Origin of the sequence: Streptomyces kronopolitis (genome assembly GCF_014646275.1) — a bacterium.
GTDB lineage: Bacteria > Actinomycetota > Actinomycetes > Streptomycetales > Streptomycetaceae > Streptomyces > Streptomyces kronopolitis.
Map to the genome: position 1 here is coordinate 1 of NZ_BMND01000023.1, position 55,661 is coordinate 55,661.

Consider the following 55,661-nt stretch of genomic DNA (forward strand, 5'->3'; position numbering starts at 1 on the left):
CGGCCGGGCGCCGGGGCTCACGCCGCCGGGGAGCGGCCGGACAGCTGCCGCTCGGCGCGCGGCGCGGGCAGCCGGCCGCCGCCCGCGAGGGCGGGAACGCCGGACGGGCGGCGCGTCCACCAGATCACCGCCGCCAGCAGGCCGAGCCCCAGCACCGGGTACGGGGCCGCGAACGGCTGCTGCCACCAGGGCAGATGCAGATCGAGCGAGCCGGCGTGCGGAGTGATCCACATTGTCCGGGCGGCGAAGGCGAGGGTGGTGGCGGCCAGCAGCGCCCTGCGCCAGGCGATGCCCCGGGTGTGCGCGGCGAGCGTGACGAGCAGCGGCACGCACCAGACCCAGTGGTGGGACCAGCTGATCGGCGAGACCAGCAGCGCCGTGACGGCCGTGCACAGCACGCCCCAGTGGTCCAGGCCGCGCCGCAGGTACACCCGGCGGGCCGCGTACAGCCCGGCCGCGGCGGTCAGCACGGCGGGCACCGCCCACAGCAGGCCGGGCGCGGGGTCGTGCAGCACCCGGGTGACCAGGCCCTGGAGGGACTGGTTGTCGACGATCCAGGCCTTGCCGACGCGGCCGGTCTCGAACATCCGGCGGGTCCAGTACTCGACGCTGGCGTCGGGCAGAGCCAGCCAGCCCAGCAGCACCGAGCACAGGAACCCGGCGAGGGTGGTGCAGGCGGCCTTCACCCGGCCGGTGATCAGGAGATAGACGGCGAAGAGCGCGGGGGTGAGCTTGATCCCGGCCGCGAGACCGGTGGCGAAGCCCTTGAGGCGGGCGCCGTCGGGCCGGCCGAGGTCCCACAGGACCAGGCAGGCCAGCGCGAGGTTGACCTGGCCGAAGACGAAGGTCTGGAACACCGGCTCCAGCCAGAGGCCGAGGGCGGTGGCGGCGAGCAGGAAGGGCACGTCGCGGGCGGCCCGGCGCAGGCCGGCGGCCTTGCAGGAGAGGTGGACGAGCAGCCCGAGCAGGGCCGTGTTGAGCAGCACGCCGAGGATCTTGAGGACACCGAGCGGGAGCCAGGTCGTCGGTATGAACAGCACGGCGGCGAACGGCGGGTAGGTGGCCGGAAGATTCCACTTGCTGACCGTGAAGCCGTAGAGGTCACCGCCGGCCGCGGCGGCCTGGCCCTCGGCGCGGTAGACCACGATGTCCGACATCGGCATCTGCTGGATGTGGTGCAGCGCCCAGAATCCGGCGAGCGACACCATGAGCAAGGCCGCTGCGAGCAGCAGGCGGCGGTGGCGGGCGATGCTCCCCGCCCGGACCCGTCTCGGCTTCTCCGGCCCACAGGCGGCAGACACCCCTTGACCCCTCCCCGTTACGCGCTGAGCGCGCCCTCGCGGGCGACGCTAGTGGATCGAGGCCGACCGGCCGTAGCGGTTTCCGGTCATCTGGATGTCGACGCGGGTCGGCTGCTCACTGGTGACCGCGCCCCGTCCCGTGCCGGTGGGGCGGCGGTTTCCCGACCGCGATTGTGCGTCTTTTGTCGGCTTGCTGCCGGAATGGTGACGCGTTCGGCTCCATTCGGCGGCCGCGGGGTCAGTCGTCGGCGTACTCGCCCATGACGGCGACGCCGAAGGCGGCCCCGGCGAAGACCTTGATCGCGCGAAGGACGTTGCCCACGACATGGCGGTGCTCGTGGCCGGGCGCCGCGCCGGATCCGGGGTCGCCGCCGAGGGCGGTGGCGCCCTTGGCCGGGTGGAGGGAGGGGTGGACGGATGCTGGGGGAATCGCTGCGCTGCTCATGTCTCCATGATGAAATTCACGCGACTGCCGCACATCGGTCCATAGGTCCATCCCTGGCGGGCCGAACGTCAGCCTCCAGGCCTATCCCACCCCCTACGGGAGATTTACCGGCCGGGCCCCGCCGTCCCCGGCTCCCCGCCGCGGTGACCCCGTTTTAATCCGTTGGCGCCGTCCCGGACCGCCCACTACACTCGCGCGTCTGCCTGCCTCCGTCGAGGAGTGCCGCCGCCCGGTCGGAAACCGGCCGGCTCTTCTGCTTCACGCCGCTGACCCGCGCACCGCAGGACCTGCGCTACGCACCGCCACCGGCCCGCCGCGCCCGACCACCGTGACGCGCCCGCCGACGTACCGCCACCGGAGGCAACGCCGTGCCCTCGCACGCCCACCGTCCCGCACCGCAACCGCCGCACGCCGGGCGCCCCGCCGCGGCGCCCGAGGACCCGCTCCAGCGCGAGAAGGGCCACCTCGCCGCCTCCCGCTCCGCCCTGCGCGCCATGCGCCGGGACGCCGAGGCGCTGAACATCGCCGATGTGACCGCGAACTGGGTCAACGCCGAGGTGCTCCAGGGCGAGATCGACGCACGCATCAAGGCGCTCGCCGACCTGTCCCACACCCCGCTGTTCTTCGGCCGCCTCGACTACCTCCACGCGCCCGGCCTCGACCTCGCGGAAGGCGCCGCGGGAGAGAACTTCTACATCGGCCGCCGCCACGTCCACGACGCCGACGGCGACCCCATGGTCATCGACTGGCGCGCCCCCGTCTCCCAGCCGTTCTACCGGGCCTCCAAGAAGGACCCGATGGACCTGCGGCTGCGCCGCCGCTTCGGTTACACCGCGGGCGAGTTGACCGCCTACGAGGACGAGCACCTCACCGACCCGGCCGAGGCGGAGCAGACCAGCCGGCTGCTCCAGTCCGAGATCGAGCGCCCGCGCGTCGGCCCCATGCGGGACATCGTCGCCACCATCCAGCCGGAGCAGGACGAGATCGTGCGCGCGGGCATCGCCGGCTCGGTCTGCGTCCAGGGCGCGCCGGGCACCGGCAAGACCGCGGTCGGCCTGCACCGGGTCGCCTATCTGCTGTACGCGCACCGCGAGCGGCTGGCCCGCTCCGGCACCCTGGTCATCGGCCCGAACCGCTCGTTCCTCCACTACATCGAGCAGGTGCTGCCGGCCCTGGGCGAGCTGGAGGTCAAGCAGGCCACCGTCGACGACCTGGTGGGGCATGTGGAGGTGCGCGGCACGGACGAGGCGGCCGCGGCCACGGTCAAGGGCGACGCGCGGATGGCCGAGGTGCTGCGGCGGGCGATCCGCTCGCACATCACGCCGCCCCAGGAGCCCTGTGTGGTCGTGCGCGGCTCTCGCCGCTGGCGGATCCCGGCCTACGAACTCGAAGAGATCGTGCGGGAGTTGATGGACCGCGACATCCGCTACGGCGCGGCCCGCGACGCGCTGCCGCAGCGGATCGCGCATGCCGTGCTCGTCCGCATGGAGCAGGCCGGCGAGGCTCCCGACGACCGGGTGCAGGACGCGGTGGCCCGCAACCCCGCGGTGAAGGCCGCGGTCAAGGCCGTCTGGCCGCCGGTCGATCCGGCGAAGCTGGTGCTGCGGCTGCTGGGCGACGCGGAGTTCCTGGCCGCGCAGGCCGAGGGGATCCTCACGCCCGAGGAGCAGAAGACGATCCTGTGGGCCAAGCCGGCCCGCAGCGTGAAGAGCGCCAAGTGGTCCTCGGCGGACGCGGTGCTGATCGACGAGGCGATGGACGTGGTCGCGCGCACCCACTCGCTGGGCCATGTGGTGCTGGACGAGGCGCAGGACCTCTCCCCGATGCAGTACCGCGCGGTCGGCCGCCGCTGCACGACGGGTTCGGCCACGATCCTGGGGGACATCGCCCAGGGCACCACCCCGTGGGCGACCGACACCTGGCAGGAGGCGCTGCGGCATCTGGGCAAGCCCGATGCGGCCGTCGAGGAGCTCACCCAGGGTTTCCGCGTCCCGCGCGAGGTCATCTCCTACGCGTCCCGGCTGCTGCCCGCCATCGCCCCCGACCTGGCGGAGGCCACCTCGATCCGCGAGTCGGCGGGCGACTTCGAGATCCGCACCGTCGCACCGGCGGACCTGACCGCCGCCACCCTCGCGGCCTGCGACGACGCCCTGCGCAAGGAGGGCTCGATCGGCCTGATCGCCGCGGAGGCCCGCATTCCGACGCTGCGTGCGGCCCTGGAGGAGGCCGGCGTGACCTGCCTGGCACCGGGCGAGGAGACCTCGGCCGCCGCCCGCCTGACGCTGGTGCCGGCCACCCTCGCCAAGGGCCTGGAGTACGACTACGTGGTCCTGGACGAGCCGGCCGCGATCGTCGACGGCGAACCCGACGACCGGACCGGGCTGCGCCGGCTGTACGTGTGCCTGACCCGGCCGGTGTCGGGCCTGACGGTGGTCCATGCGGCGGCCCTGCCCGACCGGCTGACGGACGGCTGAGGCCGGAGCCGCCCCCGGCCGGGGCCGGGGACCGAGGGGGACGGGGGAACGGGGCCGGGGGCCGGGGGCCGCTAGCGTGCCGCCGGCTTGTGGAGCCAGGGCGCGCTGGTGGCCCAGAAGAGGCCGTCCGCGCCGAGGGTGTTCGAGCCGAAGTCGACGAACTCCTGCCGGGTGTACGGCTTCTTCGTCTCGGGGTTCTTGTACTCGAAGTCGGGCTCCTGGACGGCCATGGCCACCATGGGGAGCTGGCCCCGGTACTTCTTGAAGAAGGGGTACGAGTTCTCCAGCTGCGGCTTGGCGCCCGGCAGGACGTCAGGCCCGCCCAGGCCGATGCCGTGCTTCTTGGCGAACTCGAAGGTCCGGCTCATGTACTTGCGGCTGTTGTTCCATTCACCGGGCCAGAAATTGACGTACTGGATGAACTGCGTCTTGGTGAAGACCTTCTTGCCGTAGGCCATGTTGTCGAGTTCCGCCTTGAAGTAGGCGTCGTCGCTGTAGCCGGTGTGGTCCTTCTTGGTGTCCACCTCGGTGGCGGTCTCCGGCAGGTTCACCCCGGCGAGGCGGCCGTCGAACTTCTGCGCCATCGCCTTCAGCAGCTTCTGGAAGCGGTCCCGCACCTGCGGATTCCACTGCGCCGCGACCGTCCCGGCCTTGCCGGGGCCGAGGCCGTTGTCGTTCTTGGTCGGCGCCGCGCCGCCCTTGTACTCCGGATCCTTCAGATAGTCCGGGAGCCGGGACGGCGCCTGGAAGAACCGGTCCTGGACCTGGATGAACAGCTTCTTGTGGCGGTCCTGCACATACTTCAGCGCCCGGTCGATCTCCGAGAAGTCGTACTGGTCCTTCTTCCGCTCCATCGCCTTCCACGGCACCACCAGCTGCACACCGGCGACGTCCGGGCGATCGAGCAGCGGCTTGACGTTGGCGTCGAAGTCCCCGATGGAGGAGTACAGGTAGTTCTTCGCCGTCTTCTTTCCGGTCGCGGCGGCCGGGGCCTTGCCGGACTCCGGAGCGGGCGCCCCGGAGGCCACGGCCGCGCCCGTCAGGCCCATCGTCACGGCGATCCCGACACCGACAGCAATGCGTTTGGTCCTCATGAGACCCCACGGTGGCGTGCGGTTGTGAGAAGGATGTAAGAAACCCACGGCACGGGGCGGTGCGGCCCCCTGGCCCACCGCCTAGCCCACCGCGCGGTCCAGCGCCGTCCGCCACCGCGCCACCGCCGCCGCGTCCACCGGCGCGGACCAGCCGGCCGGGCGGGCGGCGCCGCCGATGTGGAAGGCGTCGAGGCCGGCCGCGCGCAGCTCCGGCAGGTGGTCGAGGCCGAGGCCGCCGCCGACCAGGATCCGCGGCGCGTACCCGGGCTCGCCCGCCGCCGTGCGCGCCTGCTCGGCCAGCAGCGTGGGCAGCCCCTCGGCCACGCCTCGCGCGGAGCCGGCCGTCAGATAGGTGTCGAGGCCCGCGGTCCCGGGCGCCGCCGACAGCTCCTTGCGCAGCGCGTCCCGGTCGGCGGCCCGGTCGATGGCCCGGTGGAAGGTCCATGAGCAGCCGTCGATCACCTCGGCCAGCGCCGCCACCGCGGCAAGATCCGGCCGCCCGTCCGGCGTCAGGAATCCGAGGACGAACTCCTCGGCGCCCTCCGCCCGCAGCGCCTCGGCCTCCGCGCACAGCACCCCCACCGCACCGGCCGCGAAGCCGTCCGTGGCGCGCAGCATCACCCGCAGCGGCAGGCCGACGGCCGCCCGGACCGCGGCGAAGACGGCCCGCGGCGGGGTGAGCCCGTCGGCCGCCATGTCCGTGACCAGCTCCAGGCGATCGGCTCCGCCGGCCTGGGCGGCGACCGCGTCCCGCGGGTCGAGCGCGATCACCTCCAGCAGCGCGCGCTTGCTCATATGACCCAATCCTCCGACGACGGCGTGACGGGACCGGAACCCCAAGAGGTCTAGTCCAATATCCCAGAGTACGGGCCGTCCGCCCCTCCGGGGACCGCTTCGCCACCCCCACGACCGGATTCCCCCGAACGCCGACCCGGCCGACCGCCCCCGGCTCTTTTTCAGGCCACCCCGCGTCGGGGCACAATGGCTGGCATGACTCCCGTGTCCCGTACGGCAGACACCACCGACCCGACGCCGGAGCTGCGGCAGCGCTGGTCCCTGACCGTCGCCGAGGCCCGCGGCCGCAAGCACCCCACGGCCCCCGACCCCGCCCCGTACGCCGACGACCTGCTGTCCCGCTGGAGCGAGCCCCAGCGCCGCTACCACACCGTCGAGCATCTGGCCGAAGTCCTCTACCGCATCGACGAACTGGCCGAGTACGCCGATGACCTGACCGTCGTGCAGCTGGCGGCGTGGTTCCACGACGCGGTCTACCGCCCGGACCGCTCCGAGAACGAGGAGCGCAGCGCGTCCCTCGCCGAGCGCGCGCTGCCCGAGCTGGGCGTCGGGGCGGCCCGCACGGCCGAGGTCGCCCGCCTGGTGCGGCTGACCGTCACCCACGATCCGGCGCCCGACGATCCCGACGGCGAGGTGCTGTGCGATGCCGACCTCGCCGTACTGGCCGGCTCCCCCGAACGGTACGCCGCCTACGCCGCCGCCGTCCGCGAGGAGTACGGCTTCGTCCCCGACCCCGACTTCACCGCCGGCCGCTCCGCCGTGCTGAGCCAACTCCTCTCCCTGCCCCGCCTGTTCCGCACCCCCCGCGGCTACGACCTCTGGGAACACCCCGCCCGCCGCAACCTCACCACGGAGCTGGATCTGCTGCGGGGGGCCTAGGCAGCGAGCCGCCCCCCGTAGTTGCGTGACGGGGGACGGCTCGGGCCGTACGGGAGCGGTGGGGTGTCAGAGGCAGAGGTGCAGGGTGCTGGTGGAGGTGAGGAAGCCGCCGGGGACGGGGGTGGTCGCGGTGTAGCCGAGGCCGCTCTGCACGGGGGTGATGACGGCCTTGCAGGTGGCGTTGCCGAAGCTGTCGGCGACGGCGGTGCACAGCACGGGTCCGTTGGCCCCGCCGGAGTGGAAGGTGATCACCGCTCCGGGCGTCGCGCCGGTGGCGAGGAGGGTGGCGGTGGCGTAGGACCAGGGCAGCGGGGGGAAGTTGAGCCGGTAGCAGGCCGGCTGGGCGGTGAGGGTGCCGCCGGCGGGCTGGACGGTGACGGTGATCGGCGTGGACGTGACGTTGGTGCACGCGCACGCGGTCCCGGCCGCGGTGACCGTGGCGGTGACGGTGTTGACGCCCGCCGCGGTGAACGTCACCGGTGTGGTGGCGATGCCGGAGGCGTTGGTGAGCGCGGTGCCGATGGCGAGGCCGTTGCTGGTGAACGTCACCGCCGCATTGGGCACGGGGACGCCGTTGCAGGTGACGGTGGCGGTCAGCGTGGTCGCCTGTCCCACCGTGATCGTTCCGGACGGGGGCGTCACGGTGATCACGCAGGTGGAGAGCGGCTGTACGGTCACGGCCACCGAGCCGGACGAGGCGGTGAAGCATGCCTGGCCGTTGTAGGTGGCTTGGACGGTGCCCGATTGCAGGGTGGTGGAGCTGAAGCACGCCTGGCCCGTGGCGTTGACCGGGACGGTCTGGTTGAGGCCGCCGGGGCCGGTGAAGGTCACGGTGCCGACGGGGATGCCGGCGCCGGGTGCGGTCGCGGTGACCTGGGCGCAGACCTGCACCGACTGGCCCGTGGTGGAGGGGTTGGGGACGGCGGTGACGGTGGTGGTGGTCGCCGAGGCGGTGACGGTCAGCGGCGCGAGCTGAGAGCCGGCGCCCTGGTAGTTGCCGTCGCCGTTGTAGACCGCGACGACCTGGTGGGTACCGGCGGTCAGCGGGGTGGTGAGGGTGGCGGTGGCCTGGCCCATGGCGTTGAGGGCGCCGGTCAGGGGAGGACCGTCATCGCTGAGGATGAAGGTGACCGTGCCGGTGGGCGCGGGGGATCCGCCGGGCGGGACGGTGGCCACGGTCGCTGTCAGCGTGATCGGCTGGCCGCAGGCTGCCGGGTTGGGGCTCACCGAACTGACGGTGACCGACGCCGCCTGCAGGGCGTAGGTGTAGCTCAGCGAGTTGCTCGGCCCGCCCGGGGTGGTCACCGTCACCGGCACCGTCCCCGACCCGGCCGGGACCGTCACCGTCAACGACGTCCCGTCGGCGCTGACCATTACGTTCGTCCCCGCATTCGGGCCGAACGCCACGCTCGCGCCGGTCAGGTTGGTGCCCGTGAGGGTCACCGTGTTGCCCCCGGCGGGTACTCCCTGCGCAGGGCTGAGGGAGGTCAGCTGAGGCACCGGCGGGAAGACGCTCACGTCGTTCGAGTTGAAGTTGGGGACGTAGATGTTGCCGTTGGGGGCGACCGCCACCGCGAAGGGGCCGTCGCCGGCGGGGAGGGTGGTCAGGACGGTGTTGGTGACACTGTTGATCAACGTCACGTCGTTGGAGCCGCTGTTGATGACATAGACGATGCCGTTGGGCGCCACCGCCACCGCGATCGGACCGGTGCCGGCGGGGAGGGTGGCCAGGACAGTGTTGGTGGCACTGTCGATCACCGTCACATCATTTGAACCGAGGTTGGCGACGTAGACGCGGCCGTTGGGAGCGACCGCCACCGCCCCCGGCTGACTGCCGGCGGGGAGGGTGGTCAGGACGGTGTTGGTGACACTGCTGATCACCGTCACATTGTCCGAACCACTGTTGGCGACGTAGACGTTGCCGTTCGGAGCCACGGCCACCAAAGCCGGCTGGGTGCCGACGGGGAGGGTGGTCAGGACGGTGTTGGTGGCGCTGTCGATCACCGTCACGTTATTGGAGCCCGTGTTGGTGACGTAAACGCGGCCGTTGGGAGCTACCGCCAACGCGTTGGGGGTGTTGCCGGCGGGGAGGGTGGTGAGGACGGTGTTGGTGGCACTGCTGATCACCGTCACATTGGCCGTATTCCCGTTGGTGACGTAGACGTTGCCATTGGGGGCCACTGCCACCGCGTTCGGGCCGATGCCGGTGGGGAGGGTGGTCAGGACGGTGTTGGTGGCACTGCTGATCACCGTGACTTGATCCGTGGAGAAGTCGACGACGTAGACGTTGCCGTTGGGGGCCACCGCCACCGCGCGCGGGCCGCTGCCGGTCGGGAGGGTGGTGAGGACAGTGTTGGTGGCACTGTCGATCACCGTCACATTGCTTGTGGAGAAGTTGGGGACGTAGACGTTGCCGTTGGGGGCCACCGCCACAGCGAAGGGGTTGGTGCCGACGGGGATGGTGACGGCGGCAAGCAGCGTGTACTGCTGCGATCCCACCGCACCGGCGGGTACGAGCGCGGCCGGTCCAGCCGCTGCCTGTCCTTGGGCGAGGAGTGTGGAGATCTGCGGTGACAGCCACGGTTGAGCGTGCGTGTTCATGGGGGGGGGAGCCTTTCGTCCGCTCTGAGCGGGGCTACCTGGGCTTGCGATACGCACAACGCCGGACAACGTCGGCACCACAACGCCTTGCTCCCGGAAGGACCGCACCACACAGCACACACGAACCGAACGACCGCACGGCGGCCTGCCCCTCCGGGAGGGATGGGCAGCCCACCGGTTCGCACCCATTAGGCGACCGGAACGACAGTCAACCAACCCATCAGACACACAATCACCCGACCGGCCCACCCGCGGACACCCGTTTCGGCCGGGAAGCCGCCGGTTCGCCCACCCTCTGGAGCCGCCGCGCCGACGCGGACGTGCTCGCCCCCCGGGCGCGCGGCAGCTAGGGACCGCCCTAGAGGGTGCCCGCTCCCGGAATGCACGTCGTCCTACCGTGGTTAGTAGCTGATATGCCCGCACCGCCCGACCGCACCCGCCTGCCCCTCGCCGTCTACGTCCTCGGTCTGTCCGTATTTGCCCTTGGAACGTCGGAATTCATGCTCTCCGGCATCCTCCAGCCGCTCGCCCGCGATCTGCGGGTGTCCATACCGCAGGCCGGACTGCTGGTCTCCGCCTTCGCGATCGGCATGGTGGTCGGCGCCCCGGTACTCGCCGCGGCCACCCTCCGGCTCCCGCGCCGGACGACGCTGATCGCGCTGCTCGCCCTCTTCGGCCTCGGACAGGTGGCCGGCGCGCTGTCCCCCTCCTACGGCGTGCTGTTCGTCTCACGGGTGCTGAGCGCGCTGGCCTGCGCCGGCTTCTGGGCGGTCGGCGCGGCGGTCGCGGTCTCGCTGGTGCCGGTCACCGCGCGGGCCCGGGCGATGGCCGTGATGGTCGGCGGCCTGAGCATCGCCAACATCGTGGGCGTCCCGGCCGGCGCACTGCTCGGCGAGCACGCCGGCTGGCGCGCCGCCTTCTGGGCCGTGGCCGGTCTGGCCGCGCTCGGCCTGGTCGGCGTGATCGCGGCGGTGCCGCGCACGGCCGTGCCGACCGGCGAGGACCGCCCGCAGCTGCGCCGTGAGCTGACGATCTACAAGGACAAGCAGGTCTGGCTGGCGCTGACCGCCACGGCGCTGAACGGCGCCGCGGTCTTCGCGCTCTTCTCCTACCTCTCACCGCTGCTGACCGACACCGCCGGCCTCGCCGAGAGCTGGGTGCCGACGGTGCTGGCGCTCTTCGGCGTCGGCGCGCTGATCGGTACGTTCCTCGGCGGCCGGATCGCCGACGCCCATCTCTTCGGCACGCTCTTCGGCGGTATCGCCGCCTCCACCGTCGTGCTGGCCGTATTGGCGCTGACCGCGCGGAGCCCGGTCGCCGCGGTCACGCTCTCGCTCCTGCTGGGGGTGACCGCGTTCACCACGGCCCCGGCCCTCAACGCCCGGATGTTCAATGTGGCGAACGCCGCGCCGACGCTGGCCGGGGCGACCACCACCGCCGCCTTCAACATCGGCAACACCCTCGGCCCCTGGCTCGGCGGGCTGACCATCGGGGCCGGCTGGGGCTACCCGTCCGTGGCCTGGACCGGCGCCGCGCTGGCGGCGGGCGCCGTCATCCTGACCGCCTTCGCCTTCCGGCTGCACCGCGCCACGAACACCTCACGACTGATCGCCTCCTCGGCAGGAACCCACGGGTCGCAGCCCACTCAGGACGCGACGGGGAGCGTGCGGTTCGAGAAGGGGACGGGGACAGCAGGGGTAGCGGATGCTGCGGAGGCGTCGAAGGCTGCGGAGGCTGCGGAGAGGGCCCAGGCAGGCGGGCGGCGCTGAGCTGGGCGGGGTAGAAGGGCGGGGCTGAGCTGGGTGGTCGGGGCTGAGCTGGGTGGTCGGGGCGTGGCCGGGCGGCAGCGTACGGGGTGATGCTCCCCCGGCCGTCTGACCCCTGGCCGTCCGCACCTCGGCCATCCGTGCCCCTGCCGGTCAGCCCCAGCCCGGTCACGCCCCGCCGTCGAACCGCCAGCGGGTCTGGCTGTAGATCTCGCCCCGGCCGAACCCGAAGGCCGTGACCGGCTCGACCCGGAAGACCAGGGCCCGGCCGCCCTGTCCTTGGAAGTCCCCGTCGCGGACGTCGAAGTGCCAGTCGCCGCCGTACTTCTCGACGTACCGCGCGGCCAGCCGGTGCAGCTCCGCCTCGTCCCGGAGCCGCACCGCCTCCCCCTCGACGACCACGTCAAGACCCGCATGGAGATCGTTGCCGCCGGCGGTCGAGGTCGTCAGCACGCAGTGCGTGTTGGTCTCCAGGTTCTTGGCCTTGCGCTCGCCCGGTCCGGTGCAGAAGTGCAGCGCACCGTCCGACCAGACGGCCAGCAGCGGGGTGACGTGGGGGCGGCCGTCGGGGCGGACGGTGGTGAGCCAGAAGATCTCCGCCTCGGTCAGGCCGCCGACGGCCGCGGACCAGCCGGTCGCCGCGGCCCCCTCGCTGCTGTAGTCGGCGGCGAGATCGGTGACCGGCTCGTTCCCCGGTTCGACGGCTGGCATGGCTGTCCCCTTTCGGTACGGCGCGCGCTCAGCCCATCGTGCGCGGGCTCCCTGCCCCGCCGGCGCTGCGACGCGCCGCGACGGGAGCCGGACGGATGGGGGCGTCGGCGGAGGCGGCAGGGCTGCGGGGCGGCGGGGCCGTCCGAGCCGCGGCCGACCCGCAGCGGTCGCGCCGTGGTGCCGGTGCGGTCTGCGTGATCGGCCCGGTCGGCATGATCGATCCGGTCGGTGCCGTGCCCTACAGCCGGGGCGCCGGCCGGTGCTTGGGGCGGCGCAGTCCCGCGTCCGTCAATCGGCGCAGCAGCTCCTTGCTGCCGACCGCCACGGCTCCGGCCCGCAGGGCCTCGGCATACCGCTCCGCCGGCAGGTCGTAGTGGTCGCGCTCGAAGGCCCGCCGGGGCGCGCCGATCCCCGCCGCGAACGCGTGCAGTTCGTCGAAGGACCGGTCGCTGACCAGGTGCGACCACATCCTGCCGTGCCCCGGCCAGGTGGGCGGATCGATATAGATCGCCACGTCAGTTCTCCGCCCGGATCGCCCTGTCAGCGCGCCGCACCCGCGATCGCCTCAGCCCTCCAGCGTGGCGCCGAGCCGTCCGACCCGGGCCACCGCGACGGCCGTCTTGGGGCAGACCCAATGCGGATCGGGCCCCAACTCCGGCTCGACATCGAGCGCATGGGGATCGCCCGACTCCGTGCACACGGGACACAACGGCCAGCGGCCGTACCGGTCCAGGAGGGAGTCCTGGACGTCCTGCGCTATCAGTCCTGCGACGAATTCCACGCCCTGGGGCCACTGCTCCACCCACCACCGGCGGTGGACGACCGCGTCCTCCACGAGCGAGACGATGTCGGCGTCGGCCACCTTGTCCGCCATCAGGTCGGCGAGCACCAGCGCCCGCGCGGCGTGCAATGCCTGTTCCAGCTCCATGGCCCCATTGTCTCCCGACGCTCCGCCGGCGAGCGGAGTTGTCCACAGCCGCCGGCGGGTCCTGCGCTCTGTCCACAGCACTCACGAGGGTATTGACGCACGCGCTCGATGAAATTACTTTTCAGGAGTGAGCAGCAGCGTGAAGGAAACTTTCAAGGACCCGGCCGTCGAGACCCGACCGGCCCCGGCCCCACCCGCCCCCGCGGCCCTGGCCGCCAAGGTCCGCACCCTCGCCCCGACGATGACCCGCTCCATGCAGCGGGTCGCCGAGACCGTCGCGAGCGACCCGGCCGGCTGCGCCGCCCTGACCGTCACCGGCCTCGCGGAGCGCACGGGCACCAGCGAGGCCACGGTCGTGCGGACCTCCCGGCTGCTCGGCTACCCCGGCTACCGCGATCTGCGGCTCGCCCTCGCCGCGCTCGCCGCCCAGCAGGAAGCCGGCGGCGCCCCCGCGGTGACCGCGGACATAGCGGTCGACGACTCCCTCGCCGATGTCGTGGCGAAGCTGGCGCAGGAAGAGCAGCAGTGCCTGGCCGACACCGCGGCCGGGCTGGACGTCACGCAGCTCGAAGCCGCCGTCAGCGCGCTCGCCGGGGCCCGCCGCATCGATGTGTACGGCATCGGGGCCTCCCATCTCGTCGGCCAGGACCTCGCCCAGAAGCTGCTGCGCATCGGGCTGATCGCGCATGCGCACGCGGACCCGCATCTGGCCGTGACGAACGCCGTGCAGCTGCGGACCGGTGATGTCGCCGTCGCCATCACCCACTCCGGGCGGACCACCGATGTCATAGAGCCCCTGCGCGCGGCCTTCGACCACGGCGCCACCACGATCGCCATCACCGGCCGCCCGGACGGCGAGATCGCGTCCTACGCCGACCACATCCTGACCACGTCCAGCGCCCGCGAGAGCGAGCTGCGGCCGGCCGCGATGTCGTCCAGGACCAGCCAGCTGCTGGTCGTGGACTGCCTGTTCATAGGCGTCGCGCAGCGTACGTACGAGACGGCCGCCCCGGCGCTCTCCGCCTCCTACGAAGCCCTCGCCCACCGCCACTCCCCCCGCACCCACCAGCGCTGACGCCGCTCGCGCCGCCCCGCACGCCCGCCCGTCCCGGAAAGAGCCGCCACGTCATGACCTCCCCCGCCGACCACGCGCAGCTGCGCGCCGAGCTGGACACCCTCACCACCGAGGCGTTCCGGCCCGAACTCGCCGACATCGACCGCCGCTCCACCCTGGACATCGCCCGCACGATGAACGCCGAGGACGCCACCGTCCCCGCCGCCGTCGCCGAGCGGCTCCCGGAGATCTCCGCCGCCATCGATGCCGCCGCCGCCCGCATGGCCCGCGGCGGCCGGCTGATCTACGCGGGCGCGGGCACCGCCGGCCGCCTCGGCGTGCTGGACGCCAGCGAATGCCCGCCGACGTTCAACACCGACCCGTCCGACGTGCTGGGGCTGATCGCCGGCGGCCCCTCCGCGATGGTCACCGCAGTCGAGGGCGCCGAGGACAGCAAGGACCTCGCGGCCGAGGACCTCACCGCGGTCAAGGTGTCCGATATGGACACCGTCGTCGGCATCTCCGCGTCCGGCCGTACCCCCTACGCCATCGGGGCCGTCGAACACGCCCGTTCACTGGGCGCGCTGACCATCGGCCTGTCCTGCAACGCCGGTTCGGCCCTGGCGGCGGCCGCCGAGCACGGCATCGAGATCGTGGTGGGCCCCGAGCTGCTGACCGGCTCCACCCGGCTCAAGGCGGGCACCGCCCAGAAGATGGTGCTCAACATGGTCTCGACCCTCACCATGATCCGGCTGGGCAAGACCTACGGGAATCTGATGGTCGACGTCCGCGCCTCCAACGAGAAGCTGCGGGCCCGCTCACGCCGGATCGTCGCCCTCGCCACCGGCGCCGGCGACCGGGAGATCGAGGCCGCGCTCCGCAGCACGGACGGCGAGGTGAAGAACGCCATCCTCACCCTCCTCGGCGATGTCGACGCCCCCACCGCCGCCCGTCTGCTCGACGCCGCCGACGGCCACCTCCGCGCCGCCCTCCAGGCCGCCCTGCCCCACTGAGCCCCGCACCCCGCATCAACCGCCCTGCCGGACCCCCGTCCCCGACCCCCCTTCCGGAATTGTCACCACAGCAAGGCGCCACTTATGTCCGAAGACAAGAACCGTGCCACCGCCGCCGCGCTCCTCCCACTCGTCGGCGGCGCCGGAAACGTCACCTCCGTCGACCACTGCATGACCCGGCTCCGGCTCGGCATCCGGGACCTCACCCTCGTCCAGGACGAAGCCCTCCGGGCGCTCCCGGCCGTGCTGGGCGTGGTCGAGGACGACACGTACCAGATCGTGCTGGGCCCGGGGACCGTCGCCCGGGTCACCCCCGAGTTCGCCCGCCTGGTGGAGCTGCACCGCGCCGGACCACCGTCCGCCGAACCGGCCACCACAGAACCGGCGGCCACCGAACCGGCCAGCGTCCCCTCGGCCGCACGGGAGACCGCCGCCGCGCCCCGACCCGCCGCCCCGGCCACGTCACCGGACCCCGCCGCCACTCCCACCACAGCCGACGCGCTCGCCGCCCAGGGCGCCGCCCTGAAGTCCCGGCAGAAGTCCCGGAACGCCACGCCCACGAAGCTGTTCCTGCGCCGGATCGCGCAGGTCTTCGTGCCGCTGATCCCGGCCCTGATCGGCTGCGGCATCGTCGCCGGCATCAACGGCCTGCTGACCAACCTCGGCTGGCTGCCGTCCCTCGTCCCGGCGCTCGCCGCCATCTCCTCCGGCTTCATGTCCCTCATCGCCGTCTTCGTCGGCTTCCACACCGCCAAGGAGTTCGGCGGCACTCCGATCCTCGGCGGCGCGGTCGCCGCGATCATCGTCTTCCCGGGCGTCACCCATGTCACGGCCTTCGGCCAGCAGCTCGCCCCGGGCCAGGGCGGGGTGCTCGGCGCGCTGGGCGCGGCCCTGCTCGCCGTCCGGGTGGAGAAGATGTGCCGCGACGGGATCCCCCTCGGCCGGGGGCCGTCGCGAGTCCGGCTGCGGATCCCCGAGGCGCTGGACGTCCTGGTCACCCCCACCCTGACGGTGCTGGTCACCGGCCTGGTCACGCTCTTCGGCCTGATGTACGCGGCGGGTGCGGTCGCCACCGCCACCGGCACCGCCGCCACCTGGCTGCTGGCCCACGGCGGCGCGCTGGCCGGCTTCGTCCTGGGCGGCCTGTTCCTCCCCCTCGTGATGCTGGGCCTCCACCAGGCCCTCATCCCGATCCACACCACCCTCATTGAGCAGCAGGGCTACACGGTCCTGCTCCCGATCCTCGCCATGGCCGGGGCGGGCCAGGTCGGCGCCGCCATCGCCGTCTACCTCCGTCTCCCCCACAACCGCTCGATCCGTACGACCATCAAGTCCGCCCTCCCCGCGGGCTTCCTGGGCGTCGGCGAGCCGCTGATCTACGGCGTCTCGCTCCCGCTGGGCCGCCCCTTCATCACCGCCTGCATCGGCGGCGCGTTCGGCGGCGGCTTCATCGGCCTGTGCAACCAACTCGGCGACACCGTCGGCTCCACCGCCATCGGCCCCTCGGGCTGGGCCCTGTTCCCCCTGGTCAAGGGCAACCAGAGCATCGCCACCACCCTCGTCGTCTACGCCCTGGGCCTGCTCGCCGGCTATCTCGCCGGCTTCCTCGCCACCTACTTCTTCGGCTTCAGCAAACAGATGCGGGAAGACCTGAACACCGACCCGCTCCCCACCACCGCCCCCAACCCGGCCCACCACACGAGCACGCACCCCACCGACGCCACGGCCACCACGGACCCCACGGGCACCACCACCGCCGACCCCGACCCAGCTCCAGCTCCAGCCCCAACCCCGGCCCCGGCCCCGGCCCCGGCCCCGGCAAGGAACAGCCCCACCACCGTCAGCCCCTCCTGAGCCCACAGCGCGAGCCGCCGGACCACCGCACCGCGTCAGCCCCTCCTGAGAGCACACCGAGCGAGCCGCCGGCCCCGAGCGGCGAGCCGCCGCCCCCACACCGCTGTCGACCACCGCCCCCGTCGGACCGCCCCCGCCGCCCCCGGCCCCCCACACCTCACTCGCGGACAGCCACCCCCCTGTCGGACCGCCGCACTAGGGTCGCCGCATGCTGATCCGATTACGCCGTCCCTGGCGCGCCAGGCTGGTCGTGGCGCTCACCGCCCTCGTACTGGCCGCCGCCGGAGTGGCACTGATCCTGCGCGGCGAGGCACCGTCCTCCTACCCGCCGCTGCCCCACCCGTCCTGGGCGCCCCGCTCGAACCATTTCGTCTACGTCATCACCATGGACCGCGACGCCCCGCCCGCACCGGCCACCCTCTGCGGCGCCGTCCTGCTGTCCGTGGCGGGCGCACTGTGCCTCACCGGCTGCCTGATCATCCGCCGCCGGCAGCGACCCACCGGGCCCACCGGGCAGCAGCCCATCGGGTAGCGACCCACCGGCCAGCGGCCCGCCAAGCAGCAGCCCACCAGGTAGCGCCGGTCGTTCCCCCCGCAAAACGCCGCCGGGGCGGCACCCCCTGGGAGGAGGGTGCCGCCCCGACGTACGTCTGGACGTGCGGTCCGGGAGGACCGGCGACTGATCCGCGAGGATCAGAAGTCCATGTCACCGCCCGGCATGCCGCCCGGAGCGCCCGCCGCGGCGGCCTTCTCCGGCTTGTCGGCGATGACGGCCTCGGTGGTGAGGAACAGCGCCGCGATGGAGGCGGCGTTCTGCAGCGCGGAGCGGGTGACCTTGGCGGGGTCGATGATGCCCTCGGCGATCATGTCGACGTACTCACCGGTCGCGGCGTTCAGGCCGTGGCCGACGGCCAGGTTGCGCACCTTCTCCACCACGACGCCGCCCTCGAGGCCGCCGTTGACGGAGATCTGCTTGAGCGGGGCCTCCAGCGCGAGCTTCACGGCGTTGGCGCCGGTCGCCTCGTCACCGTCGAGGTCCAGCTTCTCGAAGACCGAGGAAGCCTGGAGCAGGGCGACGCCACCGCCGGCGACGATGCCCTCCTCGACGGCCGCCTTCGCGTTGCGAACGGCGTCCTCGATGCGGTGCTTGCGCTCCTTGAGCTCGACCTCGGTGGCGGCACCGGCCTTGATGACGGCCACGCCGCCGGCCAGCTTCGCCAGACGCTCCTGGAGCTTCTCGCGGTCGTAGTCCGAGTCGCTGTTCTCGATCTCGGCACGGATCTGGTTGACGCGGCCCTGGACCTGCTCGCTGTCACCGGCACCGTCGACGATGGTGGTCTCGTCCTTGGTGATGACGACCTTGCGGGCGCGGCCGAGCAGTTCGAGACCGGCGTTCTCCAGCTTGAGGCCGACCTCCTCGGAGATGACGGTGCCACCGGTGAGGATGGCGATGTCGCCGAGCATGGCCTTGCGGCGGTCACCGAAGCCCGGGGCCTTGACGGCGACGGACTTGAAGGTGCCACGGATCTTGTTGACGACCAGGGTCGACAGGGCCTCGCCCTCGACGTCCTCGGCGATGATCAGCAGCGGCTTGCCGGACTGCATGACCTTCTCCAGGAGCGGCAGCAGGTCCTTCACGCTGCTGATCTTGGAGTTGACGATCAGGATGTACGGGTCGTCGAGCGCGGCTTCCATGCGCTCCATGTCGGTCGCGAAGTACGCCGAGATGTAGCCCTTGTCGAAGCGCATACCCTCGGTGAGCTCCAGCTCCAGACCGAAGGTCTGGGACTCCTCGACGGTGATGACGCCTTCCTTGCCGACCTTGTCCATGGCCTCGGCGATCAGCTCGCCGATCTGGGTGTCGGCGGCGGAGATGGAGGCGGTCGAAGCGATCTGCTCCTTGGTCTCCACGTCCTTGGCCTGCTCGAGCAGGGCGGCGGAGACGGCCTCGACGGCCTTCTCGATGCCGCGCTTGAGGGCCATCGGGTTGGCGCCGGCGGCGACGTTGCGCAGGCCCTCGCGGACCAGGGCCTGGGCCAGGACGGTCGCGGTCGTCGTGCCGTCACCGGCGACGTCGTCCGTCTTCTTCGCGACCTCCTTGACCAGCTCGGCGCCGATCTTCTCGTACGGGTCCTCGAGCTCGATCTCCTTGGCGATGGACACACCATCGTTGGTGATCGTGGGGGCGCCCCACTTCTTCTCGAGGACGACGTTGCGGCCCTTGGGGCCGAGGGTGACCTTGACGGCGTCGGCGAGCTGGTTCATCCCGCGCTCGAGCCCGCGCCGCGCCTCCTCGTCGAACGCGATGATCTTGGCCATGTGAAGTGGTCCTCCCGGACTAATGGGGTCTCCCCTGCTCGAACGCAGTTGAGAGCGTGGGGAAGGATTGCTCCGGACCGCGCTGGCGCCCGCGACGGACGACCTGCAGAACCCTGGTGGTTCCCTGCCCCACCCGGCCTGCGGGCCTCACCGACCCGGTCCTTCGTAGCACTCTCACTCGGAGAGTGCTAACGCCAATGATTAGCACTCGCGGGGTGCGAGTGCAAGCGCCCATCGAGGGGTGACCCCCTGCGGGGCGGACAGCAGAAGGCCCGCACCCCCAAGGGGCACGGGCCTTCTTCGCGCAGCAGTCGGTCGGCGCCTCAGCCGGCCACCCGGACCATGTCCGCCTGCGGCCCCTTCTGGCCCTGCGAGATCTCGAACTCGACCCGCTGGCCCTCCTCAAGGGTGCGGTAGCCGTCCATCTGGATCGCGCTGTAGTGGACGAAAACATCCGCACCACCGTCGACCGCGATGAAGCCGTACCCCTTCTCCGCGTTGAACCACTTGACGGTGCCCTGAGCCATGCCTAACTCCCCTATTACTGGCCCTTGCGCAGGACCGCACTTCGCGGACCCGGGTCAGACCTCACCCCGCGAAAGGCCCGTGGGGTGTGCGCCGGAACGCGTCGACCGCCGCTGAATGTATCTGCACAGATGCCCAGAGCAACAGGTCAATCGGACGAGAAATCTGGGGCCGGAGAATCGGCAATTTAAGGTGAAATCCCAGTTCTTCGGGGCAAGTCGGGCCGGGCGTAGCACACATAAGCGACAAAAGCTGCTCACACTTTGAGCACAACTGGTCGCTGTTTCCTCTGCGTTCGACACGCGCACGGTGATATCCGGAAGGGGATCACCCCAATGGTATCCCCTTTCACAACATGGAATTGCCCCGTCCGCTTTCTGGCGGACGGGGCAATTCCGGTCAAGCAGGGGAAGAGTTGGCGCAAATCAGCAGCCGCCGGCGACCGCCGGAATGATCGAGATGCCCGCGCCGTCGGGGGTCGGCGTCTCCAGGCCCTGCTCGAAGCGCACGTCGTCGTCGTTGACGTAGACGTTCACGAAGCGGCGCAGCTTGCCGGCGTCGTCCAGCACACGGGCCGCGATGCCCTGGTGGTTGCGCTCCAGGTCGCTGATCACCTCGGAGAGGGTCGCGCCCTCGGCGGGGACCTCGGCCTGGCCGCCGGTGTAGGTGCGGAGGATGGTGGGGATGCGGACCTTGACGCTCATGGTTCTGCCTTCCGGTGGTGCGGTGTACGAGTGCGGGGCCGGGCGCGGTGCCCGTCCGGGGAGGGCCCTCGGCCTCAGCCGGCCAGGCCGGCCGCGCGGAACGCGTCCAGGTCCGGGCGGATCGTGGCCGTGGGCCCGGAGGTGGGCGCCACCGCGTCCAGGGTCTTGAGGCCGTCACCGGTGTTGAGGACGACGGTGGTCAGGGACGGGTCGAGCAGCCCCTCCTCGATCAACTTCTTGGTCACGCCGACGGTCACGCCGCCCGCGGTCTCCGCGAAGATCCCCTCCGTGCGGGCCAGCAGCTTGATCGCGTCCACGACCTGCTCGTCGTTGACGTCGTCGACCGCGCCGCCCGTGCGCCGGGCGATGTCGAGCACGTACGGGCCGTCCGCCGGGTTGCCGATGGCCAGCGACTTGGCGATGGTCTTCGGCTTCTGCGGGCGCACCACGTCGTGCCCGGCCTTGAAGGCCGTGGAGACCGGCGAGCAGCCCTCCGCCTGGGCGCCGAAGATCTTGTACGGCTTGTCCTCGACCAGGCCGAGGGCGATCAGCTCCTTGAGCCCCTTGTCGATCTTCGTCAGCTGCGAGCCGGACGCGATCGGGATGACGATCTGGTCCGGGAGCCGCCAGCCGAGCTGCTCGCAGATCTCGTAGGCGAGGGTCTTGGAACCCTCGCCGTAGTAGGGGCGCAGGTTGACGTTGACGAAGCCCCAGCCCTCGCCCAGCGGGTCGCCGATCAGCTCCGAGCAGAAGCGGTTGACGTCGTCGTAGTTGCCCTCGATGCCGACCAGGTCGCCGCCGTAGACCGCGGCCATGACGACCTTGCCGGCCTCCAGGTCGTGCGGGATGAAGACGCAGGACTTGAAACCGGCGCGGCGGGCCGCGGCGCCGACCGCGCCGGCGAGGTTGCCGGTCGAGGAGCAGGACAGGGTGGTGAAGCCGAAGGCGCGGGCGGCCTCGACGGCGATCGCCACGACGCGGTCCTTGAAGGAGTGCGTCGGGTTCCCGGAGTCGTCCTTGACGTACAGCCCGCCGGTGACGCCCAGCTCGGCGGCGAGGCGGTCGGCCTTGACGAGCTTGGTGAAGCCGGGGTTGAGGTTGGGCTTGTCGGCCACGTCGGTGGGGACGGGCAGCAGCGGGGCGTAGCGCCAGATGTTGTCCGGCCCGGCCTCGATCTGCTTCCGCAGGCCCTCGGGGTCACCGCTCGGCAGGTCGTAGGCGACTTCGAGCGGCCCGAAACATTCCTGGCACGCGAAGATCGGGCCGAGCGCGAAACGCTGTCCGCACTCGCGGCAGGACAGTGCCGCGGCGGGGCCCAGAGCGACGGTGGGGGTGTTTTCGGTGACTTGCACAGCCATGGAGGCGAGGCCCTTTCTCCTCATCTTCCTCGCGGCGAATCTCGCCACGAGACGGATTTGGCACCTTCCCTAGCCGGGAGCCTCGCGCGCGGGACGCCATCGAGCGTCCTTGCGGCAAGACCGGCTGGAGGGTTGCCGGGGCTTCAACGGGCCGTATCCCTCTGCCCCTCTGGATGAGCGGTATGGCACTGGGCCGAAACCCAGGCGTTTGTGGCGCAGACCCCGACATGCGACGGTCATCCGCGTTGTTCAAGACTGTAACCGACGGCGCTGACTGTTGAGATAGTCGTCCGAACCGCGAGATGGATCACACAGGCCGCCCTCCGGCGGCGACCGAGGAGTCGTAGACGTGCTGGAAGAGGTGGAGCGCTGGCTGGGCGCCCGGTCCTGGTCCGCCGCGGATCGCCCGCTGGAGCAGCTGCTGGAGGCCAAGCGCCTCACGGGCCGGACGGTCAGCGTCGTGCTGCCCGCGCTCGACGAGGAGGCCACGGTCGGCGCGATCGTGGCCACGATCCGTGACGCCCTGATGACGGACGCGCTGCCGCTCGTGGACGAGCTGGTGGTGCTGGACTCCGGCTCCACCGACCGCACCGCCGAGGTCGCGGCGGCCGCCGGCGCCCGGGTGGTGCACCGCGACAGCGTCCTGCCGCGGCTGCCCGCCGTCCCCGGCAAGGGCGAGGTGCTGTGGCGCTCCCTGCTGGCCACCACCGGCGACATCATCTGCTTCATCGACGCCGACCTGCGCGAGTTCTCGGCCACCTTCGTCTCCGGGATCGTCGGCCCGCTGCTGACCGACCCGGACCTCCAGTTCGTCAAGGCGATGTACGACCGCCCGCTGGAGACCGGCCCGGACCGCACCGGCACGGACGGCACCGGCGCGGGCCAGGGCGGCCGGGTCACCGAGCTGGTCGCCCGCCCGCTCCTCAACCTCCACTGGCCCCAGCTGGCCGGCTTCGTCCAGCCCCTCGGCGGCGAGTACGCGGCCCGCCGCTCCCTGCTGGAACGCCTCCCCTTCCCCGTCGGCTACGGCGTCGAGCTCGGCCTGCTCGTCGACGCCCTGCACACCGTCGGCCTCGACGCCCTGGCCCAGGTCGACGTGGGCGTCCGCAAACACCGCCACCAGGACGGCCAGGCCCTGGGCCGGATGGCCGCCGCCATCTACCGCACCGCCCAACTCCGCCTGACCCGCGGCCACTTGGTACGCCCCCGCCTCACCCAGTTCGACCGCGGCGAACACGGCTTCGTCCCCCGCACCACCGACGTGGACACCGAGGAACGCCCCCCGATGACCGACATCCCGGAGTACACGGCCCGCCGAGCGGCGTGAGGGGTCACGCGTCGACGTCGTACTCCAGCACATAGGCCGACGAGTCCAGGATCATCTCGTTGACCTCCACGATGCGCCCGTCCGCGGTGACAGCCGTGCGGCTGATCAGGATGACGGGCGTGCCCGCCGGAAGGCGCAGCCGGTCGGCCTCCTCCGGCGCGGGCATCCGCGAGCGCACCTCTTCACGGAACCGGGCCGGAGCCGCGCCCAGCTCGGCGAGCCGGGCGTACACGCCGCCAGGACCGGTGTCGGGCCGCGTGATCGCCGAGTTCGCGACGAGGCCGGCGGGGAGGTAGGAGGTGGACAGCAGCACCGGCTTGCCGTCGAGCACGAACCGGCGCCGCCGCACGATGACCGCGTCGCCGGGCGGGAGATCCAGCCGTGCCGCGACGGCGTCCGCCACCGGCTCCTCGCCGACGGAGACCTCGTCGACCACCAGCTCACGGTCCGGGACATCGGCCGCCCAGACCGACCGCCCTTCGCCCCACTGCTCCCGGGCCAGGCGCGGCACGCTGCGACGGCGGATCGGCTGGAAGTCCCGCACGAAGACTCCGGCGCCCTTGCGCGCCTCGGCGAGCCCCTCGGAGGTGAGCACGCCCAGCGCCTGACGAGCCGTCATTCGCGCCACGCCGTGCCGGGCCATCAGCTCGTTCTCCCCGGGCAGCCGGTCACCGGGCCCGAACTCCCCCGCCGCGACCGCCCGCTTCAGCGCGTCGGCGATCCGGCGGTACTTGGGCGACGGGCTCTCCTGTGCGGCCATGACGACGCATCCCTCCTGGCGATCTCTGGACATCCTAGAGATCTGTTCGAGTACCGCGGCGCCTCCCTGCCGCCCAACCACTCAACTTCTCTAGAGATGCAATTGACGCTATGCGTTCACTTCGCTTCAATGGGTAGCGGCCAACTTCTCTAGACAACTGGAGTCGCCATGACGCCTCCTGCGCGTCCACGCCTGCTTCCCTGGTCGAGCCCGGAGGGGAAGCCCTGCTACTTACTCTCCGAAGGGGACGGCCCTGTCACCCGGCAAGCGGACGCCGTTGAGCGCGCCCAGCTCGCATCCGGCCGGATCCTCCTGGGGCACGCCCGCGCCCTCCTCCACGATGACCGGACCACGGCACCCGAACTGCGCTTCCTGGCCGTCTGCCTGACGGACACCCTCGCCGACACCTTGCGCGTCGCCCACAGCAGGGGCGGCCGTCTCGACTGCGAGCCCCCGGAGTTCACCGACGGTGAGCCGAGACCACTCCTCGACACCGCCCCGCCACGAGACACCTGACGGCCCCGCCCCGCCGCTGCCGAGTCCTTGGCCGCTTCCCTACGTTTGCGTGGTTCTGTGGCGGGTTACTTGTCGCGACATGGTGTCCGAGCGCAGTGCGGTGCAAGCCGAGGTTCTTGTCGCGTCGAATCGTGGGCCGGTGTCGTACGGCCTGGGGGAGGACGGGGGGCTCACGGCCAAGCGGGGTGGTGGGGGGCTGGTGTCGGGGCTGTCGGCCATCGGGCAATCGACACGCGGCGCGGAGCGCCTCGATGAGGGGCAGCGGTCGGGAGACGGGCAGGCGGATGCGGTGTGGGTGTGTGCCGCGCTCGGGGACGGTGACCGGGAGGCCGTGCGGCGGACGGGTGGGGTGCTGGATCCGGGCGATACCGGTGGACAGCGGGTCCGGATGCTGGACATTCCGGCCGAGGTGTATGCCGCCGCCTACAACGGGATCGCGAACTCGGTGCTGTGGTTCGTCCACCACATGCTGTACCAGACACCGCTGGAGCCCGTCTTCGACGCGGAGTTCCGGGCGCAATGGGCGGCGTACGAGACGTACAACGCGGCCTTCGCCGACGCGCTGGCCGAGAGTGCGGCCGACGGTGCGGCCGTGCTGGTGCAGGACTACCACCTGGCGCTGGTGCCCGGCATGCTCCGTGAGCGCCGTCCCGACCTGCGGATCGCGCACTTCTCGCACACGCCGTGGGCCCCCGCCGAATACTTCGCGATACTGCCCGACGACATCCAGCGGCAGCTGGCGCTGGGGATCCTCGGCGCGGACCGGGCGAACTTCCTCACCCGGCGGTGGGCCGAGAACTTCCTCGCTTGCGCGGAGACGGGGCTGGGCGGGCAGTGCGAGCGGGTGCGGCCGGAGGACGGGGCGCCCGGCATCGTCGCGCTCGTGCCGGAGCGCAAGGCGCGCACGACCTGGATCGGCGTGCACGGGCTCGGCGCCGACGCCGCGTTCCTGCGCGAGCGAGCGCACCGCCCCGACGTCGAGGAGCGGATGACGGCGCTGCGCGCGCAGATCGGCGGGCCGGACCGCAAGACGATCGTCCGCGTGGACCGCACCGAGCTCTCCAAGAACATCGTGCGGGGCATGCTCGCCTACCGGCAGCTGCTCGCCGACCGCCCCGAGTGGCGCGAGCGGGTCGTGCACGTCGCCTTCGCCTATCCCTCGCGCCAGGACCTCGCCGTCTACCGGGACTACACCGCGGAGGTCGAGCGGGTGGCCGGGGAGATCAACGCCGAGTACGGGACGCCCGGGTGGCAGCCCGTCGTGCTGCACGTCAAGGACGACTTCGCCCGCTCGCTGGCCGCCTACCGGCTCGCGGACGTGGCGCTGGTCAACCCGATCAGGGACGGGATGAACCTGGTCGCGAAGGAGATCCCGGTGGTGTCGGACGCCGGCTGCGCGCTGGTGCTGTCGCGGGAGGCGGGCGCGCACGAGGAACTGGGCGCGCACGCGCTGACCGTCAATCCGTACGACGTCACGGGGACCGCCGAGGCGCTGCACGAGGCGCTGTCGATGGACGAGGGCGAGCGGGCGGCGCGCTGCGAGCGGCTGGCCGCGGCGGCCACCGCGCTGCCGCCCGCCCGGTGGTTCCTGGACCAGCTGCAAGAGCTGCGCGGCTGACCTGCGGCTTCGCACGCGCCGCCCGGCGGCGGGGCCTTCGGGGCGCCCCCGCCCGCGGCGCGCGCCGGGGCGGGTCTAGCGTGGTGGCCCGTGACAGTGACAACCCTTTCGGCCGGTTTGCCCCGGGCCACCGCGGGGCGGCTGGCCGACAGCTGGCAGCTCGATCCGTACGCGCTGGTGCTGGTGCTCGTGCTGGGCGGCCTCTACGCGTGGGGCGTGGTGCGGCTCGCGCGGCGCGGTGAGCGGTGGCCGCTCGCCCGGATCGCGGCGTTCGCGGGGATCGGGCTGGGCGCGATCGTGGTGGCGACGATGTCCGGGCTGGCGGTCTACGACCGTGAGCTGTTCTGGACGGCCGCGGTGCAGAACATCGTGCTCGATCTGATCGCCCCGCTGGGCCTGGCGCTGGGCGACCCGCTGGCGCTGGCGCTGCGCGCGCTGCCGGACCAGCGGCCGGCCGCCCGGCGGCTGCGCGCGGCGCTCTCCGGGCGGGTCCTGCGGCTGCTGACGTTCCCGCTGGTCAGCACGGTGCTGGTGCTGTCGTCCGAGCTGGCGATCTACTTCACGCCGTACTTCCCGACGGCGCTGCGGCACGGCCCGCTGCACGAGATCATGTATCTGCAACTGCTGGTCACGGGCAGCCTCTTCGTGCTGCCGATGCTCACCCGCGCGGAGCTGCTGCCCGCCTGGTGCAGCCACCCGGTGCGGGCGCTGCTGGTCCTGCTCGACGGGCTGGTGGACGCCGTGCCCGGCATCGTCGTGATGACCAGCGGCACCCTGATCGCGGGCGGCTGGTACGCCTCGCAGCACCGGCCCTGGGACCCGAGCCCGCGGCAGGACCAGATGATCGGCGGCGGGCTGATGCTGACCATCGCCGAGCTGGTCGGACTGCCGTTCCTGATCGCGGTGTTCGCGGAGTGGGTGCGGTCCGAGCGCGGGCGGACGGCGGCGCTGGACGCCCGGCTGGACCGCGAGCTGACGGTGGTGGGCGGGGCGGCCGCGGCGGAGCCCGGCGCGCGCCCCGGGCGGTCGGACGAATCGGGGGCGCCGGGCACGCCGCAGGCTCCGGCCGCACCGCAGCCGGAGCTGACGCGCCCCTGGTGGGAGACGGATCAGGGCACGGTGGGCGAGCGCTTCCGGCAGGGCGGCGGGCGATAGGCGGCGCCCGCGCGGCCAAGGGGGCGGCCGCGGCGGGTGCCCGCCACTACGGCGTGCCGGGCCCGCGCTCGTCCAGCCGGTCCGCGAGGCCGACGAGCAGGCCGACGACTCCGGCCGGGCCGTCGACCACCAGGTCCGCGCGGTCGGCCAGTTCGGTGACCTCGGCGCTGCCGCTGCACACCAGGACGCCGGCCAGCCCGTCGGCGCGGAGCCGCTCGACGGCGCCGAAGGCGGCGAGGTCGCCGAGGTCGTCGCCGGCGTAGAGGACGGTGGTGGCACCGGTCTCGCGGACCCAGTCGGTGAGCGCGACGCCCTTGTCCATGCCCGGCGGGCGGAGTTCCAGGACCAGCCGGCCGGGCTCGACGATCAGGTCGTGGCGGGCCGCGAGGGCGGCGAGCGGGGCGTGCAGCCGGTCGAAGGCGCCCTGCGGATCGGGGGCGCGGCGGGTGTGCACGGCGACGGCGCGGCCGCCCTTGCGCTCGACGGCGGTCGCCGTCCAGGTGCCGTGCCAGACACCGGAGGAGTCCAGGACGCCGGGGAGTTCGGCCTCCAGCGCGGCGACGCCGGGGTGCGGCGGCGGGGCGTGCAGGGCGCCGGTGGCCGCCTCCCAGCGCTCGGCGCCGTAGTGGCCGAGGACGGTGAGGTGGTCCAGGCCGGGGACGTCCGCGAAGCCGCCGAGGCGGACCGCGACGGCGGCCGGACGGCCGGTGATCACGGCGGCGGCGCGCAGCCGGGGCACCAGGCGGCCCAGCGCCGCGACGGCGCCGTCATGGGCCCGGGCCCGCTCCGGGTCGGGGACGATCTCGGCGAGGGTGCCGTCGAAGTCGAGGGCGATCACGGCGCGTTCCGGGTGGGCCAGCAGCGCGGCGAGGCCGTCGCGGCCGGCGGGGGTGTGCGGCCTCGGCACGGGGTCGGGCCCGGGGTTCGGCTGGGAGTGCGGCGCGGCGTTCGGGGGGCTGCCCATGCGCCGACCCTACCGGCGGGCGGCCGGCGGCCGGGACGGGCTCGGCCGGCGGGCTCCCGACCTGCGGGCGGGCCGGGCGGCGCCGTCAGCGGCGGGCGCGGCGGGCGTCGCGTATCCGGCGCAGGCGGTGGATCGTGCCGGGGTCGTGGGCGAGCGCCCGGGGGTCGTCCAGCAGCGCGTTGAGGAGCTGGTAGTAGCGGGTCGGGGAGATGCCGAGCTGTTCGCGGATGGCGCGCTCCTTGGGGCCGGGGCCCGGCCAGGAGCGGCGCTCGACGGCGAGCACCGCCTCGTCCCGGGCGGTGAGCCCCGGGGAGCCCTCGGCGGGCCCGGGCCCGCCGAGCCCCTGCTCGTCGCCCGGACCGCCCGTCTCCGCCGCGGCGCCCGTCATCACGCTTCCACGATAAGCGCACGGTCCGACAGCGCCCGGCCCGGCGCCGCGGCGGACGGCCGCCGGCGCCGCTGCCCGCCCCTGGTCATTCGGCGGCGTTGTCGGCCGCGTCCGCGGTGTTCTGGATCTCGGTGAGTACCCCGGACGGGTTGCCGTTCGGATGGACCGCGGCGCCCATCTTCGCCTTGACGGTCTTGGAGACCAGCGGCCAGGAGGTCTTGTCGGCCGGGTAGAACTCGGCGGTGGCCAGCTGCTGGAGGAAGCCGTGCATCTTGGCGAACCTGTCGTCCTCCTGCATCGCCTGGGAGGCGGAGGTGGTGACGGGCAGCAGGCCGTATTCGCCGGAGAACTTCTCGACGTTCTTGTCGCTGTAGACGTAGTCGAGGAACGTGCCGGCCTGCGCGCGGTGGCCGTTCTGCTTGAACGCCATCATCCAGTCGGCGACGCCCATGGTGGCCTTGGCCTTGCCCTTGGGGCCGGGCAGTTCGACGGTGCCGTAGTCGATGCCCTTGGCCTCGGCCTGCTTCATCAGGGTGGGGTGCCCGTTGAGCATGCCGACGTCGCCGTCCGCGAAGGCCTTGAACGCCGCCGCGCGGTCGAGTTTGGCGGGGTCGGTGCCGGTCAGGCCCTTGCCGACGAGGTCGTCCTTGAGCCAGCCGAAGGTCCGGACGTTCTCCGGCGAATCGATCGTGTACTTGCCGATGCTGTCGGTGTAGCCGCCACCGCCGCTGAGCATCCACATCAGCGTCTCGGCCTGGGTCTCCTCCGGGCCGAGCGGCAGCGCGAACGGCATCTTGACGCCGTGCGCCTTCAGCAGCTGGGCGTCGTGGGCGATGTCGTCCCAGTTCTGCGGCGGGCCGCTGATGCCGGCCTGGGCGAACAGCTTCTTGTTGTAGAAGAGCCGCCGGGTGCTGGCGCCGAAGGGCAGTCCGTACTGGACGCGCTTGTACTCGCCGGCCTCCTCCAGGGAGGGGGTGAAGTTGGCCTGGGTGGGGATGGAGAGCAGCTGGTCGGCGCTGTAGAGCTTGCCCTTGGCGGCGTAGTCGGCGTACGCGCCGATCTGCGCGAGGTCCGGGGCGTGGCCGGCGTCGACCATCTCCGCGACCTTCTTGTCGACGTCCGTCCAGCTGTAGACGTGGACATCGACCTTGATGTTGGGGTGCTTCTTCTCGAAGCCGCGGGCGAGCTGGTCCCAGTAGAGCCGGGAGGCGTTGGACTTGCCGCTGCCGTAGTCCGCCGCGACCAGCTGGAGCGTGACGTCGCCGCCGGAGCCGCTGCCGCAGCCGGTGAGGGTCGCCGTCATCGTGGTGGCGATTGCCGCTGCCGTCAGGCCCAAGTACCGCCGCTGCACTGCTGTTCCGCCTTTTGTTCTGTGTTCCGCGCTTGCCGGGCCGACGGCCCGCCGCCGCGGGGTCTCCCCTCACGCGGCGTGAAGTACGAGTCTCCCCCGAGCCCTTTCGGAGGTCTACACCACCCCCCTCGTTACCCCTCCGCCCCGGCTTCCGGGCGGCCCGCCGGACGCGATCCGTCCGGCGAGTGGACTAGACCTTTCAGCCTGGATCGCGCGAAACTGTTCCCGTGAGACACGTCATCGCCCTTGATGTGGGCGGCACCGGCATGAAGGCCGCCCTCGTCGGGGTGGACACCGCGAGCCCCGACGGTGCGCCCGTACTGCTCCACGAGGCGCGGCGCCCCACCGGCCGCGAGCGCGGGCCGGACGCGGTCGTCGAGACCGTCCTCGGCTTCGCCGCCGAACTCCGCGCGCTCGGCGCGGCCCGCTACGGCGCCCCGGCCGCGGCCGCCGGCGTCGCGGTCCCCGGCATCGTCGACGAACGGGCCGGCCGGGCCGTCTACGCCGCGAACCTCGGCTGGCGGGACGTCCCGCTGCGGGCGCTGCTGTCCGAGCGGCTCGGCGGGGTGCCGGTCGCGCTGGGCCATGACGTGCGCACCGGCGGGCTGGCCGAGGGCCGCATCGGGGCCGGACGGGACGCGGACCGCTTCTTGTTCGTCCCGCTGGGCACGGGGATCGCCGGCGCCATCGGCATCGGCGGACGGATCGAGGCCGGGGCGCACGGCGGCGCGGGCGAGATCGGCCACATCGTCGTCCGGCCGGACGGACCGGAGTGCGGCTGCGGCCGGCGCGGCTGCCTGGAGGCGGTGGCCTCGGCCGCGGCGGTGGGCCGGGACTGGGCGGCGGTCTGCGGGGATCCGCTGGCCGGTGCGGCGGACGCGGCCAAGGCGGTGGCGTCCGGCGACGAGCGGGCCCGCGCCGTGTGGCAGCGCGCCGTCGACGCCCTCGCCGACGGCCTGGTCACCGCGCTCACCCTGCTCGACCCGCAGATGCTGATCATCGGTGGCGGGCTCGCCGAGGCCGGCGACACGCTGTTCACCCCGCTGCGGGAGGCCGTCCGCCGGCGCCTGACGTTCCAGCGGCTCCCCTCGATCGTTCCGGCGGCCCTGGGGGACGCCGCCGGGTGCCTGGGCGCAGGGCTTCTCGCCCGGGATCTTCTCTCCACGGAGGTAACCGCCTGATGGCTCAGCAACAGTCCGTGCCGCGGCCCTCGGGCCCCGGGCGCACCGTCCTGGCCGGCGCCCGGATCGCCCGGCCGTCCGGCGTCGTCGAGCGCGGCCGGATCGCCGTCGAGGGCGGCCGGATCGCCGCTGTCCACAGCCGTGACGCCGACCTCGGCCGGAACGGGGAGGCGCCCGCGGCCGACACCATGGACCTGTCGGGCCATCTGATCGTCCCCGGCTTCGTGGACATGCACGTCCACGGCGCGGGCGGCGGCTCCTTCTCCTCGGCCGACCCCGAGGAGTGCCTGACCGCGATCGCCACCCACCGCCGGCACGGCACCACCTCGATGGTCGCCTCCACCGTCACCGGCGAACTGACCGACCTGGCCCGGCAGGCCGCGGTGCTCGCCGAGTTGGTCCAGCAGGGCGAGCTGGCCGGAATCCACTTCGAGGGCCCGTTCATCTCCCCGCACCGCTGCGGCGCCCACCAGCCGGAGCTGCTGCGCGACCCGGACCCGGCCGAGGTCCGCCGGCTCCTCGACGCCGCGCGCGGCACCGCGGTGATGATGACCGTCGCGCCCGAACTCCCCGGCGGCCTGGACTCGGTCCGCCTGCTGGCCGACGCCGGGGTGATCGCCGCGGTCGGCCACACCGACTCCACCTACGACGCCACCCGCCGGGCCATCGAGGCGGGCGCCACCGTCGCCACCCACCTCTTCAACGCGATGCCCACGCTGGGCCACCGCACGCCCGGCCCGGTCGCCGCGCTCCTGGAGGACGAGCGGATCACCGTCGAGCTGATCAACGACGGCACCCATCTGCACCCCTCGGTCCTCCAACTGGCGGTCCGGCAGGCGGGCGACGGGCGGGTCGCGTTCATCACCGACGCCATGGGCGCGGCCGGGATGAGCGACGGGATGTATCCGCTGGGCCCGATGCGGGTCGAGGTCAAGGACGGCGTGGCGCGGATCAGCGAGGGACCGACGGCCGGTTCGATCGCCGGCTCCACGCTCACCCTGGACCGCGCCTTCCGGCGTGCCGTCACCGTCGACGGCCTGACGGTCGACCAGGCCGTCCAGGCACTTTCGGCCACTCCCGCCCGCCTCCTGGGCATCGACGGCCGCACCGGCTCCTTGAGCGACGGCAAGGACGCCGACCTGGTGGTGCTGGACGAGGCCTACGCCGTGGTGGGGGTCATGCGCCGGGGCGAGTGGCTGGTGCACCCGCAGAAGGGGTGACGACCGGGCCGGGCGGGCGACGGGACACGCGGTGTCCGGGCGCCCGGGGCCGCCGCTGAGCAGGTCGGCCGGACCGGGTCTGGGCCAACGGCCATCCGCGATGGCATGATCGCTCGCGCACTTGTCCGTATGCACCGCCGCGCGCGGTCACCCGATGCCCGGCCGCCCGGCCATGACTGCCCGGAGGGGCGACCATGATCCTCACGGTCACGCTGAACGCCGCCCTGGACATCACCTACCGCGTCCCCCGGCTCCGCCCGCACACCACGCACCGGATCACCGAGGTGTCCGAACGCCCCGGCGGCAAGGGCCTGAACGTCGCCCGGGTACTGGCCGCGCTCGGCCACCGCACGGTCGCCACCGGCTTCGCGGGCGGCGGCACCGGCGAGGCGCTGCGCGCCCTGCTCGCGGAGACCGAGGTCACCGACGCCCTGGTGCCGGTCGGCGGCGCCACCCGCCGCACGATCGCGGTCGCCGACACGGCCACCGGGGACACCACCCAGCTCAACGAGCCGGGCCCGGTCGTCACCCCCGCCGAATGGGACACCTTCCTCGGCACCTACCGCGAACTGCTGGGCGACGCACGGGCGGTGGCGCTGTGCGGCAGCCTGCCGCCGGGCGTCCCGGTGGATGTCTACGCCCGGCTCACCCGGGCCGCGCGCAGCGCCGGCGTCCCGGTCCTGCTGGACACCAGCGGCGAACCGCTGCGCCGGGGCCTGGCCGCCCGCCCCGACCTCGCCAAGCCCAACGCCGAGGAACTCGCCGCCCTCACCGGCAGCACCGAACCGCTGCGCGCCGCCCGCGACGCCCGCCGCCGCGGCGCCCACGCGGTGGCCGCCTCACTCGGCCCGGCCGGCATGCTCGCGGTCACCGCCGCCGGCGCCTGGCAGGCCACCCCGCCCGGCCGCCTCGCCGGCAACCCCACCGGCGCCGGCGACTCCGCCGTCGCCGGCCTGCTGTCGGGCCTGGTCGAAGACCTCTCCTGGCCGGACCGCCTCACCCGCGCGGTCGCCCTCTCCGCCGCAACGGTCCGCGCCCCGGCCGCAGGCGAGTTCGACCCGGCCACGTATGAAGAGCTGCTGGCACGCGTGGTGGTGACGGATCACCCAACGGCGGCGTGAGGGGGCCGGCAGCCGCCCCTCCTCACCCCGCAGCGCGCCGGCGCGTCACGGACCCCAGACGGCGATGCTCTTCACCGGCCACGGGGTCTTGGCCGAGTAGTGGCCGTTGGTCAGGTCGAAGCGCTTTCCGTAGCACCCCGAGTCGCTGTAGAAGGTCACGCGGTGCCTGTTCTGGTTGGACACCGACCGGACGTCGCCGTGGAATCCGTTGCACCCCGACGTGGGGCTGACCACGGAGTACGCGTGGCCGCCGAAGTTCGGCTTCGACCACCCGCAGATGTTGCCCTTCGGGCACTTGGCGGCGGCGTCGGCGGTTCCCACGGTGACCGGCAGAGCGGCCAGCAGTGCGGCGCCGGTCAGCGCTAATGCGCGCATCTTCATGCGCCATCTCCCTTGATCAGATGGACTTTCGCGATCAGTCGACCATGATCAAGAGGGCGGCGGCAACCAACTTCCGCGGGGACGGCGGCCCCTCCGGCTCCGGAGCGGCGGTCACCGCCTACTGCTTGGCGCCACCCCGCTGCAGCCACACCTGGTCCAGGTTGGCGTTGCACTGGTTGCCCTGCCCGCAGGAGATCTCGATGGTGTTGGCGCCCTGGTTCAGGGTGACGGGGGCCCAGGTGGTCTGCCAGCCCTTCTCCCAGTCGCCCTTCGCCGAGTGGATGAAGTTCTTCAGGCCGAGGGGCTGGGGGTTGGGCTTGCCGTTCACCGCGAGCGTGGCGTTGGCGTCCTCGCCCGGGATGCCGTAGCGCACGTAGAGCCGGTAGTCGCCCGCCTTCGGGGCATCCAGCTTCCACTGCACCTTCGCCCCGACCTGGTTGAGGCCGGCGACATACGAACCGCTCGCCGAGTGGGCGCCCTTGATGTCCTTGGCGGTCGTCGTTCCGCCGTCGAGGCGCAGCGCGCTCGCGTCCTCCTTGGGCAGCTCACCAGGCTGCTTCTTACCGGGCTTCTTGTCCCCCGGCTTGACCGAATCACCGGCCGTCGGGCCCGACTTGCCGGCCTCGGTGTCCTTCGAGTCCTTGCCGTTGGTGAGCATCGCCACGCCGATGCCTATACAGACCACCGCGACCACCGAGACGGCGCCTATCAGCAGGCCGTTGCGGCTGCGGCGCGGCTCGGGGCCGTCCGGGGCCGGGGCGCTGCGCGTGCGGTCGCCGCCGGGCAGCGTCTCCGGCGCGGCGTAGTGGGCGTTCTGCTGCCCGTACGTCGTCGGCTGCTGCGGCGGCTGGCCGTACTGGCGCTGGCCGACCGCACGCACCTGGTTGTAGGACGTCCGCGGAATTCCCGGCTGCCGCGTCCCCGCACCGGCGCCCGCCGAGCCCGGTGCGCCGCCCTCGCCGCCTTCCGAGCGGTAGAGGTAGGCGAACGGGTCGTCGTTCTCCGGCGTGTCCGCGCCGTTGTTGCCGGCCGTCATTCCGTGTCACTCCCAAGCGATCTGTGCGCGTCTGTCACGCGTCTCTACGCGTTCGCAGGCATCTTCTGCGCGAACTGTCTTTCGGGCCCCCGGCGGCGCCGCGCCGCATCGGCGCAGCCTACCCCGTCGACACGCCCGCACACCGAGCCCGCCGGGCCACAAGATCGCTACGGATCGGTGAACTGCTGGTGCGGGGCCCGGAGCGCCGCGGGTGTGAGATACGCGGCATCGGGCGCCGGCGGCGCACCGCGGGCCCGGCGACGGGTGCCGCTCAGCCCGCGGCGCGCCGGTTCGCCTTCGAGCGGGAGCGCTTTTCGACGTACATCCGCTGGTCGGCCGACTCCAGCACTTCCTCGGCCGTCATCCCGCAGCTCGCCCAGCCGATGCCGAAGCTGGCGCCCACCCGCACCGCCCGGCCCTCCACCCGGATCGGCGGGATGATCGCGTTGCGCAGCCGTACCGCGAGGTCCTGGGCGTCGGCCGTGCCGAGCCCGTCGGCGAGCACCACGAACTCGTCGCCGCCGAGCCGGGCGACCGTGTCGCCGTCGCGAACGCCGCTGGTCAGCCGCCGGGCGACCTCTATCAACACGGCGTCGCCGGTGTTGTGCCCGAAGCGGTCGTTGATCGATTTGAAGCCGTCGAGGTCGCAGAAGAGGACCGCGAGCCCCTTGGAGCCGTCGTCGGCCGGCCCGTCCGCGGGGGCGACGAGATGCACATGGTGGTCGAACGGTGCCGGAGCGTTGCCCTCGAAGCCGTCGATGCCCTCGAACGGCTCCTTGCCGTCCGCCCGGAAGCCGTGCGGATCGATGCCGAGGCCGCCCGAGGAGGCGTAGGCGTCGGCCATCGAGGCCGGCGGCAGCGAGCACAGCCGGGCGCCGAGGCGGGACCGCAGCTCGGCGCTGTTGGGCAGCCCGGTCAGCGAGTCGTGGCTGGCGCGATGGGCGAGCTGGAGCTCGTGCCGCTTGCGCTCCTCGATGTCCTCGACGTGGGTGAGCAGGAACCGGGGGCCGTCGGCGGTGTCGGCGACGACGGAGTTGCGCAGCGAGACCCAGACATAGGTGCCGTCGCGGCGGGCCAGCCGCAGCTCGGCGCGGCCGCCCTCGGCGGAGGTGCGCAGCAGGGTGCCGATGTCCTCGGGGTGGACGAGGTCGGAGAAGGAGTAGCGGCGCATCCCGGAGGCCGGACGGCCCAGCAGCCGGCACAGCGCGTCATTGGTGCGCAGCAGCCGTCCGTGCTGGTCACCGCCCATTTCGGCGACGGCCATCCCGCTCGGCGCGTACTCGAACGCCTGCCGGAAGCTCTCCTCGCTGGCCCGCAGCGCCTGCTGCTCGCGCTCCAGCCGGACCAGGGCGCGCTGCATGTTCGCCCGCAGCCGGGCGTTGCTGATCGCGATGGCGGACTGGAAGGCGTACATCTGGAGGGCTTCCTGCCCCCAGGGGCCGGGCCGCCGGCCGTTGCGCGGCCGGTCGACGGAGAGCACCCCGAGCAGCTCGCCACCGCCGTTCGCCGCGGTGTACATGGGCGCGAAGAGGCGGTCCATGGAGTGCCACTCGTCGGGGAAGCGGGGCGCGGGGCCGGCCGTGTGCCACTGGGGCACGTCGTCGTCATCGAGCACCCAGCCCTCGGTGTGCGGGATGAAGATGAGGTCGCCCCAGCGCTCGCCCATGGACAGCCGGCGGTCCCAGGCCGCCCGGGAGCCGACCCGTCCGGCCATCAGCGCCTCGGCGCCCGCACTGCCGGCGACCGCGGCGACGACCAGATCGCCGTCGGGACGGACGAGATTGACCGCGGCCAGCTCGAAGCCGAGTCCGGTGATCGCGCCGTCGGCGACCGTCTGCAGGGTGTCCGCAAGGCTACGTGCGGTATTCAGCTCCGCGACCACTTGATGAAGCTGCCGCAGGGTCGCAAGGCGGACGTATGGCTCCGACTCGGTCTCCATCGTTCGCTCTCCCCGAGACCTCGACAGCAAACTCCACGATTCTTGTCGTCCGATTCCACGCTCACTGAATCACAGTGAGCTGTTCACTCGGTACACAGGGTCAACAATTAGCGGCTGCTGTGACTCAAGTCACAGAGCGCGAGGGACGGTTGGCGATCTTCCATTTAACCCGCAACGGGAGCGCGCCTTCACCCTTTCTACACTTCCTGAACGCAAATTCGTAGCGTTCCGGGATTCCGCCGTCAGACCTAGGACGCGAGTGGTCCGGTGGCCCGATGCGCACCGCGGTCGACCGAAGTTAGCGTTCATGGCGTGTTCACGAAAATCCCAGCCGATGCGACGGCCGCCGGGCCCGCCGCCCCTTCCACCCCGACCGTCGCCCTCGCGTCCGTGCCGGGCGACGCCCCCATCCCGCATTCTGTGGGGGTGAGTGACGACGAGTTCCGAGCCGCCCTGTCCCGCCTCGCCGCCGGCGTGGTGCTGATCACCGCCCATGATCCGGACGACGGACCGCGGGGCGAGGACGTCGGCATGACCGCCTCCGCGTTCCTGTCCGTCTCCCTCGATCCGCCCCTGGTGATGGTGAGCGTTCGCAACGATTCACGGATGGACGACCTGCTGGAGCTCCAGCCGTTGTGGGCCGTTTCGGTGCTGTCGGGGCATCAGCGGCAGATTGCGGGACGATTCGCGATGAAGGGCCGCATCAGCGACAGACTCCTCTTCAACGACATCCCCTTCATACGGGGCGAAGCGTCCGGCGCTCCGCTCATCGGGGGCGCGCTGGCGACCCTGGAGTGCCGCACCGAGCAGCGGGTCGTGGCCGGCGACCACACCCTCGTCATCGCCCGCGTCCTGACCAGCTCGGTGTCGAGCGAGGACGACGGACCGCTGACGTACTTCCGGGGGAAGTACCGCCAGTTGGGGTGAGGGGGGCGAGGACCGCGGGGCCGCGGGGCCGCGGGGCCGCGGGGCCGCGGGGCCGGGCGGCCATGCGGTCCGGCGGTCCGGCGGCCAAGCAGTCGGGTCAGGTCAGGTCCAGTCGCGGCCCGAGCGGCCGCGCTTGGTGTCGCCGCGCTGCTTCTTCTCTCGCAGCCGGCGCTCGTTGATGCCGCGCGGGATCCGCGACTTGCGGCGCGGCTTGGGCGGCGGCGCGGTGGCCTCGGCGAGCAGCGCGGCCAGCCGGACGGCGGCGGTCTCGCGGTTACGCCATTGGGAGCGGTGCTCGGAGGCGCGCACGGACAGCACGCCGTCGACGAGCCGGCCCGCCAGCCGCTCCAGGGCGCGCTCCTTCCACACCGGCGGCAGCGCCTGCGTCCGGTGGAGGTCGAAGCGCAGCTCGACCTGGCTGTCGCTGGTGTTGACGTGCTGGCCGCCCGGACCGGAGGACCGCGAGAAGCGCCAGACGAGCTCGGCCTCCGGAAGGGCGACCGAACCGCGGATGACATAGGGCCCGGACATGAGTCCTATGATCCCGCGCGCCACGGAACCCGTCACCCGCTTTTCCTGGTCCGTCGCGCCACATTCGCCCGCAGGATTCGGCAAAGAAAGTAAAGGCTCCTGGAACCTCCTGGTCCCCTGATGGCGTTGTGGAGGGTGACGGTAGCTTCGTCCGCGTACGGAGCCCGACGCTTCGACGAGTCGACAAGGAAAGGGACATCCCATGGCTGTAAGCCTGTCCAAGGGCGGCAACGTCTCCCTCACCAAGGAGGCACCGGGCCTGACCGCCGTCACGGTCGGCCTCGGCTGGGACGTCCGCACCACCACCGGCACGGACTTCGACCTCGACGCGAGCGCCATCGCGGTCAACGGCAGCGGCAAGGTCTACTCGGACCAGCACTTCGTCTTCTTCAACAACAAGGCGACGCCGGACCAGTCGATCGTGCACACCGGCGACAACGTCACCGGCCAGGGCGAGGGCGACGACGAGCAGATCAACATCAACCTCGCGGCGCTGCCGGCCGACATCGACAAGATCGTCTTCCCGGTCTCCATCTACGACGCCGAGAACCGCAGCCAGAACTTCGGCCAGGTGCGCAACGCATTCATCCGCATCATCAACCAGGCCGGCGGCACCGAGGTCGCCCGCTACGACCTCAGCGAGGACGCCGCCACCGAGACCGCCATGGTCTTCGGCGAGCTCTACCGCAACGGCGCCGAGTGGAAGTTCCGCGCCGTGGGCCAGGGTTACGCCTCGGGCCTCGTCGGCATCGCACAGGACTTCGGCGTCAACGTCTGATCCGTCCGCCTGATTTCCGGCGCACGACGCGCAACGGAGGGCCGGTTCCCCTTGGGGGGAGCCGGCCCTCGGCGTGTTTTTGGGCGCGCGGGGCCGGGGGCGCGGTGGGCAGCGGCCAGGGGCGGCGCACCGGGCCACGGCAGGTCGGCTGAGCGCCGGGCCGCGGCCGGTCGGCTGCGTGCCGGGCGGCGGCCGGGGGCGCGCGCCACCCCTCGTCAGGCGACCGCGTCCGCCACCTCTCCCTCGGGCGGGGCGGCCAGCGTCGCCACCTCGTCCAGGGACAGCCCCAGCGTCCCGGCCAGCGCGGCGACCGTGAAGAACGCCGGCGTCGGCGCCCGCCCGGTCTCGATCTTCCGCAGCGTCTCGGCGGACAGCCCCGCCGCCGCCGCGACATCGACCATGCTGCGCGCACCGCGCGCCGCCCGCAGCAGCGCGCCGAGCCGCTCGCCGCGTTCACGTTCCCAGGGAGTCAGTGGAGTCCGCACCATGCCCGTGATACTAATACCGGTAAAGAAATACCGGTAAAGAAATAACGCCTGCCCGGAAGCGCGGCCGGGCGTTCTCGGGAGGTCACAGGCATGGTGGAACTCAAGACGGATGCCCAACTCGACGCGATGCGGGCGGCCGGCCGGGTGGTGGCCGACGCACTGGCGGCGGTGCGCGCGGCGGCCGCACCGGGCGTGCGCCTGCTGGACCTCGACGAGGTCGCCCGCGCCGTCCTGCACGAGGCCGGCGCCGACTCACCGTTCCTCGGCTACCGCCCGTCCTTCGCCCCCACCCCGTTCCCCGGCGTCCTCTGCGTCTCCGTCAACGACGCGATCGTGCACGGCATCCCGGACGCCTCGCGGCTGCGCGACGGCGACCTGGTGAGCATCGACTGCGGCGCCCTCCTGGACGGCTGGGCCGGCGACGCGGCCCTCAGCTTCACCGTCGGCACCGCCCGCCCCGAGGACCAGCGGCTCATGGACACCACCCGGCAGGCCCTGGAGGCGGGCATCGCGGCAGCCGTCGCCGGCGCCCGCATCGGCGATATCGCCCACGCGGTCGGCACCGTCGGACGCGCCGCCGGCTACGGCATCCCCGAGGACTTCGGCGGACACGGCATCGGCCGCCGCATGCACGAGGACCCCGGGGTCCCCAACGAGGGCCGCCCGGGCCGCGGCCTCGTCCTCCGCCCCGGCCTGGTCCTCGCCATCGAGCCGATGTTCCTCGCCGGCGGCCAGGACACCTACTACGCGGCCGACGACGGCTGGACCCTGCGCACCACGGACGCCTCCCGCGCCGCCCACTTCGAACACACGGTGGCGGTGACAGAGGAGGGACCACGGGTGCTGACGGGGGTGTAGGGGCGGGGCGAGGGGGTGCCGAGGGGCGAGCGGTGCGGGGGTGAGAGCACCTGCCGGAGGGGCGGGCTCCTGCCGGGGATGAGCTCCTGCCGGGTGTCGCGCGCGCCGGGGCGAGTGAGCCTGTCGGGGGCGAGCGGGTGCCGGGGGGAGTGAGCGTCTGACCGGCGTGGGCGGGCGCCTCCCGTGGTGGGCGGGCGCGGCGACACCGGGCGGCAGGCGGCAGGCGGCAGGCGGCAGGCGGCAGGCGGCAGGCGGCAGGCGGCAGGCGGCAGGCGGCAGGCGGCAGGCGGCAGGCCACGATGGCCGATGTCGGGCCACCTCGTCCACGCCTGCGGTGGCAGGCGACCACGACAGCCGACGCCCCCGCTGCCCCGCCACACCGGCGTGACACCATTCAGCACGTGATCGACGTCGGCTACTCCCTCTCCCGCCGCTTCCCGGACCCGCCGCAGACGGACTACCGGACCGCGGACGTGCGCACACTGCGCCACGACCTCTTCTGCGGCGACGTCTATCTCGCCGACACCAAGACGGACCGCGAGCTGTCCACGGCCTGGGGCTGGGTGCCCGTCCTCGACTTCGCCTGGGCGCTGTGCGACATCGTCGAACAGCTCGACACCGACCCCCGCGGCAACCGCTCCGCCCGCCCGATCCACGCCGAGCTGGACTTCACCGAATCCGCCGACCGGATCTTCTTCGAGCGCCGCTTCGGCTGGGTGGACGTCGACGCCGACTGGATGGCGGCCGACGAGGCCCCCCTCACCTTCAACCACTCCGCACTGCGCCGCGAGGCCCGCGACTTCCTGCACGACCTGATCGCCGACCTCACCGATATGCACGACGGCCTCGGCGACAACCCCGCCATCTGGGACCTCCAGGCCCGCTTCCCACGCATCTGACCACCACCCCGCGCCCGGGAGCCGTCAGCCCCCTCCCCCGTCACTCACCTCACCCCCAGCCTCGCTGCGTGATGTGTAGGTGTCGGATCACTCCACCCGCACTCCTATCTGCGCGGCGAACGCCGGGGCGAGATCGAGCAGTTGAGCGGCGCTGATCACCGCGCCCGACAGCCGGTCGATCCCCCGCGCGATGTCCACCGCGGCCGCGCCCCGCAGATCGACGTCCTTCATCCGCGCCTCGGAGAAGTCCACCCGCGCCAGGGTGCAGTCGTCGAATGTCACCCGCTCCAGCTCCGCCCCCGCGAAGTCCGCCTCGATCAGCACGCACCCCTCGAAGGCGACATCCTTCAACTTGGCCCTGCGCAGATTCGGGAAGTCGATCTTCCCGCCGCGCACCACCACCCGCTCCAGCACCGCACCATGCAGCTGCGTCCCGCCCAGCCGCGGGTCCGACACCTCCACATCGCGCAGCGAGGCCTGGGCCAGATCCGTGCCCACTCCCCGCACCCCGCTCAGCACGCTGTCGATGAGCCGCACCCGGCCCAGCACCGTCTCGTCGAGAGTGCACCGCCTGATCGCGCAATCCATGAACCGGGCACCGCGCGCCGACTGCCCGCCCCAGTCGGCGTCCGCGAACTCCAGCCCGTCGTAATCCCCCTCCGGCTCCAGGTCCCCGCCGTCATACGCGGTCAGCTCCGGCAACCGCACCTCCGGACGCCGCACCGCCCGCACCGTTCCCTTGCCGCGCCCTGCCACGCGATCACCGTCTTCCGTCCCGCCGCGCCGCCCTCGCCGGCCCACGACCTCCGCCACCTGCACGACCCATCGTGAACCACCCCACTGACAACGCCCTCCGACCTGCGACGCAACCACCGCCGCCGATGCCGATGCCGATGCCGATGCCGACCGCAGCGACACCGACCGCCGAAGGACAGGCCCGGAAACGGACGCCCCTCCCCTCCGCTCCCTTCCTCGTCCTCTCCCTACCGCACCACCGCCATCTCCCGCCCCGTCTCGTTCAGCCGCCGCCCGCCCGACTCGGTGCACGTCACGATGTCCTCGATCCGCACACCGAACCGCCCCGGCAGATAGATCCCCGGCTCGATCGAGAAGCACATCCCCGGCACCAGCGTCAGATGCTCGCCCTCGACCAGGTACGGCGGCTCATGGGTGGTCACCCCGATGCCGTGACCGGTCCGGTGGATGAAGTACTCGCCGTACCCCGCCGCCTTGATCACCTTCCGGGCCACCCGGTCGATGTCCTGGCACGCGACGCCCGGCCGCACCGCCTCGAACGCCGCCTGCTGCGCCTCCCGCACGATGTCGTGCACCTTGCGTTCCTCGGCGTCCGGCTGCCCGACGTGCACGGTCCGCGTCGTATCCGAGCCGTACCCGTCCTTGAGGCCACCGAAGTCGAGCACCACCATGTCGCCGTCCTCGATGACCCGCTCCCCGGCCTCGTGGTGCGGATTGGCACCGTTCGGGCCCGAGCCGACGATCGTGAAGTCCACCTGGCTGTGCCCGTGCTCGCGCAGCAGCCGCGCCAGATCCGCCGCCACATCGCACTCCCGCCGCCCGCCGAAGGGCAGCCGCACGATCTCCTCGTACGTCGCGTCCGCGGCGGCCCCGGCCGCGGCCAGCCGCGCCACCTCATGGGCGTCCTTGACCGCGCGCAGCATCGGCAGCCCCTCCGACAGCGCCGCGTACGCACTGCCCGGCAGCGACCGCTGGAACCCCAGCAGGTGCATCGCCCAGGTCGAGTCGGACAACCCGTAACGCCCCTCCGGGGCCACCCACTTGGCGACCGCGGCATACGGGTCCGCACCGTCGGCCCACCCGGACACCTCCAGCGCCCCCGCCCCGGCGGAACGCTGCGCATCCGGCTGCTCCAATACGGGCACCAGCAGCCGCGCGCGCCGCCCCGGCTCGATCACCAGCGCGGTGAGCCGCTCGGTGACCGCCGTCGGCCGGTAGCCGCACAGCCACGTCAGATCCGGCCCCGGCGTCACGATCAGCCCGGCCAGCCCGGCGTCAGCGGCGGCCCGCCCCGCCCGCTCCATCCGCCGCTCGTAGTCCTCACACGTCATCGAAGTCACCATGCCGCCGAACCTACGCCGCCCCACCCCCACCGGCCCACCGACCGGGCCGTCTTGTCGGCCATCGCCGACTGTGCTCCCCTGGAAGCGAGTTGAACCAACGGGTGGGAGCAGTGTGGGGGACTTACGCACGGAACGGTGGCGCCGCTACGGACACGACCGCGTATACGTGAACCGCGCGGCGGATTCAGCCGCAGTGGCCTGGTACGACTGCAGAACCGGCAAGATCAACATCCTGGACGAGACCTACCGCGCCGAGGCCTTGTCCGCCCTGGCGCCGTTCCTGACACCCGAGCCGGACGCCACACCCACCACAGAGCCACCAATCCGCCCCTCTCCCCCACCGGCCGCCCCGCCGCCACCGGTCACCGCGCCACCACCGAGCCACGACCTGGCCGCGAACAAGCCGGGAGCCTCACTCCGACGCCACATCGACGAGCTCGAGCCGAGCCCCCTCCTCCGCACGCTCAAACGATGGTTCGGGCTGGACGCCGAATTACGCCCCTGGGAGACCGGCCTCCAAGGCGAGCGCATCGCGGGCAAGAGCCTGAACCGGCTGCGCCGCGACGGCTGGTTCATCCTGCACTCGGTGGAACTCCCGAGCGGCGCCGACATCGACCACGTGGCCATCGGCCCACCCGGCGTCTTCACCATCAACACCAAGCACCACAGAGGCGGCCGGATCTGGCTCGGCGACCACGCCGCCATGGTCAACGGCCAGCCCACCCCCTACGTCCGCAACAGCCTCTTCGAAGCACGCCGAGCGGCCCGCCTCCTGACCCACACCTGCGGCTTCCCGGTAGACGTCCACCCCGTACTAGCCGTAGTCGGCGCCGCCACCATGACCATCCGCACCACCGCCCCCTCAATACACCTGATCGACGGCTCCCACGCATCCCACGCCCTCTCCACCCTCTCCCCCGTCCTCACCCCCACCGACACAGAACGCATCTACACCGCCGCCAGAGAACAAAACACCTGGCACACCACACCGGGAAAACCCGGCCACGCCTGAAGCCCCGACGCCCAGCCCCCTCAAACCAGCGCCCGCTGCCAGGGGCACGGATCCACTGCTGCCCACGTCGCCCCGGCCCCAACAACCACCCGCGTTGCCGTCCCCCACAGACGTCAGAAGCCCCAGGCCATCACCGGCCCGGGGCTTCTTCCCTGTTCAAGCTCAGAGCCCCCTGTCGGATTCGAACCGACGACCTTCGCTTTACAAGAGCGGTGCTCTGGCCAGCTGAGCTAAGGAGGCGTGCGTGAAGCAGTGTACCCAGGGTCGGTGGATGTCCGTTCCCGGATTTGTGGCTGCCGGCCTACTGACAGCGGGGGCGGGCGCGGGTAACGTCACGGAGAGTCCACATCAGTGGACTAAACCACTCCTTTTACTCGGATCGTCCGGCACGTTCCTGCCGGTGAAGGGATTTTTCACCATGGCTACGGTCACGTACGACCAGGCAACCCGTATCTACCCGGGTACCGACAAGCCCGCCGTCGACAAACTGGACATCGCCATCGAGGACGGCGAGTTTCTGGTCCTGGTCGGCCCCTCCGGATGCGGCAAGTCCACCTCTCTGCGGATGCTCGCGGGGCTGGAGGACGTCGACGGAGGCGCCATCCGCATCGGGGACCGCGATGTCACCCACCTTCCGCCCAAGGACCGGGACATCGCCATGGTGTTCCAGAACTACGCGCTCTACCCGCACATGACGGTCGCGGACAACATGGGCTTCGCGCTCAAGATCGCCGGTGTGCCGAAGGCCGAGATCCGGCAGAAGGTCGAGGACGCGGCCAAGATCCTGGACCTGACCGAGTACCTGGGGCGCAAGCCCAAGGCTCTGTCCGGCGGTCAGCGGCAGCGCGTCGCGATGGGCCGGGCGATCGTCCGTGAGCCGCAGGTCTTCCTGATGGACGAGCCGCTGTCCAACCTGGACGCCAAGCTGCGGGTGCAGACCCGTACGCAGATCGCCGGGCTCCAGCGCCGGCTCGGCATCACCACGGTGTACGTCACGCACGACCAGGTCGAGGCCATGACGATGGGCGACCGGGTCGCCGTGCTCAAGGACGGCCTGCTGCAGCAGGTCGACTCGCCGCGGAACATGTACGACCGGCCGGCGAACCTGTTCGTGGCGGGCTTCATCGGGTCGCCCGCGATGAACCTGGTGGAGGTGCCGATCACCGATGGCGGGGTGAAGTTCGGCAACAGCGTCGTGCCGGTGAGCCGCGAGGCGCTGGCCGCGGCCGCCGACAAGGGGGACCGGACGGTGACGGTGGGCGTGCGCCCCGAGCACTTCGAGATCGTCGAGCAGAACGGCGACGCCGCGAAGTCGCTGTCCAAGGAGGCCGCGGACGCGCCGGCGGGCCTGGCCGTCACCGTCAATGTCGTCGAGGAACTCGGCGCCGACGGCTACGTGTACGGCGCCGCGGAGGTCGGCGGCGAGACCAAGGACCTGGTCGTACGGGTCAACGGCCGCCAGGTGCCGGACAAGGGCGCCCGGCTGCACGTCGTGCCGCGCCCCGGCGAGACGCATGTCTTCTCGACGTCGTCCGGGGAGCGCCTCTCCGACTGACCACGGCGCGGGAAGCGTGTGAGAGCGGCGGCGGTCCGGGGAGGAACTCGGTACCGCCGCCGCTGTGCTGCCCGACTGCGCGACATGCCGCTACAGGGACATAACCGGGCTTTTCCTACCAGTTCGTCAACACCCGTACCGCACTGACGGGCCATTGCGTCCCTCGATCTGGTGACCAAATGTCGCCAAATCATCACTCCTCGCTACCATTTCGACCGTGAACTCCGCAGCCCGCCGCATCGGCAGAACTCTCGCCCTGGTCCTCCCCGTCGTCCTCGTGCTGTCCGGCACCCTCGCGGTCACCCGCGTCCCCTGGGCCACGACGGCCACCGACTCACAGGTGCTGACCGCGTCCACCGGAAGCGCCGCCAAGGCCGCGCACCTCACCCCTGAGGAGGCCCTGCGCCAGCGCCTGCTGGTCGAGCTCCAGGAGAAGGATCCGGGCACCGCCCTGACCCACCTCCAGGAGGCGACCACCAAGCGGCCCTCGCTGGCCAAGCACTGCGCGTCGATCGCCCGTGACCTCGGCCGTGCCGCGGTCGCCAAGTACGGCGCCGCACACCGCGCCCAGGCCTTCTCCCGCCCGGTCTGCGACACCTCCTTCGCCACCGGCGTCGCCGCCGCCCAGTGACCCCCTCGCGCACCGCATAGGGTGCGCACCATGACAGGTGCCCAGCATCCGCATCCCACGCAGGCCGTGGTCCTGGCCGGCGGCCAGGGCTCACGTCTCCGCCCGTACACCGACGACCGCCCCAAGCCGATGGTCGAGATTCCCGGTACCGGGACCCCGATCATCGGCCACCAGCTGAACTGGCTGGCCGAGGAAGGCGTCACGGACGTGGTCGTCTCCTGCGGGCACCTCGCCGGCGTCCTCCAGGACTGGCTGGCCGACGCCCCGCTTCCGGTGCGCGTCACGACCGTTGTCGAGACCGAGCCCCTGGGCCGCGGCGGCGGGCTCAAGTACGCGGCTGGCTCGCTGCCCCGCCCGGACGAGCCCTGGTACGCCACCAACGGCGACATCTGGACCCGCTTCCCGCTGCGGGACATGGCCGCCTTCCATCACGAGCGCGACGCCGAGGCCACCCTCGCGCTGGCCCGCCCCCACATCCCCTGGGGCGCCGTGGAGACCGACGCGTTCGGGCACGTCCTGGACTTCATCGAGTCGCCGCCGTCGCCGTATCTCATCAACGCCGGCGTGTACGTCTTCTCCGCCGCCTTCACGGATCTGCTCCCCACCCGCGGCGACCACGAGCGCACCACCTTCCCGCGCCTGGCCCGCGAACGCCGGCTGGCCGGTTTCCCGCTCCCGCAGGGCGCCTACTGGCGCGCGATCGACACCGCCAAGGACCTCACCGAGGCCGCCAAGGAGCTGAGCGCGCAGGGGCGTTGAGGGGGGCTGGAGGCCCCGTGGGGGGCTGCCGGACTCCGGGCCGCGTCGTTGAGGCTGTGACGGCCGCAGAAGGCCACTGAGGCGGTCGGGCACACGCCACCTGACCACGGCGCGCCCCGCCCACAGCCGCGCTCCCGGCCTTTCTCGCCCTCTCCCCCGGCAGCCCGCTCCCGCACCCTCCTGCCCCGCACACGCCGCCCCGTACAGGCTCCGTACGGCCAGCCCCTCCCCCGTTGCGTGCCGCCGTACATGCCGCACCCCCGCCCAAACACCCCCGTCCCCGACCACCCCACCCTCCCCACACCGGCCACTGGATACGGGCCGATACGGAGCGAGCAGGACGATCGGGGACGGGGGTGCGAGCGGGGAGTGGCAGCCGGTCAGCCCAGGAGGCCGCCGAGGGTGTCGCCGCGGCTGGACTCGCCGCCGGAGCCGCTTCCGGAGCTTCCGGTGCCGGTGGTGCCGCCGCCGGTGCCGCCCGCGCTGGTCGGCACCCGGCTCGGTGCCGGGGCGCGGCGGGAGGGCACGGTCTGCTGCGGTGCACTGGTGGTCGCCCCCGGCTGCTGGGAGAGGCCGCTGGTGCTGCCCGCCGACCGGCCGGTGCCGGGCGCCGAGGCGGACGGGGTGCCGGGCTTGTGGGCCTTGTGCGAGGCGTCCGCGGACGGGGTGCCGGGGCGCGGGGCCGCGCTGCCGGGGTGCCGCTTGCCGGGCCGGGCGGTGTGCTTGGGGCGGGGCAGCGGGGAGCCGGGCAGGTTGTTGATCGCGGGCTCACCGGGCCGCGGCACGGTCGCCACCGTGGCGGACCGCACGGCGCCGCCCAGCAGCGAACCGATGAGCAGGGTCAACCCGGCCACCATCGTGGTCATCATGGCGCCGCGGCGCAGCACCCGGCGGCGCAGGTCGGCGACCTCGACGCGGGGGCCGAGCCGCCGCCAGGCCTCGCCGGCCAGCCGGCCGTCCATGGAGTAGACCGGGGCACCCGCGATGATCAACGGGCTCCAGGCGGCGAGGTAGATGATGTGCGGGGCGTCGTAGGCGGGGATGGTGCGCCAGCTGACGGTCATCAGCAGCGCCGCGGAGAGCAGGGCACCGATGGACGCGGCGACGCGCTGCCACAGCCCGCAGATGGTCAGGACGCCGACGACGACCTGGAGGAAGGCGACGGTCAGACCCGCGCCGACCGGGTGCGAGACGGCGAAGTCCCGCAGCGGCACGGCCAGTGCCCAGGGGTCGAGCGCCTGGAGCCACTTGACCATCGAGCCCCGCTCGCCGCCGTCGAAGTAGACGGGGTCACAGAGCTTGCCCATGCCGGCGTAGACCGAGATCAGACCGAGGAAGATCCGCAGCGGGAGCAGGACGACGCCGAGGTTCATCCGGCGGCCCGGGTAGTACGCGTGCCGCACGGACTCGGCGCCGCGCCGCTTGGCGCCGGGGTCGTAGCCGTCCGGGGTCTCGAAGCGGTCGTCGTCGTAGCCGTCGTCGAACCCGCCGCGGTCGCGGTAGGGAGGGTTCCGGTAGGGGTGGTCGCTGTCGTATGCGCTGCCCACGGGGCGTACGCCGCGCAGCAGGGAGTCGGAGTCGGCGGGGCCGCGCTGGCCGATCACGGTCTGGGCGGGGGCGCCGTCGCCGAGGCGGATCCGGGGCAGGACCTGCGTCGTGCCGACGTCCTCGCCCGGGCCGCCGTCGAGGCCGATGCCCGCGTCGCGCACCGCGTGCAGCAGCTGGCTGGTGCCTCCGGCCGTGCCGCCCGGCGCGGAGCGGCCGCTCCACACCACGGGTGCCCGGCGTCTGGCGCCGGCGGCCGGGCTGCCGAGGGCGGGGATGCGCGCGGGGTCCACGCTGCGGCACGCCGCGGGCTCGGCGAGCTGTACGCGGAAGCTGGCGTGGTTGACGATGACCTGCGCGGGATCGCACGGCACCTTGACCGAGCTCAGGACCGGCTCGTCATCGAAACCCGGCGAGAGTCCCCCCGTAGGCGTGCGGGGTGTTCTGGTGTCCACGCTCATCTAACCGAGTGACCCGCGCTTAAGACACTGCCTTGACCGGGTCGATCTGTCCGAGACCCGTCAAAAGATCACGGGATACCGCAAAGACCTACCGTGGGTCAGGCCTTGCCCCGGGGTGGACGGCAGGAACCGTCCGCCCCGGGATACCAAGGCTCAGCCGCGGCGGCGCGCCGCTTCCCACAGGACGACACCGGCCGCGACACCGGCGTTCAGCGACTCCGCGCCGCCCGGCATCGGGATCCGCACCCGGACGTCGCAGGTCTCGCCGACCAGCCGCGACAGGCCCTTGCCCTCGCTGCCGACCACGATGACGACCGGGCCGTCCAGCGCCGCGACGTCCTGGAGCTCCAGCTCGCCGTCCGCGGCCAGGCCGACGACCGTCAGGCCGGCCTTCTGGTACGACTCCAGGGTCCGGGTCAGGTTGGTGGCGCGGGCGACCGGCGTCCGGGCCGCGGTGCCCGCCGAGGTCTTCCACGCACCGGCCGTCATCCCGGCCGCACGGCGCTCCGGGACGACCACGCCGTGGCCGCCGAAGGCACACACGGAGCGGACGACCGCGCCGAGGTTGCGCGGGTCGGTGACGCCGTCGAGCGCGACGATCAGCGGGTCCTCGCCCTCGTCGAACGCGGCCGCGGCCAGGTCCTCGGGGTGGGCGTAGTCGTACGGCGGGACCTGGAGGACCAGGCCCTGGTGGTTGAGCCCGTTGGTCATCCGGTCCAGCTCGGGGCGCGGCGCCTCCATCAGGTTGATGTCGCCGCGCTCGGAGGCGAGCTGGAGCGCGGCGCGCACCCGCTCGTCGCTGTCGATGAACTGCTGGACGTAGAGGTTGGTCGCGGGCACGCCGTCGCGGAGCGCCTCGAAGACCGGGTTGCGGCCGACGACCAGCTCCGCGGTGCCCTTGGCGCCACCGCGGCGCGGGGCCGGGCGGCGCGAGGCGGCCTGCCGCGCCTGGGCGTTGGCCACGCGGTTCTTGACGTGTCCCTTACGAGCGGAGGCGGGCGGGGTCGGGCCCTTGCCCTCCAGGCTCCGGCGCCGCTTGCCGCCGCTGCCGACCTGCGCGCCCTTCTTGTTGGACGTGCGGCGGTTCCTGCGCTGGCTGTTGCCGGCCATGGGTCACCTGTTTCTTCACTGCTCTCGACGTCTCGCGACGTGGAGTGGGTACGTACGTATGGAATGAGTGTCGCCCGAGGCCACCGGGACGGTCGAATCCGGGTGGCCTGCGAAGGGCGGGAGGGGGGTCAGGACAGCGACCACCGGGGGCCGGCGGGGGTGTCCTCGATGGCGAGTCCGGACTGCTGGAGCTGGTCGCGGATGGCGTCGGCGGTGGCGTAGTCCTTGCGCGAGCGGGCGGCCTGGCGCTGTTCGAGGACCAGGCGGACCAGCGAGTCGACCACGCCGTGCAGGTCCGTGCCGCGGTCCGTGCCGCCGGACCAGCTCTCGTCGAGCGGGTCCAGGCCGAGCACCCCGAGCATCGCGCGCAGCTCGGCCAGCCGGGCCACCGCCGATTCCTTGTCGTCGGCGGTCAGCGCGGAATTGCCCTGCCGGACGGTGGTGTGCACGATCGCCAGCGCCTGCGGGACACCCAGGTCGTCGTCCATCGCCTCGGCGAAGGCCTGCGGCACCTCGGCCGCCGGCTCGACGGGGCCGGTCTTCTCGACGACCCGCTGGACGAATCCCTCGATCCGCGCGAACGCGGACTCGGCCTCGCGCAGCGCTTCCTCGCTGTACTCGATCATCGAGCGGTAGTGCGGGGTGCCCAGGTAGTAGCGCAGCACGATCGGGCGCCAGCGCTTGACCATCTCCGAGACCAGCAGGGAGTTGCCCAGCGACTTGGACATCTTCTCGCCGCTCATGGTCACCCAGGCGTTGTGGGTCCAGTACGCGGCGAAGTCGTCACCGAAGGCCTTGGCCTGGGCGATCTCGTTCTCGTGGTGCGGGAAGATCAGGTCGATGCCGCCGCCGTGGATGTCGAACGCCGCGCCCAGGTACTTGTGCGCCATCGCCGAGCACTCCAGGTGCCAGCCGGGACGGCCGCGGCCCCAGGGGGTCTCCCAGCTGGGCTCGCCCTCCTTGGCGGCCTTCCACATCGCGAAGTCGCGCGGGTCCCGCTTGCCGGTCTCCCCCTCGCCCGAGGGCTGGCGGAGGTCGTCCAACTCCTGGTTGGACAGCTGGAGATACCCCGGGAAGGACTTCACGTCGAAGTAGACGTTGCCGTCGGCTGCGTAGGCGTGACCGCGCTCGATCAGGCCGCGCATCATCTCGATCATCTCGGGGATGTGGCCGGTGGCGCGCGGCTCGTAGGTCGGGCGCAGGCAGCCGAGGGCGTCGTAGGCCGCGTTGAAGGCGACCTCGTTCTCGTAGCCGATCGCCCACCACGGGCGGCCGTGCTCGGCCGACTTCTTGATGATCTTGTCGTCGATGTCCGTGATGTTGCGCACGAACGTCACGTCGTAGCCGCGGTAGGCGAACCAGCGGCGCATGATGTCGAAGTTCAGCCCCGACCTGATGTGCCCGATGTGCGGGGCGGCCTGCACGGTGGCACCACACAGGTAGATCGAGACACAGCCCGGCACGAGCGGGGTGAAGTCGCGAATCTGCCGGGCGCTGGTGTCGTACAGGCGAATCGTCACGGAACCAGGGTAGTCGGAACGAGGCAGTGCCCCGCGACCCACGGGGCCGCGGGGGAAGGGAACGGCGACAGCCGTCCGATTCGCCGGAAGTGTCCGGCGGGGAGCGGCGGGACCGGCGCCGCCGTCAGATGCTGCCGACCACCTTGCGCGGGGTCACCCGCACGACGACCCGCGGGGCGTCGCCGGACGAGGCGGGGTTGAAGTCGGCGTACGGCTTGCCGGTGTACTTCCGCGACAGCTCGTCGATCAGCTCCTGGCCGCCCTCGGTGGTGAGCTCGGCGGCACCGCGCACCTCGGCGTAGGTGTACGGCGCGTCGAAGGGCTGGATGACGACGGAGACGCGGGGGTCGCGCCGGAGGTTGGCCTCCTTGCGGCGGCCGAGGGTGGTGGAGAACAGCAGGTCGTCGCCGTCCCGCTTCACCCAGACCGGGGACACCTGCGGACTGCCGTCGGGCTGGATCGTGGCCACGGTCACGAAGACCGGGGAGTCCAGGAGCTGCTTGAGGTCGTCGGACAGGCTGGCGGTCACGAGGGGTCCTTCCTGCGGGCGCTTCCGGTGGGCACGAACACTTCGATCCTCCCCCAACAGCCGTGCGACGCCCGGAATTCCCGCGCCATCCGGGCGAATCCGGGCGCCGCCGCGCGCCTCGCGGGGCGTCAGGCCGTACGGAAGACCAGCGCGGTGGCGATCGCGGCCAGGCCCTCGGCGCGGCCGGTCAGCCCCAGCCCGTCCGAGGTCGTCCCGGAGACCGAGACCGGCGCCCCGACGGCCGCCGAGAGCGCCTTCTGCGCCTCGTCCCGCCGCTTGCCGACCTTCGGGCGTACGCCGATGACCTGCACCGCGACATTGCCGATGGTGAAGCCCTCGGCCCGGACGATCCGCGCGGCCTCGGCCAGCAGCGTCACGCCGGAGGCGCCGGACCACTCGGGGCGGCCGGTGCCGAAGTGAGCGCCGAGGTCGCCGACGCCGGCCGCCGAGAACAGCGCGTCGCAGGCGGCGTGCGCGACCACGTCGCCGTCGCTGTGGCCGGCCAGGCCGTATCCGTCGCTCTCCGCGGCGTCCCACAGCAGCCCGGCGCACCAGAGCTCGCGCCCCTGCTCGAAGGCGTGCACGTCCGTGCCGACGCCGACGAGGGGCAGCACGGGGGCGGGGTGGGACGCGTTCTGCTCAGACATAGCCATCGGTGGCCCTCCTGCGGGCGAGTACGGCCTCGGCCAGGACCAGGTCCAGCGGCCGGGTCACCTTGAACGCCTCCTCGTGGCCGGGGACGACCACGACCGGCGAGCCGAGCCGTTCGACCAGCCCGGCGTCGTCCGTGGCGCCCTCGCCCTCGACGACGGTGTCGTGCGCCTTGCGCAGGGTCGTCAGGTCGAAGCCCTGCGGGGTCTGCACGGCCCGCAGCAGGGACCGCTCCGGGGTGCCGACCACCGGCTCGGGCGTGCCGGCCGGCTGCGGGTCGACCTGCTTGACGGTGTCCGCCAGCGGCAGCGCGGGGACGACGGCCGGCGCACCGGCCCGTACGGCGGCGACCACCGCGTCGACCGTCTCGGCCGGCACCAGCGGCCGCGCGGCGTCGTGCACCAGCACGACCTCGATGGTGTCCGGGAGCGCCGCCAGACCGAGCTGCACGGATTCCTGGCGGGTCTGCCCGCCGGGGACGACCACGAGGTCGGTGCGCTCGGCGAGCGGGTGCTCGTGCAGCAGGCGGCCGACCTCGGTGGCGCCGTCGGGCGGGGCGACCACCACGATGAGCGAGACGGCACGGGAGGCGGCCATCGCGCGGACGGCGTGCACCAGCATGGGGGTGCCGCCGAGGGTGCGCAGGGCCTTGGGAGTGCCGGGACCGAGCCGGACACCGCGGCCGGCGGCGGGAATCACCGCGGCGGTGCGGACCGGGCGGGAAGGATCTGACATCGATGACTCCGGAGTCCGGGGCGAGCCCGGAATTGACGCAGACAGGTTTGTTTCCTCGGGCGGGGTGGGTATGGCCTGAGCGTGCCCCCGGCTCCTGGAGCGCGGGGGAGTGCCGGGCGCGACGCCTCGACCGGACCCTTCCGTGACACGGTCGAGACAGCTGCCCGGGCCCGGCACGCCACAGCGAGTCGGCGGTCCTCGGCAAGGTTCATGAATGCGTTCATGAACCGCAGTTCGCCAGCGGACAACAGCAGATATGCCGCAGCGCCCGGCAACAGACCACTCCGCTGAGGAAGCGGTCGTTACTCGGGCACCGCGGCATTACTACGTCGGCATTGCTATGTCGTCGCTGCGTCGGCCACTTCGCCGGCGGACGCGTGACCCACGCATGCATGACCTCACACGCTTGACCCACACACAGCGTTGTCAGGCAGGCCGCGTCGTCAGGCGGACCGCGTCGTCAGGACGCGAGCACCTCGTCGAGCAGGGCCTCGGCCTTGTCCTCGTTGGTGTTTTCCGCGAGAGCGAGTTCGCTCACCAGAATCTGGCGTGCCTTTGCGAGCATGCGCTTCTCACCGGCGGAAAGCCCGCGCTCACGCTCACGCCGCCACAGGTCGCGCACCACTTCGGCAACCTTGATCACATCGCCGGAAGCGAGCTTCTCGAGATTTGCCTTGTAGCGACGGGACCAGTTCGTCGGCTCTTCGGCATACGGTGCGCGGAGCACCTCGAAGACCCGGTCCAGCCCGTCCTGACCAACCACGTCGCGTACGCCGACGAACTCCGCATTGTCCGCTGGCACACGAACAGTCAAGTCGCCCTGGGCGACCTTCAGCACCAAGTAGGTCTTGTCCACGCCTTTGATCTGGCGAGTTTCGATGGCCTCGATCAGCGCGGCCCCGTGATGGGGATAGACCACGGTGTCGCCAACCTTGAACGTCATGTGACAGGTACCCCTTCCGTGGCTATCCATGCTAACACGGGAACGGGCCGTTCTGAATGGCGTTTTCGCAGGTCAGGGCATATCTCGGGGCTTGACAACAGTAACCGGAACGTGCTGCGAGGGGCCTCCGGGGAGAGGTATTCGCAGGTCGGAGGGGCTGCACGGGTGACTCGAAACACGCCCGTCACACACCGCGAGGGCGCCGTTCGAGGGGCTGAACGTCCCGTTTTGCGCAGATCCAGATGAGCGAGTTCCGCTACTCCGTTCGGCTGCTCGGAGACCTCTCACGGGCGATTCTCGAATTGATCACCACGTGGCGGCCGAAGCGTGTGATCAATTCCGCGAGGCCTTCACATTCCCTGCGAATACTGCTTTTCGCCGAGGGAACCTGCCGGGCGCCACCCGAACGGCCGCTGGTCGGAATTTCGGCCACGTTCTCGGTGCGCGTTCTCGGGGTGCGGCCGGATCTGTGCGCCGAGGTGTGCGCCCTCGGCGTGCCGTTCCGCGGCCCGTTGCGCGTGCCGTTGCGCGTGCCGTCGCGGAGAGCCCGTTGTCCGGTCCGTTCCGCGGCGGTGTGCGCGGTGGTCGGCTTTGCGCCAGTGACCGGGGATGCGCCCGTGGTTGCGGGGGCGGAAACCGGACGCGGGCGGCGCCGGCGGGCCGCTGATCGCGCTGGGGGCGGGTCGGGTGCGGCGGCGTGAGGACGGCTCGGTAACCTAGCGGCGCTGACACACCCTTAGGGCGGCTTTACGCACCCGTCGTCATGACGCGTACGCAGTGCCGCCCCAGCCGTCCATCCGCGACCGGGCACGAAGTTCGGCCGCCGTAGCTCGTCAAGGAGATGCCGCCGCC

Annotated in this window: 52 protein-coding genes, 1 tRNA gene and 1 riboswitch; of the genes, 22 read left to right on the plus strand and 31 right to left on the minus strand. The window is 72.3% G+C overall.

Annotated features, from left to right (window positions below):
• Window positions 1-17: 17 nt before the first annotated feature.
• Window positions 18-1,214: a glycosyltransferase 87 family protein gene (locus IEY78_RS22895; RefSeq protein ID WP_373294223.1), complete on the minus strand. Its 1,197-nt coding sequence runs from the start codon at window positions 1,212-1,214 to the stop codon at window positions 18-20.
• A gap of 325 nt (window positions 1,215-1,539) precedes the next feature.
• A complete protein-coding gene (locus IEY78_RS22900; protein WP_189101167.1) occupies window positions 1,540-1,746 on the minus strand; it encodes a hypothetical protein in 207 nt (68 codons plus the stop codon).
• A 368-nt stretch (window positions 1,747-2,114) separates the two neighbouring features.
• On the opposite strand from IEY78_RS22900, the gene IEY78_RS22905 reads away from it, so the two are divergent.
• A complete protein-coding gene (locus tag IEY78_RS22905; RefSeq protein WP_189101169.1) occupies window positions 2,115-4,220 on the plus strand; it encodes a HelD family protein in 2,106 nt (701 codons plus the stop codon).
• Window positions 4,221-4,291: 71 nt separating this feature from the next.
• Here IEY78_RS22905 and IEY78_RS22910 read toward each other — a convergent pair whose 3' ends face one another.
• Both IEY78_RS22910 and IEY78_RS22915 read right to left on the minus strand, forming a co-directional pair.
• A complete protein-coding gene (locus tag IEY78_RS22910) occupies window positions 4,292-5,314 on the minus strand; it encodes a hypothetical protein (RefSeq protein WP_229700124.1) in 1,023 nt (340 codons plus the stop codon).
• Between the two features lie 81 nt (window positions 5,315-5,395).
• Window positions 5,396-6,109: a copper homeostasis protein CutC gene (locus IEY78_RS22915; RefSeq protein ID WP_189101171.1), complete on the minus strand. Its 714-nt coding sequence runs from the start codon at window positions 6,107-6,109 to the stop codon at window positions 5,396-5,398.
• Between the two features lie 195 nt (window positions 6,110-6,304).
• Here IEY78_RS22915 and IEY78_RS22920 point away from each other — a divergent pair, with 195 nt between their 5' ends.
• A complete protein-coding gene (locus tag IEY78_RS22920) occupies window positions 6,305-6,988 on the plus strand; it encodes an HD domain-containing protein (protein WP_189101173.1) in 684 nt (227 codons plus the stop codon).
• Between the two features lie 66 nt (window positions 6,989-7,054).
• Here the strand turns inward: IEY78_RS22920 and IEY78_RS22925 are convergent, their stop codons facing one another.
• Window positions 7,055-9,589 (minus strand): Ig-like domain repeat protein, encoded by a 2,535-nt coding sequence (locus tag IEY78_RS22925; RefSeq protein ID WP_189101174.1) that lies wholly within the window; start codon window positions 9,587-9,589, stop codon window positions 7,055-7,057.
• Between the two features lie 413 nt (window positions 9,590-10,002).
• On the opposite strand from IEY78_RS22925, the gene IEY78_RS22930 reads away from it, so the two are divergent.
• Window positions 10,003-11,358: a Cmx/CmrA family chloramphenicol efflux MFS transporter gene (locus tag IEY78_RS22930; RefSeq protein WP_189101176.1), complete on the plus strand. Its 1,356-nt coding sequence runs from the start codon at window positions 10,003-10,005 to the stop codon at window positions 11,356-11,358.
• Window positions 11,359-11,523: 165 nt separating this feature from the next.
• Here the strand turns inward: IEY78_RS22930 and IEY78_RS22935 are convergent, their stop codons facing one another.
• The 3 genes from IEY78_RS22935 to IEY78_RS22945 all read right to left on the minus strand — a co-directional run bounded on the left by IEY78_RS22935 (window position 11,524) and on the right by IEY78_RS22945 (window position 12,994).
• Window positions 11,524-12,066, minus strand: coding sequence for a pyridoxamine 5'-phosphate oxidase family protein (locus tag IEY78_RS22935; RefSeq protein WP_189101178.1), 543 nt, complete (start codon window positions 12,064-12,066; stop codon window positions 11,524-11,526).
• Between the two features lie 238 nt (window positions 12,067-12,304).
• Window positions 12,305-12,580: a DUF4031 domain-containing protein gene (locus IEY78_RS22940; RefSeq protein WP_189101180.1), complete on the minus strand. Its 276-nt coding sequence runs from the start codon at window positions 12,578-12,580 to the stop codon at window positions 12,305-12,307.
• Between the two features lie 51 nt (window positions 12,581-12,631).
• Window positions 12,632-12,994 (minus strand): DUF8819 family protein, encoded by a 363-nt coding sequence (locus tag IEY78_RS22945; protein ID WP_189101182.1) that lies wholly within the window; start codon window positions 12,992-12,994, stop codon window positions 12,632-12,634.
• Between the two features lie 127 nt (window positions 12,995-13,121).
• Here IEY78_RS22945 and IEY78_RS22950 point away from each other — a divergent pair, with 127 nt between their 5' ends.
• From IEY78_RS22950 to IEY78_RS22965, 4 genes are all read left to right on the plus strand, one after another.
• Window positions 13,122-14,069: a MurR/RpiR family transcriptional regulator gene (locus IEY78_RS22950; protein WP_189101184.1), complete on the plus strand. Its 948-nt coding sequence runs from the start codon at window positions 13,122-13,124 to the stop codon at window positions 14,067-14,069.
• Window positions 14,070-14,122: 53 nt separating this feature from the next.
• Window positions 14,123-15,061 carry an N-acetylmuramic acid 6-phosphate etherase gene (gene murQ, locus IEY78_RS22955; protein ID WP_189101186.1) on the plus strand — a complete coding sequence of 313 codons (939 nt, stop codon included), beginning with the start codon at window positions 14,123-14,125 and terminating at the stop codon, window positions 15,059-15,061.
• 84 nt (window positions 15,062-15,145) lie between these two features.
• A complete protein-coding gene (locus IEY78_RS22960; protein WP_189101188.1) occupies window positions 15,146-16,915 on the plus strand; it encodes a PTS transporter subunit EIIC in 1,770 nt (589 codons plus the stop codon).
• A gap of 208 nt (window positions 16,916-17,123) precedes the next feature.
• Window positions 17,124-17,447: a hypothetical protein gene (locus tag IEY78_RS22965; protein ID WP_189101190.1), complete on the plus strand. Its 324-nt coding sequence runs from the start codon at window positions 17,124-17,126 to the stop codon at window positions 17,445-17,447.
• A 161-nt stretch (window positions 17,448-17,608) separates the two neighbouring features.
• On the opposite strand, the gene groL is transcribed toward IEY78_RS22965, so the two are convergent.
• From groL to thrC, 4 genes are all read right to left on the minus strand, one after another.
• Window positions 17,609-19,234 carry a chaperonin GroEL gene (groL, locus tag IEY78_RS22970; protein WP_006603858.1) on the minus strand — a complete coding sequence of 542 codons (1,626 nt, stop codon included), beginning with the start codon at window positions 19,232-19,234 and terminating at the stop codon, window positions 17,609-17,611.
• 323 nt (window positions 19,235-19,557) lie between these two features.
• On the minus strand, window positions 19,558-19,761 hold the full coding sequence (locus IEY78_RS22975) for a cold-shock protein (RefSeq protein WP_003986833.1): 204 nt from the start codon (window positions 19,759-19,761) through the stop codon (window positions 19,558-19,560).
• A 423-nt stretch (window positions 19,762-20,184) separates the two neighbouring features.
• Entirely contained in the window at window positions 20,185-20,463 is a 279-nt protein-coding gene (locus IEY78_RS22980) for a MoaD/ThiS family protein (protein ID WP_189101192.1), read from the minus strand.
• A 74-nt stretch (window positions 20,464-20,537) separates the two neighbouring features.
• Window positions 20,538-21,821, minus strand: coding sequence for a threonine synthase (gene thrC, locus IEY78_RS22985; protein ID WP_189101193.1), 1,284 nt, complete (start codon window positions 21,819-21,821; stop codon window positions 20,538-20,540).
• 17 nt (window positions 21,822-21,838) lie between these two features.
• A riboswitch (SAM riboswitch) is annotated at window positions 21,839-22,001 on the minus strand.
• Between the two features lie 169 nt (window positions 22,002-22,170).
• On the opposite strand from thrC, the gene IEY78_RS22990 reads away from it, so the two are divergent.
• Entirely contained in the window at window positions 22,171-23,148 is a 978-nt protein-coding gene (locus IEY78_RS22990) for a glucosyl-3-phosphoglycerate synthase (protein WP_189101195.1), read from the plus strand.
• 4 nt (window positions 23,149-23,152) lie between these two features.
• Here IEY78_RS22990 and IEY78_RS22995 read toward each other — a convergent pair whose 3' ends face one another.
• Window positions 23,153-23,908, minus strand: coding sequence for a GntR family transcriptional regulator (locus IEY78_RS22995; RefSeq protein ID WP_189101197.1), 756 nt, complete (start codon window positions 23,906-23,908; stop codon window positions 23,153-23,155).
• A 168-nt stretch (window positions 23,909-24,076) separates the two neighbouring features.
• Between IEY78_RS22995 and IEY78_RS23000 the strand changes: the two genes are divergently transcribed.
• From IEY78_RS23000 to IEY78_RS23010, 3 genes are all read left to right on the plus strand, one after another.
• Complete coding sequence (locus IEY78_RS23000; protein ID WP_189101199.1) at window positions 24,077-24,424, plus strand: hypothetical protein; 348 nt, start codon at window positions 24,077-24,079, stop codon at window positions 24,422-24,424.
• Between the two features lie 79 nt (window positions 24,425-24,503).
• A complete protein-coding gene (locus IEY78_RS23005; RefSeq protein ID WP_189101201.1) occupies window positions 24,504-26,042 on the plus strand; it encodes an alpha,alpha-trehalose-phosphate synthase (UDP-forming) in 1,539 nt (512 codons plus the stop codon).
• A gap of 96 nt (window positions 26,043-26,138) precedes the next feature.
• On the plus strand, window positions 26,139-27,197 hold the full coding sequence (locus IEY78_RS23010) for a cytochrome c oxidase assembly protein (RefSeq protein WP_189101342.1): 1,059 nt from the start codon (window positions 26,139-26,141) through the stop codon (window positions 27,195-27,197).
• Window positions 27,198-27,243: 46 nt separating this feature from the next.
• On the opposite strand, the gene otsB is transcribed toward IEY78_RS23010, so the two are convergent.
• The 3 genes from otsB to IEY78_RS23025 form a co-directional block, all read right to left on the minus strand.
• Window positions 27,244-28,161 carry a trehalose-phosphatase gene (gene otsB, locus IEY78_RS23015; protein ID WP_189101203.1) on the minus strand — a complete coding sequence of 306 codons (918 nt, stop codon included), beginning with the start codon at window positions 28,159-28,161 and terminating at the stop codon, window positions 27,244-27,246.
• A gap of 85 nt (window positions 28,162-28,246) precedes the next feature.
• Window positions 28,247-28,549, minus strand: a complete 303-nt coding sequence (locus IEY78_RS23020; RefSeq protein ID WP_189101343.1) for a DUF3263 domain-containing protein — start codon at window positions 28,547-28,549, stop codon at window positions 28,247-28,249.
• A gap of 85 nt (window positions 28,550-28,634) precedes the next feature.
• Complete coding sequence (locus tag IEY78_RS23025; protein ID WP_189101205.1) at window positions 28,635-29,900, minus strand: extracellular solute-binding protein; 1,266 nt, start codon at window positions 29,898-29,900, stop codon at window positions 28,635-28,637.
• A 227-nt stretch (window positions 29,901-30,127) separates the two neighbouring features.
• On the opposite strand from IEY78_RS23025, the gene IEY78_RS23030 reads away from it, so the two are divergent.
• The 3 genes from IEY78_RS23030 to IEY78_RS23040 all read left to right on the plus strand — a co-directional run bounded on the left by IEY78_RS23030 (window position 30,128) and on the right by IEY78_RS23040 (window position 33,422).
• On the plus strand, window positions 30,128-31,081 hold the full coding sequence (locus IEY78_RS23030; protein WP_189101207.1) for an ROK family protein: 954 nt from the start codon (window positions 30,128-30,130) through the stop codon (window positions 31,079-31,081).
• Window positions 31,081-32,301 carry an N-acetylglucosamine-6-phosphate deacetylase gene (gene nagA, locus IEY78_RS23035; RefSeq protein WP_189101209.1) on the plus strand — a complete coding sequence of 407 codons (1,221 nt, stop codon included), beginning with the start codon at window positions 31,081-31,083 and terminating at the stop codon, window positions 32,299-32,301. Before IEY78_RS23030 ends, nagA begins: the two co-directional genes overlap by 1 nt.
• 194 nt (window positions 32,302-32,495) lie before the next feature.
• Window positions 32,496-33,422 carry a 1-phosphofructokinase family hexose kinase gene (locus IEY78_RS23040; RefSeq protein WP_189101211.1) on the plus strand — a complete coding sequence of 309 codons (927 nt, stop codon included), beginning with the start codon at window positions 32,496-32,498 and terminating at the stop codon, window positions 33,420-33,422.
• A gap of 45 nt (window positions 33,423-33,467) precedes the next feature.
• Here the strand turns inward: IEY78_RS23040 and IEY78_RS23045 are convergent, their stop codons facing one another.
• The 3 genes from IEY78_RS23045 to cdgB form a co-directional block, all read right to left on the minus strand.
• Window positions 33,468-33,803, minus strand: a complete 336-nt coding sequence (locus IEY78_RS23045; RefSeq protein WP_189101213.1) for a peptidase inhibitor family I36 protein — start codon at window positions 33,801-33,803, stop codon at window positions 33,468-33,470.
• A gap of 118 nt (window positions 33,804-33,921) precedes the next feature.
• Window positions 33,922-34,839: a CBM35 domain-containing protein gene (locus tag IEY78_RS23050; protein ID WP_189101215.1), complete on the minus strand. Its 918-nt coding sequence runs from the start codon at window positions 34,837-34,839 to the stop codon at window positions 33,922-33,924.
• A 271-nt stretch (window positions 34,840-35,110) separates the two neighbouring features.
• Window positions 35,111-36,778, minus strand: a complete 1,668-nt coding sequence (gene cdgB, locus IEY78_RS23055; RefSeq protein ID WP_189101217.1) for a diguanylate cyclase CdgB — start codon at window positions 36,776-36,778, stop codon at window positions 35,111-35,113.
• Between the two features lie 426 nt (window positions 36,779-37,204).
• Between cdgB and IEY78_RS23060 the strand changes: the two genes are divergently transcribed.
• Window positions 37,205-37,705, plus strand: coding sequence for a flavin reductase family protein (locus IEY78_RS23060; RefSeq protein WP_229700128.1), 501 nt, complete (start codon window positions 37,205-37,207; stop codon window positions 37,703-37,705).
• Between the two features lie 102 nt (window positions 37,706-37,807).
• Here IEY78_RS23060 and arfB read toward each other — a convergent pair whose 3' ends face one another.
• Window positions 37,808-38,236 carry an alternative ribosome rescue aminoacyl-tRNA hydrolase ArfB gene (gene arfB, locus IEY78_RS23065; RefSeq protein ID WP_189101219.1) on the minus strand — a complete coding sequence of 143 codons (429 nt, stop codon included), beginning with the start codon at window positions 38,234-38,236 and terminating at the stop codon, window positions 37,808-37,810.
• Window positions 38,237-38,438: 202 nt separating this feature from the next.
• On the opposite strand from arfB, the gene IEY78_RS23070 reads away from it, so the two are divergent.
• The gene (locus IEY78_RS23070) at window positions 38,439-39,014 is read left to right on the plus strand and encodes a TerD family protein (protein ID WP_189101221.1); all 576 of its coding nucleotides are present in this window, start codon (window positions 38,439-38,441) and stop codon (window positions 39,012-39,014) included.
• A gap of 215 nt (window positions 39,015-39,229) precedes the next feature.
• On the opposite strand, the gene IEY78_RS23075 is transcribed toward IEY78_RS23070, so the two are convergent.
• Window positions 39,230-39,502 (minus strand): helix-turn-helix domain-containing protein, encoded by a 273-nt coding sequence (locus IEY78_RS23075; protein WP_189101223.1) that lies wholly within the window; start codon window positions 39,500-39,502, stop codon window positions 39,230-39,232.
• Between the two features lie 90 nt (window positions 39,503-39,592).
• Between IEY78_RS23075 and map the strand changes: the two genes are divergently transcribed.
• Together map and IEY78_RS23085 are read left to right on the plus strand one after the other, a co-directional pair.
• Window positions 39,593-40,360, plus strand: a complete 768-nt coding sequence (map, locus tag IEY78_RS23080) for a type I methionyl aminopeptidase (RefSeq protein ID WP_189101225.1) — start codon at window positions 39,593-39,595, stop codon at window positions 40,358-40,360.
• Window positions 40,361-40,761: 401 nt separating this feature from the next.
• Complete coding sequence (locus tag IEY78_RS23085) at window positions 40,762-41,259, plus strand: hypothetical protein (RefSeq protein ID WP_189101226.1); 498 nt, start codon at window positions 40,762-40,764, stop codon at window positions 41,257-41,259.
• An 87-nt stretch (window positions 41,260-41,346) separates the two neighbouring features.
• Here IEY78_RS23085 and IEY78_RS23090 read toward each other — a convergent pair whose 3' ends face one another.
• Window positions 41,347-41,991: a pentapeptide repeat-containing protein gene (locus IEY78_RS23090; RefSeq protein WP_189101345.1), complete on the minus strand. Its 645-nt coding sequence runs from the start codon at window positions 41,989-41,991 to the stop codon at window positions 41,347-41,349.
• Window positions 41,992-42,242: 251 nt separating this feature from the next.
• Window positions 42,243-43,346: an aminopeptidase P family protein gene (locus IEY78_RS23095; RefSeq protein WP_189101346.1), complete on the minus strand. Its 1,104-nt coding sequence runs from the start codon at window positions 43,344-43,346 to the stop codon at window positions 42,243-42,245.
• A gap of 205 nt (window positions 43,347-43,551) precedes the next feature.
• On the opposite strand from IEY78_RS23095, the gene IEY78_RS23100 reads away from it, so the two are divergent.
• A complete protein-coding gene (locus tag IEY78_RS23100; RefSeq protein WP_189101228.1) occupies window positions 43,552-44,370 on the plus strand; it encodes a nuclease-related domain-containing protein in 819 nt (272 codons plus the stop codon).
• Window positions 44,371-44,536: 166 nt separating this feature from the next.
• Here IEY78_RS23100 and IEY78_RS23105 read toward each other — a convergent pair.
• Window positions 44,537-44,610 (minus strand) — tRNA-Thr (locus tag IEY78_RS23105).
• Between the two features lie 178 nt (window positions 44,611-44,788).
• On the opposite strand from IEY78_RS23105, the gene IEY78_RS23110 reads away from it, so the two are divergent.
• From IEY78_RS23110 to IEY78_RS23120, 3 genes are all read left to right on the plus strand, one after another.
• Window positions 44,789-45,925, plus strand: coding sequence for an ABC transporter ATP-binding protein (locus IEY78_RS23110; protein WP_189101230.1), 1,137 nt, complete (start codon window positions 44,789-44,791; stop codon window positions 45,923-45,925).
• Window positions 45,926-46,142: 217 nt separating this feature from the next.
• On the plus strand, window positions 46,143-46,556 hold the full coding sequence (locus IEY78_RS23115; protein ID WP_189101232.1) for a hypothetical protein: 414 nt from the start codon (window positions 46,143-46,145) through the stop codon (window positions 46,554-46,556).
• Between the two features lie 30 nt (window positions 46,557-46,586).
• A complete protein-coding gene (locus IEY78_RS23120) occupies window positions 46,587-47,315 on the plus strand; it encodes a nucleotidyltransferase family protein (RefSeq protein WP_189101234.1) in 729 nt (242 codons plus the stop codon).
• Window positions 47,316-47,695: 380 nt separating this feature from the next.
• Here the strand turns inward: IEY78_RS23120 and IEY78_RS23125 are convergent, their stop codons facing one another.
• The 7 genes from IEY78_RS23125 to IEY78_RS23155 form a co-directional block, all read right to left on the minus strand.
• Complete coding sequence (locus IEY78_RS23125) at window positions 47,696-49,321, minus strand: DoxX family protein (RefSeq protein WP_229700129.1); 1,626 nt, start codon at window positions 49,319-49,321, stop codon at window positions 47,696-47,698.
• Between the two features lie 153 nt (window positions 49,322-49,474).
• Entirely contained in the window at window positions 49,475-50,431 is a 957-nt protein-coding gene (gene rlmB, locus IEY78_RS23130; RefSeq protein WP_189101236.1) for a 23S rRNA (guanosine(2251)-2'-O)-methyltransferase RlmB, read from the minus strand.
• Window positions 50,432-50,559: 128 nt separating this feature from the next.
• Window positions 50,560-51,951: a cysteine--tRNA ligase gene (gene cysS / locus IEY78_RS23135; RefSeq protein WP_189101238.1), complete on the minus strand. Its 1,392-nt coding sequence runs from the start codon at window positions 51,949-51,951 to the stop codon at window positions 50,560-50,562.
• A gap of 124 nt (window positions 51,952-52,075) precedes the next feature.
• A complete protein-coding gene (locus IEY78_RS23140) occupies window positions 52,076-52,480 on the minus strand; it encodes a PPOX class F420-dependent oxidoreductase (protein ID WP_189101240.1) in 405 nt (134 codons plus the stop codon).
• Window positions 52,481-52,608: 128 nt separating this feature from the next.
• Entirely contained in the window at window positions 52,609-53,133 is a 525-nt protein-coding gene (gene ispF / locus IEY78_RS23145) for a 2-C-methyl-D-erythritol 2,4-cyclodiphosphate synthase (RefSeq protein WP_189101242.1), read from the minus strand.
• Window positions 53,120-53,866, minus strand: coding sequence for a 2-C-methyl-D-erythritol 4-phosphate cytidylyltransferase (gene ispD, locus IEY78_RS23150; RefSeq protein WP_189101244.1), 747 nt, complete (start codon window positions 53,864-53,866; stop codon window positions 53,120-53,122). The genes ispF and ispD overlap by 14 nt, the downstream gene beginning before the upstream one ends.
• Window positions 53,867-54,326: 460 nt before the next feature.
• Window positions 54,327-54,809, minus strand: coding sequence for a CarD family transcriptional regulator (locus tag IEY78_RS23155; protein WP_003953493.1), 483 nt, complete (start codon window positions 54,807-54,809; stop codon window positions 54,327-54,329).
• Window positions 54,810-55,661: the final 852 nt, after the last annotated feature.

What these genes read in the sequence shown, in the direction of transcription:
- IEY78_RS22900 (WP_189101167.1), bottom strand. Translation starts at nt 1,746, where the DNA reads ATGAGCAGCGCAGCGATTCCCCCAGCATCCGTCCACCCCTCCCTCCAC.
- IEY78_RS22910 (WP_229700124.1), bottom strand. Translation starts at nt 5,314, where the DNA reads ATGAGGACCAAACGCATTGCTGTCGGTGTCGGGATCGCCGTGACGATG.
- IEY78_RS22915 (WP_189101171.1), bottom strand. Translation starts at nt 6,109, where the DNA reads ATGAGCAAGCGCGCGCTGCTGGAGGTGATCGCGCTCGACCCGCGGGAC.
- IEY78_RS22920 (WP_189101173.1), top strand. Translation starts at nt 6,305, where the DNA reads ATGACTCCCGTGTCCCGTACGGCAGACACCACCGACCCGACGCCGGAG.
- IEY78_RS22925 (WP_189101174.1), bottom strand. Translation starts at nt 9,589, where the DNA reads ATGAACACGCACGCTCAACCGTGGCTGTCACCGCAGATCTCCACACTC.
- IEY78_RS22930 (WP_189101176.1), top strand. Translation starts at nt 10,003, where the DNA reads ATGCCCGCACCGCCCGACCGCACCCGCCTGCCCCTCGCCGTCTACGTC.
- IEY78_RS22935 (WP_189101178.1), bottom strand. Translation starts at nt 12,066, where the DNA reads ATGCCAGCCGTCGAACCGGGGAACGAGCCGGTCACCGATCTCGCCGCC.
- IEY78_RS22945 (WP_189101182.1), bottom strand. Translation starts at nt 12,994, where the DNA reads ATGGAGCTGGAACAGGCATTGCACGCCGCGCGGGCGCTGGTGCTCGCC.
- murQ (WP_189101186.1), top strand. Translation starts at nt 14,123, where the DNA reads ATGACCTCCCCCGCCGACCACGCGCAGCTGCGCGCCGAGCTGGACACC.
- IEY78_RS22960 (WP_189101188.1), top strand. Translation starts at nt 15,146, where the DNA reads ATGTCCGAAGACAAGAACCGTGCCACCGCCGCCGCGCTCCTCCCACTC.
- IEY78_RS22965 (WP_189101190.1), top strand. Translation starts at nt 17,124, where the DNA reads ATGCTGATCCGATTACGCCGTCCCTGGCGCGCCAGGCTGGTCGTGGCG.
- groL (WP_006603858.1), bottom strand. Translation starts at nt 19,234, where the DNA reads ATGGCCAAGATCATCGCGTTCGACGAGGAGGCGCGGCGCGGGCTCGAG.
- IEY78_RS22975 (WP_003986833.1), bottom strand. Translation starts at nt 19,761, where the DNA reads ATGGCTCAGGGCACCGTCAAGTGGTTCAACGCGGAGAAGGGGTACGGC.
- IEY78_RS22980 (WP_189101192.1), bottom strand. Translation starts at nt 20,463, where the DNA reads ATGAGCGTCAAGGTCCGCATCCCCACCATCCTCCGCACCTACACCGGC.
- thrC (WP_189101193.1), bottom strand. Translation starts at nt 21,821, where the DNA reads ATGGCTGTGCAAGTCACCGAAAACACCCCCACCGTCGCTCTGGGCCCC.
- IEY78_RS22995 (WP_189101197.1), bottom strand. Translation starts at nt 23,908, where the DNA reads ATGGCCGCACAGGAGAGCCCGTCGCCCAAGTACCGCCGGATCGCCGAC.
- IEY78_RS23000 (WP_189101199.1), top strand. Translation starts at nt 24,077, where the DNA reads ATGACGCCTCCTGCGCGTCCACGCCTGCTTCCCTGGTCGAGCCCGGAG.
- IEY78_RS23005 (WP_189101201.1), top strand. Translation starts at nt 24,504, where the DNA reads ATGGTGTCCGAGCGCAGTGCGGTGCAAGCCGAGGTTCTTGTCGCGTCG.
- otsB (WP_189101203.1), bottom strand. Translation starts at nt 28,161, where the DNA reads ATGGGCAGCCCCCCGAACGCCGCGCCGCACTCCCAGCCGAACCCCGGG.
- IEY78_RS23020 (WP_189101343.1), bottom strand. Translation starts at nt 28,549, where the DNA reads ATGACGGGCGCCGCGGCGGAGACGGGCGGTCCGGGCGACGAGCAGGGG.
- nagA (WP_189101209.1), top strand. Translation starts at nt 31,081, where the DNA reads ATGGCTCAGCAACAGTCCGTGCCGCGGCCCTCGGGCCCCGGGCGCACC.
- IEY78_RS23040 (WP_189101211.1), top strand. Translation starts at nt 32,496, where the DNA reads ATGATCCTCACGGTCACGCTGAACGCCGCCCTGGACATCACCTACCGC.
- IEY78_RS23045 (WP_189101213.1), bottom strand. Translation starts at nt 33,803, where the DNA reads ATGAAGATGCGCGCATTAGCGCTGACCGGCGCCGCACTGCTGGCCGCT.
- IEY78_RS23050 (WP_189101215.1), bottom strand. Translation starts at nt 34,839, where the DNA reads ATGACGGCCGGCAACAACGGCGCGGACACGCCGGAGAACGACGACCCG.
- cdgB (WP_189101217.1), bottom strand. Translation starts at nt 36,778, where the DNA reads ATGGAGACCGAGTCGGAGCCATACGTCCGCCTTGCGACCCTGCGGCAG.
- arfB (WP_189101219.1), bottom strand. Translation starts at nt 38,236, where the DNA reads ATGTCCGGGCCCTATGTCATCCGCGGTTCGGTCGCCCTTCCGGAGGCC.
- IEY78_RS23070 (WP_189101221.1), top strand. Translation starts at nt 38,439, where the DNA reads ATGGCTGTAAGCCTGTCCAAGGGCGGCAACGTCTCCCTCACCAAGGAG.
- IEY78_RS23075 (WP_189101223.1), bottom strand. Translation starts at nt 39,502, where the DNA reads ATGGTGCGGACTCCACTGACTCCCTGGGAACGTGAACGCGGCGAGCGG.
- map (WP_189101225.1), top strand. Translation starts at nt 39,593, where the DNA reads ATGGTGGAACTCAAGACGGATGCCCAACTCGACGCGATGCGGGCGGCC.
- IEY78_RS23095 (WP_189101346.1), bottom strand. Translation starts at nt 43,346, where the DNA reads ATGACGTGTGAGGACTACGAGCGGCGGATGGAGCGGGCGGGGCGGGCC.
- IEY78_RS23110 (WP_189101230.1), top strand. Translation starts at nt 44,789, where the DNA reads ATGGCTACGGTCACGTACGACCAGGCAACCCGTATCTACCCGGGTACC.
- IEY78_RS23120 (WP_189101234.1), top strand. Translation starts at nt 46,587, where the DNA reads ATGACAGGTGCCCAGCATCCGCATCCCACGCAGGCCGTGGTCCTGGCC.
- IEY78_RS23125 (WP_229700129.1), bottom strand. Translation starts at nt 49,321, where the DNA reads ATGAGCGTGGACACCAGAACACCCCGCACGCCTACGGGGGGACTCTCG.
- rlmB (WP_189101236.1), bottom strand. Translation starts at nt 50,431, where the DNA reads ATGGCCGGCAACAGCCAGCGCAGGAACCGCCGCACGTCCAACAAGAAG.
- ispF (WP_189101242.1), bottom strand. Translation starts at nt 53,133, where the DNA reads ATGGCTATGTCTGAGCAGAACGCGTCCCACCCCGCCCCCGTGCTGCCC.
- ispD (WP_189101244.1), bottom strand. Translation starts at nt 53,866, where the DNA reads ATGTCAGATCCTTCCCGCCCGGTCCGCACCGCCGCGGTGATTCCCGCC.
- IEY78_RS23155 (WP_003953493.1), bottom strand. Translation starts at nt 54,809, where the DNA reads ATGACGTTCAAGGTTGGCGACACCGTGGTCTATCCCCATCACGGGGCC.